The sequence below is a fragment of the Natronococcus sp. A-GB7 genome (genome assembly GCF_029688865.1).
GTDB lineage: Archaea > Halobacteriota > Halobacteria > Halobacteriales > Natrialbaceae > Natronococcus.
The window spans coordinates 55,295-109,016 of the sequence record NZ_JARUKV010000009.1 but is presented as its reverse complement, the minus strand read 5'-3'; the positions used below and the strand labels follow the sequence as shown (position 1 = coordinate 109,016).

Here is a 53,722-nt window from a genome sequence, read left to right as displayed (position 1 = left end):
CGGAGACGTTCGCCGTCGACTGACGCGAACGGAACGGATTTGATCGGGGCGACTCGAGCCATCGTATGGGCTCGGACGACCGGTGTCAGATGGGGGGCTGCACGCGAGCGGCCGACAGGACGATGACGTTCAGGAGTCACGAGGATATCGACGTCTGTGCGACCCACTACCGGCGCAACGTCGCGATCAAGTACGGCGTGCTGGTCGCCCTCTCCGTCGTCCTCGCCGGGCTCGGACTGGGGGTCTACTGGCTGTTCGTCTGATCGACGGGCCGACAGTTCCGGGGGAACCTTTCTGCGCCTCGAGCGCCTCCGCTCGGGTATGACGACCGTCTACGCCGCGCTGCGCGATCGGTTGCTCGTCTGCGAGGACGGAGCCGGGGAGTGGACGACGACCAGTCGACTCGAGGGACACGACATCGAGTGTCTCGCCGCCTCCCAGGGCGCTCCAGAGCGGGTGTTCGTCGGCACCTTCGAGAGCGGCCTCCATCGCTCGACGGACGACGGTGACTCCTTCGAGTCGCTCGAGACCGAGTTCGTTCCCGAGCGCGAGTCGGGGTACGGTGGCGCCGAGAACCTCGAGAGCGCCGCCGTCACGGCGGTGACGATCAGCCCCCACGATCCCGACGTCGTCTACGCCGGCACCGAGCCGAGTCGGATCTACCGCTCGAGCGACGGCGGCGACTCCTGGGCACACCTCGAGGGGCTGACCGACCTTCCCTCGCCCGACAGCTGGTTCTTCCCGCCCAGACCCCACACCCACCACGTCCGCTGGCTCGAGGTCGACCCGTTCGATCCCGAGCGACTCTACGTCGGGATCGAAGCGGGGGCGTTCGTGTTGAGTACGGACGGCGGCGAGAGCTGGCGAGAGCGTCCGCCAGGATCGCGTCGGGACAACCACAGCATGGCGACCCACCCCGATCGAGAGGGACTCGTCTACTCGGCCGCGGGCGACGGTTTTGCAGTTTCGACCGACGGCGGCGAGTCGTGGGACCACCCCCAGGCGGGCCTCGAGCACCGCTACTGCTGGAGCGTCGCGTCCGATCCCGGGGACCCCGACGCGGTGTTGGTCTCGAGCGCCAGCGGCGCGGGCTCGGCTCACACCGCGAGTTCGGCGGAGTCGTACGTCTACCGCAGTTCGGGCGGGAAGCCCTGGGAGCGCCTCGAGGGTACTGGACTGCCCACGGGCGAGGGGGTCGTCCGCGCCGAACTCGCCGCCGGGACCGAGCCGGGGGTCGTCTACGCCGTCAACAACCGCGGCCCGTTCCGAACCGCGGACTTCGGCGACTCCTGGGACCGCCTCGAGGTGGCGTGGCCGGAGAGCCTCGAAGCGCAGGCGCCCCGAGGGCTAGCGGTGCTCGAAGCGTAGGTCGTCGTAGTCGCCGCCATCGGTTCTCCGTTCGAGACTGTCGGTGCGGTGCGCGGCGATGTGCGTGCATCGGCTCGAGTCGACGTCCGAAAGAGACGGATCGGAAACCGCTAACTCGAGGTAATGCCCGAAAGATACCGTTGCTTATCGTGGGCACGCGGGATTTCCACACCCTCCCCAGCCGATTCCTGCTTACGGGCACGCGGTGCCCGTTCGCATGGTTCGCGGAACGCCGGTTCCGCGCTACCCTCGCTCACGGTCGGGCGACCGCCAGCGCGCGCCACCGCCTCGTGAACCGATCGCCTCACCCTGTTACGGCTTCGACTGCTCCGCGAATCGGCCGCTTTCGCGGCGGTGTTCGATCAGCGACGCGATCGCGACGGCGTGGACCGGAGCGACGAGCGCGCCGGTCAGAGCGGGACCGACGGCGGGAGCGCTGGCGAGGAGCCAGGCGCCGACCCCGAGCGCGAAGAGCAGCCCGAGCGCCGACCAGCCGTCACCGCCGATCCAGCGTCCGCTCTCTCGAAGCGCCGTCCAGGGTGACGCGCCCGCGGCGGCGAGCCCCGGGGCGGCGAAGAGCCTGACGAGCACCCAGAGGACCACCGCCAGCGGAACGAGTCCGAACAGTCCCATCTCCTGAAGGAGCCCGATCGAGCCGACCAGTCGGTGAGCGAGGTCGAAGAGGACGACGAGCCCGAGATACGACGGGAGCGACTCGAGGTGGGCCTCGCCGCCCAACAGCGCGGTCAGGGTCAACGTGCCCGCGACGCCGACCGCGAGCAGCGAGAGGACATACAGTCCGAGCCCCCAGGCGAGATACGGGAGTTCGAGTCCGACGAGCGCCTCGAGGGGCAGTGCCGTTCCGCTCGCCGCCGTCGGATAGCCGACGAACTCGAGGTGGATCGTCGCTTCGTCGAGGCCCGCGTGCTCGAGGGAAGGGATCGGATCGCGACGGCGGAGCGCATCGATACCGCCGAGGACCAGCCCCGCGAGCGCGAACGGGACGAGCAGTGTGGGGGTCCGGCGGAGCCGCGACGCAGCACTCGAGAGCACGCCCGCGACGTCCCACTCCTGGCGGTCGTACGCGCCCTCGGTCCGGCACTCGTGTGCGTCGTCGGAATCGTGGGACACGGTTAGCTCGCCTCCTCGAGCGCCAGCAGCCCCTCGTCGGTGAGGACGTACACCACGCCGTCGCCGACGATCGGCTGTGCGAAGTAGACCGAGTCGTCGTAGGCGAAGCGTCGCTCGCCGGTGTCGGCGTCGATCGCGACCAGTTCGGCGTACCGGTAGCCGAGGTAGACGACGCCGTCGGCGACGACCGGTTCCACGTCTGGTCTGTAGTCGGCCGTCCACTCCCGCTCGCCGCTCTCGAGGTCGATCGCGTGCAGCGACTCTTCGCCGTCGGTGACGAACGCCGTCCCGTCGGCGACGGCCGCGCTCCCGTCGGTGGCGTTGCCGTCGTGGACGTACTCCCACCGAAGTGTGCCGTCAGCCGGATCGAACAGCGCGACCCCCTCTCGGTCCGGGACGAGGAGTCCGTCGTCCGTTATCGTCGGCGGACGGAAATTTCGGTAGTTGAGACCGCTGTTGGCGTGGGGATCGGGGCGCTCGCTCCACCGTCGCTCGCCGGTGTCGGCGTCGAGGGCGACGAGATCTCCGGGACGGCTCGAGACGTAGACCGTCCCCTCGCTGACGACGGGGCGGTTCGTTCCGCTCGAGCGCGGATCGCCGATCGTCCGCTCCCACTCGAGGCGGCCGCTGCTCGCGTCGACGGCGACGACGCGGTCCGAGCCGGGATCGATCGCGTACACGGTTCCGTCCGCGGTAACGGGCGAGGGCTCTCGCGGCGCCGACCCGGACCAGCGCCGGCTTTCCTCGCCGGGAGCGTGCCAGCGTTCGGTGCCGATCGATCGGCCGAACAGTTCGTAGCCGCCGCCGGCGTTCAGTCCGTGAACCCCCTCTCGACTGCTGACAGCGAGCGTATTGCTCCGGTAGGCTTTCGCCGAGGCTCGAGCGGGCGTCGACCAGTACTGACCGTCCCGCGCGAAACGGATTTCGCCGCTCTCGCGGTCGAACGCGACGAGGGACTGGCGGCCGACCCCGTACAGCGTCTCCCCGAGCAGTATCGGCGCCGTCAGCCCGTGCATCGGCGACTCGGTATCCTGCTGCCAGGCGACCTCCGCGCCGTCTTTCGGCCCCGCGGCGTCGGGGTTGTGTCCCGTCCCAGCGGGATCGTATCGCGCCATCGGCCAGTCGTAGCGACCGTCGTCGCGCTCGCTCGCGAGGGGCGCGGAGCTCACCGCGGCAGCTGCACCTGTCGTGCCCGTCACCCCGACTCCTACCAGAAGCTGTCGCCTGGATAGCACGTTGGTCGCAGCGTTCACTCAATCGAATAATATGTCTTCTGCTCGAGGGTGGCGTGATCGGATCGAACGGCACCTCGAGCCGAACGTCCGACGGTCGAGCACGGGAACTCGCGGTGCTCGCTCGGGCGATACCGGACAGCCGCCGGTGAGCATCGGTCGCTTCGAAATCCTTTTAGGCGCTACACGGGGATACTAGCGTAACTGAGTGATATCATGGACGTCGACATCATTTCCGAAGAGGAAAACCCCATGTTGCACCGCACGGACGTGACCTTCGAACTGTCCCACGACGACGCCACCCCGGAGCGACTCCAGGTTCGGGACAGCCTCGCGGCGAAGATGAACAAGGACGCCGACGAGGTCGTCGTCCGCAAGCTCGACACCAAGTTCGGGATGCGAAAGACCGTCGGCCAAGCCAAGGTCTACGAGACGGCCGACCACGCCCGCGACGTCGAGCAGGAGCACATGCTCGAGCGCAACAAGATCGTCGGCGACGCCGACGACGCAGAGGCCGACGCGGAGGAGGCGTAAATGGCTCGCTACGAACTCTACGACGACGACGGCAGCAAGAACCGCGAGGAGTGTCCTCGCTGTGGCGACACCTTCCTCGCCGACCACGGCGACCGACTGCACTGCGGGAAGTGCAGTTACACCGAGTGGGAGTAGCTGCGATGCGCCGAGCGAAGCGAGGGGCATCGGAAGACGCGAACGGCCAACGGCCGTGAGCGCGGCAACGTGCTACCGCACGCGTAACGCGTCCCGACCGCTCGTTCTGTCGCGCCCTTACAGCACATCACGATTCCACAAGCCGTGAGTTCTCACACCCGCGTTCTCGGCATCGAGGGTACCGCCTGGGCGGCCAGCGCAGCCCTCTACGACGCTGCGACCGACGAGGTCGTCATCGAGAGCGATGCCTACCAGCCCGAAAGCGGCGGCATCCATCCTCGCGAGGCCGCCGAACATATGCACGATGCCGTCCCTCGAGTCGTAGAGACGGTCCTCGAGCGCGCTCGCGAAACGTACGATGGGGCCGAAGACGAACCGCCCGTCGACTGCATCGCGTTCTCCCGCGGTCCCGGTCTCGGCCCCTGTCTTCGGATCGTCGGGACGGCCGCGCGGGCCCTGAGTCAGTCCCTCGAGGTACCGCTCGTAGGGGTGAACCACATGGTCGCCCACCTCGAGATCGGTCGCCACACCTCCGGGTTCGACTCGCCGGTCTGTCTGAACGCAAGCGGCGCGAACGCCCACCTGCTGGCGTATCGCAACGGTCGCTACCGTGTTCTGGGCGAGACGATGGACACCGGGGTCGGCAACGCCATCGACAAGTTCACCCGTCACGTCGGCTGGTCCCATCCCGGCGGACCGAAGGTCGAGGCGGCCGCCAAAGACGGCGACTACGTCGACTTGCCCTACGTCGTCAAGGGGATGGACTTCTCGTTCTCGGGAATCATGAGCGCGGCCAAGCAGGCCGTCGACGATGGGACGGCCGTCGAGGACGTCTGCTACTCGCTTCAGGAGCATATCTTCGGCATGCTGACCGAAGTATCGGAGCGGGCGCTCTCGCTGACCGGTAGCGACGAACTCGTCCTCGGGGGTGGGGTCGGCCAGAACGCCCGCCTCCGGGAGATGCTCGGGGAGATGTGTGCCCAGCGCGGCGCGAGCTTTCACGCGCCCGAGCCGCGGTTCCTGCGGGACAACGCGGGGATGATCGCCGTGCTCGGCGCGAAGATGTACGACGCCGGCGACACGCTCGCGATAGCAGACTCGCGGGTGGACCCGGATTTCCGCCCCGATCAGGTACCCGTAACGTGGCGAGCGGGGAACGAACGGAGCGAGTTCCTCGGAACCGCAAGCGGCGACGAGAGGAGCCGCGAGCAGCGAGGCGGGAGCGAAGCGAACGCCTCGGAACAGCGAACGGCGACCGGAGGGAGCCGTGAACGAGCCGACGAGTCCGACGTAACCCTCGGCCGCGAGGAAGGCAGCGTCCAGGGTGCGGAAGCGCTCGTCGATCTCGAGCCCGAGGCGGGACGAGCGACCAAGCGCCGCGAACCCAAGACGTACCGCCATCCCGAACTCGACGAGCGGCTCCGGCGCGAGCGAACCCGTATCGAGGCGCGACTGACGAGCCTCGCCCGACGAGAGGGCGTGCCGACACCCGTGCTCTCGGACGTCGACGGACGCGAGTCGCGGCTCGAACTCGAGTACGTCGGCCGGGAGGACCTTCGAACGGCGCTCTCGCCGGAACGAGTCCGCGAGGTCGCCGGACACCTCGCGCGGCTCCACCGGACCGGGTTTGTCCACGGCGACCCGACGACGCGAAACGTCAGAGTCGGCCGTGCGGACGGAGACCGCGAGCCCGACGGCGCGAACCGGGCGTACCTCATCGACTTCGGACTCGGCTACCACACCGACCACGTCGAGGACTACGCGATGGATCTGCACGTCTTCGACCAGAGCCTCGTCGGGACCGCCGACGATCCCGACCCCCTGCGGACGGCCCTGCGAGAGGGGTATCGTGAGGAGGGCGAAGAGCGCGTGCTCGAGCGTCTCGCGGACGTCGAGGGGCGAGGGCGGTACGTCGACGACCAGTAGCGCTCCTACTCGTCCCCACCCGAGTCGGTCGTCGTATCGATCCCGAACAGATAGTTGCCGCCGCAGAAACACGTCACCGCGTTCTGGAGCAGCCCGAGTCCGGCGATCCCCGCGATCGCCGCGAGCTCGTGCCTCTCGTTCCGGTAGGCCGCTGTGGCGACCACGACCAGCCAGATTCCGAGCACGCCTCGAGCGATGCGATCGAGTCCACCGACGTTCCGTTCCATACGGGATCGATCGACGGGATCGCAGTTAGGTATACCGTCGAACCGGGAGTCTCTTGGGGTGAGCGCTCGAGGACCGACCGATGAGCGACGTCCTCCTCACCGGCTACGAACCGTTCGGCGAGTTCGAGACCAATCCCGCACGCCGGCTCGCGAACCGGCTCGACGGGACCGAGATCGGCGGGGCGAGTGTCGCGGGGGTCGAACTCCCCGTCGTCTTCGACCGCGCGTCCTCACGGCTCGAGGACGCCGTCGACGCACACAACCCCGACGTCGTCTGCGCGCTCGGGCTGGCCGGGGGACGGCCGACGCTCTCGCTCGAGCGCGTCGGGATCAACCTGCGGGACACCCGCGGCGTGACGGACAACGAGGACCGCGAGGTCGTCGACGAACGGGTCGTCGAAGACGGGTCCGACGCCTACTTCGCGACGCTACCCTGCCGGGAAATGAAGGAGACGATGTGCGACGCGGGCGTCCCGACGCGGCTCTCGACCGACGCCGGCACGCACTGCTGTAACGACGTGCTGTACGCCACGCGTCACCTCGTCGAGACGACCGATCGCGACTTTCGCACCGGGTTCGTTCACGTCCCCTTCTCTCACGAACAAGCGGCGGCCCGCGACGAGGCCGAACCGAGTATGAGCCTCGAGGCGATGGAACGGGGGCTTCGCATCGGGCTCGAGGTCGCGGTCGACGACGGTTCTGCGGGGAACTCGGAGCCACCAGCGTAGACGCCGATCGCTCGAGGACCGCGCCGGCGTTCGGTTTCGTCGCAGGCTGCGCACACAATACTCTTAATCGTGGGCGACGTTCGGTCGCGCATGGCAGACAAGCCAAGCTCCGGAGAGGTTTTCGGCGTACCGTACAACTTCGATCGGCCGAGCATGGGTCGGATGCTCTCCTCGTACTGGCAGCCCGGCGAGGGAATGCTCGTCGAGAAGCCGTTCGGCGTCGGCTACACGCTGAACCTCGCGAACTGGCGCTCGTGGATCGTCGTCGTGATCGCCGGCGCGCTCCTCTGGCAGGAACAGCAGGGCGCCACGGAGGGAACCGAGGGAACCGAGGACGAACCCGTCGAAGTCATCGTCGACGACGACTGATTCTCGCCGCGCGGATCACCGGTCCGTCTGCAGTCGGTTTCGTCCGCCGTGACCACGTGGTAGCAACGCGAACCCTTTTTCGACGGATCGCCGATATACGAGTATGGCATCGGACAGGAGAACCGTCTGGGAGTACGAGACGGTGCGTCCACCCCGCGCGGCGACGATGGAGGAAGCGAGCGATCCGAAGGAGCTGTTGAACGAACTCGGTCAGGACGGCTGGGAGCTCGTCAGTACGATCGAGTACACCGGCGGCGGCACGAAGTACCTCGTGTTCAAACGGCCCGCGAACGGTGGCGGCGATGAGTGACAGCGAGAACGCCGACGAGGTCCAGGTCAGCACCGGCGACACGATGCGCGAGCGGGCCGACGAGAGCAAGCTCAAGCTCTGGTTGCTCATCGGTGCGAACCGGCAGTTCGTCACGGTCGTGCTCTCGGTGACGTTCTTCGGACTGTTCATGCTCGGGAGCTTCGTCGATCCGACGCTCTCGGACCTGCTTCAGGAACGAGGCGTCATCGAATCACTATACACGCAGATGATCGGCGCGCTGATCACCGGCGTCACCCTCGTCGTCACAATCAGCCAGCTGATCATCTCCCAGGAGAACGGCCCGCTCGGCGAGCAGCGGACGCGAATGAGCGAGACGATGGACTTCCGAAGCTATATCAAGGAGCTCACCGGCAAACCGGCGCCGGCGGATCCGTCGGCGTTCCTTCGCGAGATCATCGATGCGACCCAGGAGCGCGCCGAGACGCTCGACGAGGTCATGGAGTCGACCGACAACGATCAGCTCAGAGACGAGGTCGACGAGTTCGTCGACAGCATCACGGGAAACGCAGAAACCGTCCGCGAGAAGCTTGACGGCGCCAAGTTCGGCACCTTCGACGTCGTCTACGCGTCGATGGACTACAACTACTCCTGGAACATCTTCCAGATCGAACGCCTGCTCGCCGACCACGAGGACGACATCGACGAGGAGCAACGCGACGCCCTCGAGGATCTCCGGACCTCCTTCGCGATGTTCGGGCCCGCTCGAGAGCACGTCAAGACGCTGTACTTCCAGTGGGAACTGATCAACCTCTCGCGGTACATCCTCTACGTCGCGATCCCGGCGCTGCTGGTCTCGGGAATGATGCTGGCGTTCGTCGACACGGCGACGGTTACGGGCCGGATCCTCGGCGTCGAGACGCTGCTCTGGCTCGTCGGCATAACGTTTACCATTACGCTCGTGCCGTTCTTCCTGCTGACCTCGTACATCATGCGGATCGCGACGGCCGCGAAACGGACGCTGGCGATCGGCCCGCTGATCCTGCGGGACTCCCAGCGCTGATCGCAGCCGACGCGAACAGCTCTATTCGACCGACACCGACGTCCCTTCCTCGCCGGAGCGGTAGATCGCGTCGATCACGCGCTGGACAGTCAGGGCGTGCTCGGCCGTGTTCAACGCCGGCGGCTCGCCGGTCTGGACGGCCTCGAGGAACCGTTCGTCGCTACCCTCCCACCCCGTTCGGTCGAGCGAGCCACTCGTCAGCGTCGAGTCGACGAGGTGGTCGGTCCCCTGTGTGCCCGCCTGGTACAGCGTCAGCTCCTCGCCGCCGAGCTCGAGGGCTGCGCCCGCCTCGGTGCCGCGGACGACGAAGTCGTTCGTCTCCTCCTGGTTGGCCGCCCAGGTGACCTCGAGCGAGATCGTGCGATCGTCTTCACAGCGGATCATCGCCGTCGCCGAGTCCTCGACGTCGAACACCGCCTCGTCGGTCTCGTCGTACCAGTCGCCGGGATCGACGTAGTCGTCGCGGTGGCCGAACTCCGTGCGCGTAACGGCGAAGACCTCCTCGACGTCGGGGTAGCCCATCAGGTACAGCGCGTAGTCGATCGCGTGAACACCGATGTCGACGACGGCACCGCCACCCGACAGCTCGCGGTTGGTGAACCACGAGCCGACCCCGGGGATACCCCGTCGGCGGACGTAGTTCGCGTCGACGTGGGTGATCTCGCCGAAGAAGCCCTCCGCCTGGTGGTCCTTGAACACCTCCGTCGCCGTCGAGACGCGGTTGTGGAAGTTGACCATACAGAAGCCGTCGGCGTCGGCCGCCGCGTCGGCGATCCGTTCGGCGCTCTCGAGGTCGTTCGCGAGCGGCTTCTCACAGAGGACGTCGTACCCCCGCTCGAGGGCGGCGACGACCGCCTCCTCGTGGAAGGCGTTTGGCGTCGAGACCGCGACCGCGTCGAGTTCCTCGGCGTCGTACATCGCCTCGAACCCCTCGTAGCTCGTCGCGCCGTAGGTCTCCGCGAACTCCTCGCGGGTCGACTCGACGAGGTCCGCGCCCGCGACGACCTCGTGGCCGAGCGTCTCGGCGTTGGTCGCGTGGGTCTGTCCCATGAATCCGAGTCCGACTACCCCGAGCCGGACGGTGCCAGTATTACTCACACGCCGAGTAAATCAGCACACCGACGAAAGTGTTGCGAGTGACGTTCGGCCGAGTGTCCAACGCTGGCGGCTTCGCGGCGAGGGACCGACGAGGCTTTGGCGCCCCTGGACGGTTTTTCGTACATGACCGTCCGATTCGTCACGAGCAACGAGGGCAAGGTCGCAGAGGCCCGCGACTACCTCGAGGGGATCGACACCGTCGAGCAGGTCGACTACGACTACGCCGAACTCCAGAGCGACTCGCTCGAGGAGATCGTCACCCGGGGGGCCGAGGAGGCCTACGCCGAGCTCGGGAACGAGGGGCCGGTGCTGGTCGACGATACGGGGCTGTTCGTCGAGGCGCTCGATGGGTTCCCGGGGCCGTACTCGGCCTACGTCGAGGACACCCTCGGGATCGAACGGGTCTGGCGGCTCGCGAGCGAAGAGGAGAGCACGCGGGCGCGGTTCCGGACGGTGCTCGCCTACGCCGACGGGAAGCGCACGGAGACGTTCGAGGGCACGGTCGCGGGCACCCTCGTCGCCCCTCGGGGTGAGGACGGGTTCGGCTACGATCCGATCTTCGAGTACAACGGGAAGACGTTCGCCGAGATGGACACCGAGGAGAAAAACGCCATCTCCCACCGCGGGCGGGCGCTCGAGGCGTTCGCGGAGTGGTACGGCGGACGGTAGCTGACGAGTTCGCGCGTCCTGCAGCCGAGCGGTCGACTACTCGTCCGCGACGGGACGAACGAGTGGATCGGCGAGAATCCGACCGGGTGGAGAGCGGCCTCGAGACGGCTGGGACATCGCCGGCGCGGAGACGGGACGAAAGCAGTCGCGAATCGTCGGGTTCGAGAGCCTCGAGCGGTGGGTCGTTTCCGAAGAACTGGGTGCTGGCAGGGATGAGATAGTCAAGACCCCATGATCACGAACACTATAATATAGGAAACGATTCCGAAGATCGCGGTGGCCCCCATCCAAACGGCAACTATTAGCACCGCCTGTTTTCCAGTCATGTTCTCTCCTTCGAGCAGTTCGCTAACTTGTGACAGCATCTCTGGGAAACCCATTACGGTGATTCAACGTATCGGTCGAATAGCGACGCCCAGAGACGCTCGAAGTGACTGGCGTAGAACGGTGGTGTGTTCCCGGCAGGGAGGTAGAATTTTGGGTCGGTGTCGCTGCCCCGGTCATCGGCACGGTATCTTCGTCCCATACTAACGTGTACCGGCCGTATCCGCATCGGTCTCTCTCTTAATCGAATAATCTGTTTATATCGGGTCTGTGAGTGTCGCGACCGAAACGCGCTGCGTATTCAGCGCGGCTCTGCCGATACAACTGCTAGCTGACAAAAGTATCAATGGCAGGTTCGCTCGCCCACGTAACGAATCGGGCGTTCGGAGCTAGTACATATCTACGCTCGAGGATCGGCGTCCGGCCCCGGATACTCTCCGCCGACGGTCGCCTCGTAGAAGCTCTCGGGATCGAACAGCCGGGCGAACGCGTCGGGCGGGCGGACGCTGACCGAGACGCGCGACTGGAGCGAGAGCCCCGCCTTCACGGAGTTCAGCCGGTCGTCGTACGAAAGGAGGTGCGCCGCCCGCCCCTGGTAGGCCGAGGCGAGCGCGGGGTGGTCGTCCTCGGGCTGGTCGACCGCGACGCGGTCGGCCTCGAGGCGCTCGCGGTGGTCGGCCGCGAGCTCCGCGTCGGCCAACGACGTTACGAGGCGCTCGGTCTCGGCGAGCAGCTCGTCGCTCGCGACCAGCTCGAGCCAGGAGTGACGACGGACGTGATCGAGCGCCTCACGGGCCTCGCCGCCGACGAGCAGGTCGGCCGCGAGCACCGCCGGGTCGGCGACGACTCGAGTGGGGTCGGGCTCGTCGCGACGCTCACTCATCGTCTTCCTCGGTCCTCGCCTCGTACGTTGCTCGGACGTCCTCGAGTGCGATCCCGTGATCGCTCGCGCGGTCGAACAGCGCCTCCCAGCTGTCAGTCATCGGTAGACGGTTCGAGGCCGGGGACAAAAAGCTCGTTCGCCTGCGTCGACCCGACACCGTCTCGAGGCGGCTCACGTCCGCTTCGAGAGCAGCCAGAAGACGACGGTGCCGAGCACGAACGCGACCCCGACGTTGACCGCGAGGCCGACGACCCCGACGGCGACGACCAACGCGAGCGCGCGTCCGTCGTCGACGGGGGCGAACGCCGCGCGACCGAGCTCGAGGGCGACGACGACCAACAGCACGCCGAGCAGGGCGAGCGGGAAGGCCGCCAACAGGGCGCCGGCGGCGACCAGCGCGAGCGCGAGGTAGCCGATGCCGAGCAGGACGTTCGCGCCGCCGGTTCGGGCGCCGAAGGCGTACTTGCCCGCGAGGCCGCCGCTGCCGTGGCACATCGGGACGCCGCCGATCGGAACCGCCGCGAGGCAGGTGACGCCCATGCTCTGAGAGAGGTCGTCGGCACGGACGTCCCGATCGTAGAGGTCGCCACAGAGCAGCGCCGTCGCGATCGCCGCGTTGCCAACCGTCATCCCCAGCTGGGCGACGGTGGCCTCGAGCGCCCCCGCCGTGAACGACGGCTCGCCGGCGGGGAAGACGGCGAGTTCGGGCATCCGAGGCGTCGGGACGCCCGCGGTCGCGACGGCTGCGACAGCGCCGAGCAACAACACGACGAGGACGCTGCTCTGTCGGTAGCCGACGACGGCGAGGACGGCGACGACCGCGAGTCCGGCCGCCGCGACCGGGAGGCTCTCGAGGGAAAGTCCCACCGCGGACTCGAGCAACAGCAGGGCGACCGCGAACTGCACGCCCCGGATGACGGGTTCGCCGACGACCCGCTGGAGGTGGCCGACGAGTCCGAGCCGACCGACGACGAGCAACACGACGCCGGCGAGCAGCCCGGCTGCGGCGAGTTCGGGATACGAGAGGGAGCCGACGATCGCCAGCCCGATCAGGGCCTTCATCGGCTCGACCGAGAGGGGCATCCCGTAGTACAGCCCCCAGACGATCTGGAAAACACCGAAGCCGACGAGGACGTGGGGCAACGAGACCGACGTCGTCGCGGCCAGCGCCACGACGAGCGGGAGGACCGTAACCGAATCTCCTAGCGCACCCGTCAGTTCGGACGTCGAGAGCTCGAGATCTCGGCTAGTCTCCGAACCGATCGAGTACGCCATCTACCCGCCATTTGGCGGGAGAGAACTTGACGCTTGTCAGTAACTTTGGGCGGTTCATTCGTCCGACCTCAAGAACCATATTCGGTTACGCCTCGAGCGTTCGCTCGAGGATCGACTCGAGGTCGGTCTTCGCCTCGGCCCCGAGTTCGCCGAGCGGACGGCGCGGTCGGCCGACCGACTGGCCCCGCATCGCGAGGGCGGCCTTGACGCCGGGGACGCCGAACCGCGAGGTGACGGCGTGGTTGAGTTCGACGATCCCGGCGTTTCGCTCGCGGGCCGCACCGGGTCGATTCTCGCGATCGAGCCGGTAGATCTCGCTCGCGAACTCGGGAACGACGTTGGCGACCGCGAGCACGCCGCCGTCGGCGCCCGCCGCGAGCCCGGCCGCGTAGACGCTGCCGCTGCCGACGAGGACCGAGAAGGCGTCGTCGGTGTGATCGAGCAGCCACTGGATCGACTCGAGGCTCCCGCTCGAGTCCTTGATCCCGGCGACGTTCTCGTGGGCCGCGAGCTCCGCGACGGTCTCGGGGACCAGCGCCCGGCCCGTGAATTTGGGGACGCTGTAGAGGAAGACCGGGATCGGCGAGGCGCTCGCGACTTCCTCGTAGTACGCGACGAGGGCCGCGTCGTCGGTCCCGTAGAAGGAGGGCGTGACCACGAGCGCGGCGTCGGCGCCGGCCTCGGCCGCGCGTTCGGTCGTCTCGAGGGTCGGTTCGAGCCCCTCCCGACCGGTGCCGGCGAGGGTCGGGAGGTCGGTCGCCTCGGCGACCGTCTCGACGACCGCGACGCGCTCGTCGGTCGTCAGCGCCGGCCCCTCCCCAGTCGAGCCACAGGGAACCAGGAAGTCGACGCCCGAGCGCTCGAGCCACTCGGCGAGCGCCCGCAGTCGCTCGTGATCGACCGCGCCGTCCGCGAACGGGGTGGCGATGGGGACGCCGGTACCGTGCATGAGCCGGGGTACGATCGTCGGCCACATGGAACGTGGGGTTCGGGCAGGGTTCGCTGCGGACGGAGGGGGAGTGGTCGAGGGAGGAGAGGGTGTGACACACCATCCGAACTACTTTGAGCGGCGACGACGAGCCGGGAGTATGGAACTGCGCCGTCTCGAGCCGGGAACGGCGGACGCCCGAGCGATAACCCGCGTCAACGCGCTGGCCTTCCGCGAGGCCTACGACGACCTGCTCCCCGAGGAGGTGCTCGCGGGGTTCGGCGCCGACCCGTCCGACGAGCAGCTCCGGGAGTATGCCGACCGACTGGAGCGTGACCGGGAGGGAATCTTCCTGGCGGCGCTCGAGGGACGAGTTCGGGGGTACGGCTACGTCCGATGGGACGAGGGGACGAAGGCGTTCGTCGGCCCGGACGAGGCGGGCCTCAAGGAGCTGTACGTCGAGCCCGACTACTGGGGCGAGGGGGCCGGAACGGCGCTGCTCGAGCGCTGTCTCGAGGCGCTACCCGAGGGGATCGAGCGGCTGCGCCTCGAGATGCTGGCGGGAAACGACGTCGGACGACGGTTCTACGAGGCCAGGGGATTCGAGCGAACCGGACGTTCGGAGTTCGATATCGCTGGCGAGGCGTACCCGACGGCGATCTACACGCTCGAGACGGCGACACAGCGCTGAAGGCGGCGGGCTGGAGCGTCAGTCGGCCGAAATCGAACAGCTCCCCTCGTAGGCGACGTCCTCGACCGATTCGATCTCGGGCTCGTCGCCACAGACCGGACACTCCGGGTTCCGCAGGACGTCGACGGTGTCGAAGGTCATCCCCATCGCGTCGTACATCAGGAGCCGTCCCTCGAGCAGGTCGCCCTTGCCGATGAAGTATTTGACGACCTCGGTGGCCTGGATACAGCCGACGGTGCCCGGCAGCACGCCGAGCACGCCGGTCGTCGCGCAGTCGGGGACGGTGCCGGGCTCGGGCGCCTCGGGGAACACGCAGCGATAGCAGGGTGGGTCCTCCTCGCCGTCGCGCTCGTTGGTAAAGGTCGTCACCTGCCCCTCGAAGCGGTAGATCGCGCCGTGGGAGAGCGGGGTCTCGGTGAGCACGCAGTGGTCGTTGAGCAGGTAGCGGGTGCCGAAGTTATCGCTGGCGTCGAGGACGACGTCGTACTCGCTCACCAGGTCGCCGACGTTCGCCGCCGACAGCCGCGTCTCGTAGGTATCGACGTCGACGTCGGGGTTCAGCGCCGCGACGTAGTCGGCCGCGCTGTCGACCTTCGGTCGGCCGACGTCGCCGTCGCCGTGGACGATCTGACGCTGGAGGTTCGAGCGCTCGACGACGTCGTCGTCGACGATTCCCAGTCGGCCGATACCCGCGGCCGCGAGGTACTGGATCGCCGGCGATCCCAGCCCCCCCGCGCCGACGACGAGGACGCTGCCCTCGAGCAGGCGCTGCTGGCCCTCGGGACCGATCTCGTCCATGATGACGTGTCTCGAGTAGCGATCGAGCTGCGTCGCGTCGAGGCGGAGTTCGCTCATACCGGATCTTCGGGCGAGACCGAGAAAAGTCCGCGGGTCGTCCGAACGGCTCCGATCGATCGTGGGATCCGGCAGATTACTGTGTGAACCGCGGTCTTTAATACCGTGGTTCTCATTGCCACGGGTATGGCAACCTCACCCAACGATGCCGGTGACGATGTCTTCGATGAATTCCTTTCGGACCGCGGTCACGCGGTAGAGCGAGTGGGGTGGGAACAGGAGTATAACAAGAAGCAGTGTCCGGACTGCGGCGGGCTTCACGAGCGGTCGGCCAGTACCTGTACCGTCTGCGGGTGGACGCCGGCCCCGTAGTCGGCGGATGCGACGACCGGGACCGATGGTATTCGGTCCGTCAGCGGTTTTCCGGGCGTAACCCACGTCACTTATGGGTATTGCGACCCTGAACAGCTACAATGGCTACTACGGAGACGAAGGTCACCCGGCTGTTCGGTGGGCCGGGGAGCGGGAAGACGACGGCGCTTCTCGATCACGTCGAAGAGATCCTCGAGCAGGACGGGGTCACGTTCCGGGATATTCTCGTCGTTTCGTACACTCGAGCGGCCGCACAGGAGGTTCGCGAACGGCTGGCAGAGCGCCTCGACGAGAGCCCCCGAGCGCTACAGGGCAACGTCTGTACGATGCACGCGAAGGCGTACGAACTGCTGGATCTCTCCCGAAGCGACGTCATCGGCGAGTCCGACAAGGAGGAGTTCTGCGACGAGTACGGGATCGAGTACGAAGACGAGTACTCGGGTGCGGGCCGTCGAACCGCCCGGTCGACGACGATCGGGAACAAGGTCATCGCGACGAGCCAGTGGCTCCAGCGGACCAGCCGCGAGGTCTCCGACTGGTACGACGTCCCCTTCCAGTGGGACGACGAGGAGGTTCGACTGCCGCCCGAGATCGACGACCGCGCCCAGGAGGGCAACAAGTACACGCCGACCTGGCCCTCCGACGACGACCGGATCGACGTCCCCGAGGCGATCCGCGCCTGGCGTTCGTACAAGGGCGAGCAGGGCAAGATCGGCTTCGCCGACATGCTCGAGCGCGTCAAGCAGCGCTCGCTGCTCCCGAACGTCGACTATCTGGTGATCGACGAGTTCCAGGACATCACCACGCTGCAGTACGACGTCTACGACGAGTGGAAACCCCACGTGGAGCAGGTGCTGATCGCCGGCGACGACGACCAGGTCGTCTACTCCTGGCAGGGCGCCGACCCCGCCCTGCTGCTCGAGGAGGAGGTCGACGAAGACGTCATCTTGCCGAACTCCTACCGGCTCCCCTCGAACGTGCTCAACGCGGTCAACAAGGAGATCCGCCACATCGATCAGCGCCAGGACAAGGACCTCAAACCCCGCAAGGAGGGCGGCTCGGTCGAGGCCCGCGCGAACGCCTCGATGCTCGATCTCGTCCGGATGGTCCGGCGTACCCTCGTCGAGGGCGACGGGACGATCATGCTGCTGTTTCGCGCCCGGTACCAGATGTTCCAGTTCATCGACGAGTTCATCACCGAGGGCGTGCCGTTCCGGTCGCTGACCGACCAGCGAATGTGGACGGATCGGCTCACTCAGTACGTCCGCGCCGTCGAGGCGATCGACCGCGGTGACGACGTCGACGGACTGCAGGCCCGCCGGCTCGCGGACATGCTCCAGGACTCGGCGTTTGGAACCAACGAGCGCGACGCCCTCTTCGACGAGATCGACGAGCGCCAGGAAGAGGCCGGCGTCGAGGACTTAGAGGAGCTCACCGTCCCCGCCGACGTGATCGAGGACCACGCCCCGTTCATGCCCGGTCCCGCCTCGGCCGGCGACATGGTCCGGAAGGTAACCAACTTCCAGAAGAAGAGCATCCGCTCGTACTTCAACATCGGCGAGTACCAGGGGATGGACACCGACCGGGTTCGCGTCGGCACCATCCACTCCGCGAAGGGCCGCGAGGCCGACCACGTCTTCGTCGGCACCGACCTCACCGAGAAGGTCGTCGAGCAGATGGTCGCGACGGTCGACGACCCCACCGACGTCCCCGGCTGCGAGGAGTTCACCAAGACGACCTCGCCCGTGCCCGTGCTGACCGACAACGAACGACGGGTCTTCTACGTCGGCATGTCCCGGGCCCGCGAGCGACTGTACATCCTCGAGAACCTCGTCGACGGCGCGCCGACGCTGCCGATCGACGTCCTCCTGACTAACCAGCTGACCGACCTGACCCTCGAGGAGCTGCTCGAGCAGGCACAGGCGCCCGACGGCGAGGCCGAGGAGCTGGAAGCCGAAGCGCCGTGACCGGCGACCCAGCCGTCGACTCCGCCCTGCGTACGGCCCTCGAGCGCGAGGACGCGAGCGCGTTCGTTCACGTCGGCTCCGCCGACGATCCCGCGATTCGGTACTGCCGATCCGAACTCGAGCGAGAGCCAGAGGGAGGCCGCCGCGCCGTCGCGTTCGACGGCCGCGAGTGGCGGGTTCGCTCGCAGACCGACCCCGCCAGCGAGCTCGCCGACGACCTCGCCGCGGACGGCCTCGAAGGAACGGTGCTGACGCCGGCTCGAATCCCCCACGACGCCGCGCTCTACCTCGAGGGAGCGGACTTCTCGCTTTCCTCGACGGATGTCGTCTCTCGAGCCAGGGCGACGAAGACGGCCGCCGAACGCGAGCGGATCGCGGACGCACAGGCGGTCGCGGGCGCCGGAATCCGGCGCGGCGCCGCGCTGCTCGCGAGCGCCGACGCCGCCGACGGACGGCTCCGCCTCGAGGGCGAGCCCCTGACCGCCGACCGACTCCGCACCGCGATCGACGAGGGGATCGTCGCCGCGGGCGGGCTCCCGGACGGCAACACCGCGGTTTCGGCCCCGGACGACGACCCGATCCGCACGGGCGTTCCGATCGTCCTCGAGACCGCACCGCGGGAGCCATCGGGCTACTACGGCGGGCTCGCCCGGACGTACGTTCGCGACGGTGACGGCGGCGACGAGCGACGCGCTCACGTCGGCGTTACGCGCGCGTTTCGCTCGGCCGCGTCGATGCTCACGGCCGACGCGCAGTCGGTGACCGCCGTCGAGGCCGACCTCGAGGCCGAGGTGCGGGCGTTCGGGTTCGAGGACGGAATCTACACCCGCGTCGTCGGCGTCGGCCTCGAGCCCGCGGAACGCCCGAACCGCGGACGCCAGGAGATCGGCGAGGGAGCCGTCGTCCGACTCGACGTCGGCGTCGAGACCCGGAACGGCCGAATCCAACTGACGGAACTGCTCGCGGTCGACGAGGCGGTCGACCGGCTCGAGTCGATCCCGCAGTCGCTCGATCCGAAAGCCCTCGAGTGAGTCCGGCGATTTCGCCGGGTAGTCCTGACATATATACTCAGGGGCTGCACACGCAGCCGGTCCCAATGTGTATAGTGACCGGTCTTATTGGGATGTCCTGAGAAACTACCGTATGAGAACCGTGACTCCGTCCGAGCCAACCGACATTCTTCTCGTCGAGGACAATCCCGGCGACGCGACGCTGATCAGCGACGCGTTCGACCAGGTTGCCGACGACGTCCGAGTCCACACCGTTTCCGACGGCGCCGAGGCGATAAGCTATCTCTCCGATCACCGCGAAACCAGCTCGTTTCCCGATCTCCTCTTGCTCGATCTCAACGTGCCGCGAGTACACGGGCTCGAGCTGCTCGAGACACTCCAGGAGGAGTCCGGCCTGACCACGCTCCCAGTGATCGTGCTGACCTGCTCCGACGACGAGTCGGATATCGCCGAGAGCTACGACCGTCGCGCGAACGCCTATCTCACGAAGCCGAACAGCCACGACGAGTACGTCTCGCTCGCTCGAGCGGTCGACGAGTTCTGGGTCAGGACGGCCCAGCTACCGTCGGTGACGGCAGCATAGCGGTTTCGTTCGGACGGAGTCACTCGGCGCCCTCGAGAACGCTCGATCGCCGCTCACCGATCGTCGACGTCGTCGGAGTCCTTGCGTACCGTTCCAACCACTCGTTTTGCGACGGCAGCCGGAACGTCGGAGGGGAGGGTGAGCCGCTGCTGAACGAGGACGAGCCCGATCGCGAGGCCGATCAACACCGCGCCGACGGCCGTCTCGCCGCGGACCAGGAGGAACTCGAGTCCGGCGAGCGCGGCCGGCAGCGCGAGCACGAGGGTGCCCGCCAGCTTGATCGTATCGATGATTCCGGCCATCGACGCCGGCTACGAAGGGGCCCGTCAAAAGCGCGGCGGCTACCGATCCGTCACGGAACTGGAACGCATCCGCGTTCCGGAGCGGTTTTATCCGTCGGCTCGAACCCTCGGATATGTTTACGGGAATCGTCGAGGAGACCGGGACGATCGACGCCCGCTCCCGAACCGAGGACGGCCTCCGGCTCCGGATCGGCGCCGACGAGGTCGCGACCGGGCTCGAGCACGGTCAGAGCATCAGCGTCAGCGGCGTCTGTCTCACGGTCGAACGCTTCGAGGAGGGTGCGTGGTTCGAGGTCTTTCTCGCGAGCGAGACGGTCGAGCGGACGTATCTGGGCGACCTCGAGGAGGGCGAGGCGGTTAACGTAGAGCGGGCGATGCCCGCCGACGGCCGGTTCGACGGCCACGTCGTCCAGGGTCACGTTGACGCGGTGGCGACGGTTCGGGACGTCGAGTCCGTCGACGAGGACTGGTACTTCGAGTTCGAACTCCCCGCGGGCTACGAGCGCTACGTCGTCGAAAAGGGATCGATCACGCTCGACGGAATCAGCCTCACCGTCGCGGATCTCGCCGACGACGGAGACGTCACGGTCGCCATCATCCCCACGACGTACGAACTGACGACTCTCTCGGAGAAGGACGTCGGCGACCCGGTCCATCTCGAGGTCGACGTCCTCGCAAAGTACGTCGAACGGCTGCTCGAGGCCCGCGTCGAGTAGGTTAGCGCTGGCGGCTCGGCGGATCGAACTCGGTCAGCTCCGGCGACGGCACGTCGTCGGTGTCGCCTCGAATCTCCCGGTAGGTTCGCCGGTAGCGGGCGATCTTCCGGTAGAGGTAGTAGCCGATCGCGAGGTCGAAGACGATCACGTACGCGACGAACGCGACGCCGAACCCGATCGGATACAGCGAGGTGAGGACCTCGGGGACGATCCCGACGGTGGTGTTGTAGGTGGCGTGGACGAACGCGGCGATCAGCAGCCCCTTGACGACGATCGGACCGGCGTACTCGCGGTTGAACTTCGCCAGCCCGAGATAGTAGCCGGCGATCGCCGAGTAGATGACGTGACCGGGACCGACCAGCGCCCGCTGAGTCGCGATGTCGGTCGCCGCAGTGAGGGTCCCGACCTGGGCCTCCGCGACCGTGCCCGCGACGTAGATCGTGTTCTCGATGGCGGCGAAGCCGAGTCCGGCGATCGCTCCGTACACTGCGCCGTCGATCACGGCGTCGAACGTGTCGCTGCGGTACGCGAAGACCCGGACCGCGAGGAGCTTGACCGTCTCCTCGACGGGGCCGACGATCAGGAAGAAAAAGAGGATCGTACCGAGCCCGCCGAACAGCTGGAAGTACGGCCTCGTCACCGAGTTGACGATGGCCGCGAACGTCGCGAAGAGGATCGCGAGGATGAACGTCGCGACCAGTAGCCCCAGCGGCTCGTTCGTCGTGATATCGGAGTACCAGATGAACGCCGCCAGCAGGGCCGCCGGGACGACCGAGAGCCCGAAGAAGAGCGCGAGCCACGGATCCTCGAGGACGAGGACGCCGGGCTGGACGAGCAGGAAGGCGGTGATCGCGATGGCGACCCCGATGATGATCGCGTGGAGCCCGTAGGCGATCCCGTTGTACGTCGCGACCGAGAGCCGATCGAGCGCGTTTCGCGGCTCCCACGTCGAGACGTCCTGGAGGTCCGTCGACTCGTCGCTGGCCCGTTCGACCGGGTCGCGCCGTCGTTTCATGCGGCAGGATACTCCGCCCTGCCCGGTAATAGTTCGGCACGCCGCAGTCCGGGCCGGTGCGTCCTAGTATGATATCAGATCTCATGATAGGTATTAGGATCGGGCTTATGTGCACTCGATCGTGAGAACGGGTCACGATGTACAACGCGAGTCGCGGTATCCACTACACCGCCCCGCCGGGTCCCGAGGACGAGACCGAGGAGACGACCGAGAACGCAACCGAGTCGGCGACGCCCGCCAGCGCCGACGACGCCTCGTCGCCGGCCGAAACCGGTCTCGCCGCCGACGACTGAGACGGGCTGCCGTAACTGCCTCTCCGAGAGATTCGATCCGCCCAGCGATCGCTCCGGAAACGACGTACGCCAGACGGTACGACCGAGCGGTCGGCCGACGAACCGAACGCACAAAGGGGTGCCGTGCCAACGCCTCCGCATGCACTTCGATCAGCGAACGCAGCGGGCGCTTCGCGAGGTCGGCCTCGAGACCGACGAGCTCCGGGCCGCCTCGGAGGCGGTCGTCGAGGCCGTCGAGGAGGACGCCGACGCGCTCGAGGCCTTCTTCGACGCCCACGAGACGGTGTACTCGGACATGGAGATGGCCCACTCGAGCGCCGACTACCCCGAACACGCCGTCGAGGATCTCGATCTGACGACCCACGCCGACGAGATGCGCGGCTGGCTCCGCTTCGACACGTGGGGGGTCTACGTCGAGGACGGGCGCGTGCTGTCGGACGGCTCCGTCGAGCTGACGCTGGGGCCGACGATCCACGACCGGGTCCGGTTCGCGCCCGACCGCGAGACGCTTCGGTGATCGCCGTGTCGGGAACCGAACCGCCGCTTGCGGGGGGGCGACGATGACGACCGCTCGAGTGCGAGGGATCTACACGACGGCGCTGACGCAGCTACTGAACGACGACGGGCTCGAGGTCGTCCAGGCCTCCGACCCGATCCGCGAGCGCTTCGAGGAAGAGTCGTTCGCGGCCGCGCCCGCCGACGTCTCGCTCGAGACGACCCGCGACAGACAGGGCGTCGAGGTGTCGGGCGACCCCGACGCGGTCGAAACGGCCGTCTCGAGGGCCGAAGAGCTCGCCGTCGATACGTTTCGCTGGGACGACGACGCCCCTCGCGGCGCGGTCTTCGACGCCGAAGTGCTCGAGGCGGAGGGCGGCGGCGGCGCCGTCGTCGACCTCGGCGACGGCCGCCGGGGCTACCTCGAGTACGACGACGTCGACGGCTACGTCGACTCGGGGGACCGCTACCGCGTGCAGGTTCGCGAACCGACCCCGCCGTGGGACGACGACGATCCCCGGGTCGCTCCGGGGCTCGAGGCCGCGGGCGGGCTCTGTACGCTCTCGCGGGATCGAAGCGGCGTCTCCGCGAGTCTTCGCGGGGAGCGAGCCGAGGAACTGGTCGGGATGACCGATCTCCTCTCGGTCGACGTCCCCGAGGGCTGGGGGCTGCGCTGGCACCGGCCAGCCGCCGACGCGGACCTCGCGGCGATGAAACGGGCCCTCGAGGACGCCGTCGAGCGCGCCCGCGGGCTCGAGGATGCGCTCGTCGAGGCACCCGAGGAACCCGGATCGCCGAATCGGCTGGCGGCGCCCGAAGAAACCCGCTGGCTCTGGTTCGGTCGCGACTCCCGCTTCGCGCTCGACGAGCACCGCCGGGAGGTGGAGTCGACGATGCCGGGCCACCACCGGACCAAAGCGGCGGACCGAGCCGCGAGCGCGGCGGTCGACTTCGCGGAGGCGGTCTGCGGGTCGAACGGGTTCGGCGGCGAGTTTCCCTTCGACGCCGTCTCCCGGCAGTTCGGCCCCCTCGAGGGCGACCGCCTCGAGATCGGCCACGGGAAACCCGACGGCAGGCTGATCTCGCTGGGTTACGGCGACGTCACTGGCTGGGAGCCCGAGGGAACGATCACGCTCGAGCGCTCGATGCGCGGGGGCGGGACCTACGACGCGCTCGACGTTCCCAAGGAGGACGGCGACGTCGCGGTGACGAAGTTCCGCGAGGGGCGGTGGTGGTATCCGACGACCTACAGGAATAGCGAGGGGTCGGCGAAGGGGACCTACGTCAACGTCTGTACGCCCCTCGAGCTGTTCCCGGACTGCGTGCGCTACGTCGACCTCTACGTCGACGTGATCCGCACGCCCGACGGCGCGGTCGAGATCGTCGATCGCGAGGAGCTCGAGGCGGCGATGGACGACGGCCTCGTCGCGACGCCGCTGGGGGAGAAGGCCCTCGAGGTCGCCGAGGCCGTCGAGCGCGCGCTCTCGAAGTGACTACGAGGGCGGCGAAACGGCGCGGAGCGGTCGGCGACGGGCTCACGTCCACGGACGAATAACAGAAGCCTGCTTCGGGATGAAGCAGTCTCGTGAGAGAGTGGTGGCATCCAACTCAACACCCCCCACAGCACCCCGTGGTGCGTGCGGGAGGTGTCGGGCCCGACGTATATAATTACGTGATCAGTCCCCGCTTCGGGTCTCGCGTTGCGGCGGGGTCAGTCGGCCACGAGCTCCTTCAGTCCGCGAGTCTCGACGAGCTCTCCCCCCGAACTCGCCTGGCGTGAACTCGTCGGCGTCGGCGTTTGGCAACCGGCGGAGGCCGATCGAGTCCGTCGGCTCCGCTGTACTCGGGACCGGAACCGATCGGAGAATCACCGGGGAGACGAACCGACAACCGAACTCCTATCACCTCCGCGGGCAAAACGGCTCTGTATGACAAAGCGGGACGTCTCGCTTCCCGACGAGGCGGAAGCAGGAATGCGCGAGTTCATCGACGAGGTCGATCGGCGCCTCTCGAGCGACGAGGATACGTGCTCGGTCGTCGAGGACGTGCTGATCGACCTCTCGGGAGACCGGGAGGCCTACGAGCGCTGGAAGGGGGGCGAGTCGATGACACCGGCCGAACGGGTCCGCCTCCAGAGCTACGATCCGTGCAACACCACCCTGGAGAGCGAGTACTACGCCGAGAAGGACGAAGAACAGTTCCGCCACTCGAAACACATCCAGTGGCTCTGGCGGCAGTTCGACAGCCTGCCGATCGCGGACAACGTCGAGTTCGCGCTACGGTTTCGACGAATGCTCGCCGACCACCTCTTCGAGGAGTGTGGCGAGAACTGCCGGTTCTTCAAGGGCGTGACGTTTACCTACGGCCACAACATCTCGATCGGAGACAACACCGTCGTCCACGACGATGTCCACCTGGACGACCGCGGGAAGCTGACGATCGGCGACCGCGTCTCGGTCTCCGACGGGGTCCACGTCTACAGCCACGACCACGACGTCGTCGACCAGACCGAGGTTCGTAACTACCACACGATCGTCGAGGACGACGTTCGACTGACCTACGACTCGATGGTCCGTGCCGGCTGCAAGGTCGGCGAGAACGCCATCGTCGGCGCTCGTGCGATCGTCCAGCACGACGTTCCGGCCCACCACATCGCCATCGGCATGCCCGCCAAGAGCGTCAAGATCAAACCCGGCTGGGAGGACGTCGCCACCCCGATCGACGAGGCCGGCGTCAACCGCCAGGAACAGCGCCACCTCGAGTACGACCTGCCCGAGGATCTCGAGGTCTTCGACGAGTTCCAGCGCGATCTCCGCCCGCCGCAGTAGCCCCGAGACGACGAGTCGGGCCGAGAGCCGAATCGGGGCTCGTTCAGCGACCAACTACTGTCACGGCGCGATGAGGGAGGGAATACCCAAGTGCGTTGAGACCGTATCACACGGTGATGGAGCTCTGGGGCTGGCTCGTCGGCTACGTGGTGCTGTTTGCCCTCCTGCATCTGTTACTGTACTACGTCTACGTCCGCCGTGAGGACGGCGACGGTGTCCAGTCGCCGTCGGTCGCGGACCCCGGTCGGAGCCAGTCCCGCTCCTCGCCCGGCACCGACCGCTACCCCTCGGCGCCGGACGGCGTCGGCGACCCCGACGACGGCGAGGCCGAAGTCGACGTCGACGGGGAGACGATCAGGTGTCCACACTGCGGCGCCAGGAACGACGCCGATCAGACGTTCACCTACTGCTGGAACTGCGTCTCGGGACTGCGCCAGTAGCGTTAGACTACCGCGCGTTCGATCCCTCAACGCCGTGTTGAACGACCGGGGAACCGTTACGTTGCACCTAACGTCGGCTTGACCCGCCGAACGGCTGCAACCGTTCCCGGAGCCGTCGGAAACGGTTTCCTCGCTTTATCCGCGACGAAACCCATCCTCGAGTCGTTTCGGTGACGGCGCGAGGCGGTCACGAACGATTCGATATGGAACGAACGGAGCTCACGAGCGTCGACGAGGGAAAACGCGTGCTGAACGCCGACGGGACCGCGGTCGGCCGACTCGTCCGGGTCGACGACGGCCACGGGTACGTCGATCCGGATCCGACGATCGTGACCACGCTGCAAGCCAAACTCGGCCTTCGACCCGACGGGACGGCCGCCCACCCCCTCGACGCGGGAAGCATCGAGGAGATCACCGACGACGCCGTCCGTCTTCGGGGGACGCTCTGACCGACCCGGAGAGCGACCCGACCCGCTCGAGCAGCCGATCGAGTCGGGACTCCGCCCGACGCTTGGCGATGATGACCGGACACTCCGCTTCGCGGCCGACGGCGTCCGCGACCGAGCCAATCACCGGCGGACGGATCAGCCCGGTCCCGGTCGCGCCCAGCACGATCAGATCGTGCTCGGTCGCAGCCTCGAGGATTCCCGTCGCCGAGGAGGGAGCCTCGACGAGCCGCTGGTCGACCGGAACGGCCGGGAACGACGCTGCGGCGCGGCGAAGGCGACGCTGTGCGGTAGCTCGGTCCGCCATCGGTCCCTCGTCGGTCACCACCGAGAGGACGGTGACTCGGGCCCCGTTCATCGCGGCGATCGCGGCGGCGATGTCGCTCGCCAAGCCGGCGTGGGGCCCGCCGACGGTCGGGACCAGCACGCTGTCGACGCCGTCAGCGACCGTCCCCATCCGTTCGACCAGCACGTTACACGGCGGTCGGCGCAGTACAGGGTCGACGGAGGTGCCCAGCACCGCGTCAGCGGTGCTGGCGCGTTCGCGCCACCCCATGAGCAAGACGTCGGCCCCGACCTCGTCGACGGCGTCCCGGATGGCTCCCGGCACGTCGCTGTCGACCCGGAGGTCGGTCGTGATCGGCACGTCCGAAACGTCCTCGGCTCGCTCGAGCAGCTGCGTGCTCTCCTCGGCGTACTCCGCGGAGATGTGATCGTCGGAGAACAGCAGGAACGGCGAGCTAACCGGCTTGTGCTCGATCGCGATCGCGTGAATGCGGCCGTCGTGTCGGATCGCCAGGTCCGAGGCCGTTCGCAGGAGCTGCTCAACAGTCGCGGGGTTCGACAGCGCGACGAGGACCGTGTACTGTTCCCCCATACCATACCTTCGCAGGCCAGGTGCAAAAGCGTCACCCGCTGGCGTCGACAGTAACGGTACGTTCAGCCGCGTCGTCGGCGCTCTCGACCCGAACGGGGAACGTATCCGCGGTGGCGACCGGGTAGGTCTCGTACCCGAGCACGACAGTTTCAGTCGTCCCGAACGGCACGGTGACGGCGGCGGTGTCGACCCGTTCGCGATCCGTCCCGACCAGGAGCTCGAGCTCCTGGGTGGTGTCGCCGACCGCCATCATCCCGCCCTCGTTCTCGACCTCGACCGTGATCTCGAGCCGATCGCCACCCTCGAGGGGTTCGTTCGTTCCGACGATTTCGACCGCGAACGGGGGTCGGATCTCGGGGCCGTCGACCGACGCCTCCGGGCTGGTCCGGCCGTCCTCGCAGACGACCCGCGCCCCGGTCGGGTAGCCGGCGTCGATCCAGCCGGGGTTAGTCCGGGCAAGCGTCGCCTCGTCGCGTTCCCCCTCGAGGTCGTCGACCCGGACCACCGTCCGGTTCTGGCCCTCGATCCAGACGACGCGGTCGAGTCGCCCCTCGGGATCGCGCGCGACGAGCCTGCTCTCGACGACGTCGTCGACGCCGACGGTCGCGTCCGCGTCGGGGTCGCTGTCGAACGACTCGATCGCGGGAGGATCCCGACCGTCGGGAGCGACCTCGAGGCGCCACTCGTGGCTCGCCGATCCCGTCTCCGTGGAGACGGTCGCGTCGACGTCGTAGGTGCCCGCCGTTTCGGGCGCCGCGAGGTAGGCCCCGGTCCCCGTCAGGAAGGTGTAGTCGTTCGCGAGCGCGAGGTCGCCCGCGATCGCGTCGTCGGCCTCCCACTCGAGGTCGGTCGGCTCGAGCCGTCGTCCCGTCGCGACCTCGAACAGCACCGTGGTACCCGGCCGGACCGTGACCTCGTCGGCGTCGGGCCTGATCGCCGCGCTCTCGCCGTCGTCGGTGCCAACCACGGTGACGGTTCGCTGGTCGGCGTCGGTCCCCGCCTCAACTCTGACCGGAAACGACTGGGTGCGCCGGACGCGGGGGGTTTCGTACCCCATCGTGACCGACGCCGTCTCGTCGGCCTCGACGCCGACGGATCGCTCCTCGACCGTCTCGGGATCGTGTCCGACCACGAGGCGCGCGTCGACGGTCGACGTCGTTCGGCCCTCGAGATCGGCCGTCACCTCGAGGCGCTCGCCGGCCGCGACCGGCGCGTTCGTCTCGCGGAGCCGAACCTCGACGTCTTCGGATCGGGTTCGGGTTCGACCGACGGCGCCCGACGTCGCCGCGAGCACCGTTCCGGCCGCGATACCGCCGAGGACGCGACGACGTCCGTATCGTCGTGACTGTCGGTCCCACCACATGGTGCTCGAGGGGCGTCGGGCCGACGCGATAACTCCCGGGGATCGTTACCTCGATAAGGAGGGATTCACGGGTCGCAGGCGATCGAAAACGAGCCGTTCAGTTACGGAAGGTGTCGTAGGCGGTGCTTACGGCGTTCAGACGCCGGTGGAGTACCGGAGGATGCCGGCGAACCCGCCGAAGGCGTTGTAGAGCTGTTCGCCCTTCTCGAAGTCCGTCGAGATGAACTTCGTCTCGGTGCCGCGCTGTTCGGCGATCTCGATGAGGTGGTCGATGGCGTCCTCGCGGTTCTCCTCGGTCGCCTCGACCTCGCTTCCACAGTCGCTACAGCTGTGCTCGGGCGTCGCCTTCCGTCGGTCGACGACCTCGCGATCGGTGTTGCCACACTCCTCGCAGTCGTAGGTGATAACGTCCCGTCGCAGATCCTCGCTGATCAGCAGGCGGTCGACGGCCCCCATCATCAGGTTCCGGCGCGTCTGCTCGAACCCGTAGGTCGCGAGGTCGCCCGCGTTGAGTTCCTCGAAGAACTCCTCCATCTGCTTTTTGTCCTTCATCACCTCGGCGTCGGCCAAGGCGTCCTCGGCGTTGTCGACGAGGTCCTTCAGGCCGGACTCGTCGGTGTAGGCGACGTCGAACTTGCCGATCACGTTGTCCTGGATCTCGTGATGGAGGTAGTCGCCGTCGAGGAACTCGTCCTTGGTCGGCGACGGACCACCCACGAGGATGCCGTCGAGCTCGTGCCGTTTGGCGACGAACAGGTCGTTGGCCATGCCGGCGACCTCCTGGTAGAAGTTGTCGATCGCCTCGAGTCGAAGCCGGGCGAATCGCTGGGCGGACTGGCCACCCTTCCGCTGCTTGCCGGGCACCAGCGACGAGGCGGACTTGACCGCCTCGACCCGTTTGCCCTTCAGCCAGCCGACGTTTGCCTCCCGGCGATCGAGGACGATCAGCCCGTAGAGACCCTTGTCGGCCATCATCTCCTCGAGCGGCTCGATGAGGAAATCGGAGTCGCAGTGGTAGCGGAAGGACTCGACGGGCTGGGGCGGGCTCTCCAGGACCTTCGTGACCATCTCGGTCCGGCCCCCGCCGGAGTCGACGGCGCCCGAGAACAGCACCATCCCGTTTTCGGGCGGGTAGGTGTCGTAGTACCGTAGCCGGTCTTTGATGCTCGTCAGCGCGTCCTGGACGGCCGTCCGGGTCTGCTTGGACTTGATGTTGGCCGCCTCGCTGTGTTCCTGGGTGACGTGCTGGACGACGTCGCTGATCTGGCGGTCCTCGGGGATGTAGATCGAGACGAGCTGCGTGCCGGAGCCGTCGAAGTCCTTGAGATCCTCGATGACCTTCCGGAACTCGTACTTCTTCCGGTCGGATTGCTCCTGTTCGGCCTCCTGGCTCATTGGGCGTACAAAACGGTGCTGTGGCTAAGTATCCTTTGACACGTGCTACGCGCCCGCCGATGGTTCACGCGGCCCGCGGCTGCCGATAGGCTGTCATCCGGCGGCCTACATCGAGCGCGGGGCCTCGACGCCCAGGATCGAGAGGGCGTTCGCCACCGTATGCCTCGAGGCCGCGACGAGCGCGAGGCGCGCCTCTCGGACGTCGGGATCGACGTCGTCGGCCAACACCGGACATTCCCGGTAGAAGGCGTTGAACCGGTCGGCGAACGTGCGCGTGTAGGTCGCGACCTGGTGGGGCTGGAGGTCGTCGGCGGCCTCGTCGACGACCGCCGGGAACCGCGCGATCGTCTCGAGCAGCTCCCGTTCGGCGGGGTCCTCGAGCAGGTCGACGTCGGCCGCGGAGTCGAGGTCGATATCCTGGCCCTCGAGGTCGGCCGCGGAGTCGAGCCCGGCCTCCTCGAGGATCCCACAGCAACGTGCGTGGACGTACTGGACGTACGGGGCGGACTGGGCCTCGAAGTCGAGCGCCTGTTCCCACTCGAAGGTGATCGCCTTCGAGGGCTGTTTCGAGACGATGTCGTACCGAACTGCACCGATGCCGACCTGGTGGGCGATGCGTTCGATATCCTCGTCGGTCAGCTCGTCGTCGCGGATCCGATCGTCCAATCGGTCCTCGACCTCCTCGCGGGCGCGGTCGATCGCCTCGTCGAGCAGGTCGTCCAGATCGACGCCCGTCCCGCGTCGCGTCGACATCTTCCCCTCCGGGAGGTTGACGTAGGAGTACAGCACCTGCCGGAGCGGTTCGGTATCGTTACCGAGTAGCTCGAGGGTCGTCCGAAGCTGGTCGGCCTGGAGCGTGTGGTCCTCGCCTAGCACCGTCACCGCGTTGTCGTAGTTCTCGAACTTCCACTCGTGGTGAGCCAGGTCCCGCGTGGGGTACAGCGAGGTGCCGTCGGCCCGCAGGAAGACGAGGTTCTTGTCGATTCCGTGGGCGTCGAGCTCGAGCTGCCAGGCGTCCTCTTCGTACACCGCCTCGTCGAGCTCCTTGAGCCGCGCGACGAGGTCGTCGGTGTCGCCGTTGCGCATGAACCGGGTTTCCTTGACGAACTCGTCGAACTCCGCGGGCAGGCGGGCGAGACATGCCTTCATCCCGCCGAGTACCTGGTCGACGACCTCGCTGACCCGCTCGTAGGCCTCGTCGTCGCCGGCCTCGAGGCCCTGCATGATCGACTCGATCTCGGCCTCCGCGTCGGCGACCTCGTCCTCGGGGGCGTTCTCGAGGACGGCGTTGCCCTTCCGGTAGTAGCGCACGAGATCGTACTCCGGGCGATCCCGCTCGGGCTCGCCCTCGAGATCGTCCTCGTCGAACGTCTCGTAGGCCCAGGTGAAGACGGCCATCTGGCGGCCCGCGTCGTTGACGTAGTAGTGGCGGTCGACGTCGTAGCCGGCGTAGTCGAGCAGAGTGGCGACCGCGTCGCCGATGATCGGGTTCCGCGCGCGGCCGACGTGGACCGGCCCCGTCGGGTTCGCGCTCGTGTGTTCGACGACGACGCTCTCCTCGCGGTTCTCGAGGGCGCCGTAGTCGGCTGCCGTCGCCGTCTCGAGCGTGTTCTCGAGGTAGGCCTCGCTCGGCAGGAAATTGAGGTACGGCCCCTGGGTCTCGATCGCCGCGACGTATGTCAGCTCGTCGACGTCGATCTCTTCGGCGAGTTCGGCGGCGACCTGCGGCGGCGGGGCGCCGGCCTCGCCGGCCAGTCGGTAGGCGACGCTCGAGGCGAGGACGCTGTCGACGTCCTCGGGCGGTTCTTCGATCCCGAGATCGTCGGTCGGGTAGTCGAGCGTCGACAGCGCCGTCTCGAGGGCGCTCTCGACCTCCGCGCGTAGGGAGAGGAACATACCCGCCCGTATTCAGGGGGCAAGTAAAGGAATGTCGGGTTCCGTTCCGGACCGCCGCGGCGACCCCGTCAGGTTCGGTTTCGGAGTGCGGCGGCGACTCCGTCGGGCGATTCGTGTTCGCGCCCTGAAATGGACGGCCGCAACGTCAACCGTAGCAGTTCCTTCCGGAGAGTGCATGACGACGCTAACCGAATCCGACGAATCCGAGTCCGAGTCCGAATCCGAGTTCGACGAGCTGGAGGCGCTCGAAGAGACCCCACTCTCGTCCGGGGATCCGGTGACGGTCGCGGCCGCGATGTCCGTCGCGTACTCGTGGTACCTGTTCTACCTCAAGGAGGACAAGGTCGCCGGCCTGTTCGTCGGTCTCTGGGCGCCAACGCTGCTGGGCGCCGCGGCGTACTTCCAGCAGAAGGAGCTGTACGCGAAACTCGAGAAGGGTCTCACCTTCGCCTAAATCCGGTCGGTTCGAGCGCGAAGAGACCGCAGTAACCGCATGATTCTCACTCGATTTTTAGCCCGCTGCCAGTCAGCGGCACGACGACGTCCGCACCAGCGTCCAGCACGCCGTCCTCGCGGTAGCGCTCCAGGGCCGCCGGCGCGACCGCACAGGTCGGCTCGACGTAGAACCCGCTTCGGTGGAGCCGCTCCAGGGCGTCCTCGATCGCGGCCGGCTCGAGGGAGATGGCGTCGCCGTCGGTCCGCTCGATCGCCTCGAGGATCTCGTCGAGGCGGGCAGGTTCGACGATCTGAATCCCGTCGGCGACGGACTCGGTGTGGCCGGGTTCGGCCGCGACCGTCTCGCCGAACCGGTTTGCGACGGGCGCGTAGCCCGCCTCCTGTGCGGCGAGTAGTCGCGGCAGTTCGTCGATGATCCCCGCCTCGAGCAGCAGCGAGAAGCCCCGGTAGGCCCCCAGAAACAGCGTGCCGTGTCCGACCGGGAGCACGACGGCGTCGGGCGCCGTCCAGTCGCGCTGGGCCGCAATCTCGAGGGCGAACGTCATCGTCCCGGCGTAGAACGCGGGGTTCCAGGCGTGGCTGGCGTACCAGCCCGCGCCGGGCTGGCGAGTAGCGACGTCCGATTCGGCATCGCCGGGGCCGCCCCTGCCGTCCCCGCTCCCGCCCTCGACGGCCTCGATACAGGCGTCGGTGACGTCCTGGCGACTCCCCTCGACTCGAACCGGTCGGGCGCCGGTTCGCTCGATCGCACCCAGCTTCGCCGCCTTGACGTCCGCCGGAACGTAGATCTCCGCGTCGATTCCGGCTCGAGCCGCGTAGGTCGCGATCGCGGCGCCGGCGTTGCCCGAGGAGTCCTCGAGGACGCGGTCGACGCCGAGTTCGGCCGCCCGGGAGAGAGTCGTCGTCGCACCCCGATCCTTGAACGACCCCGTCGGGAAGACGTACTCGAGTTTGAACTCGGCGTCCCACTCCGGGGCGTCGACCAACGGAGTAAACCCCTCACCCAGAGAGACCCGCTCGTCGATCGGGAGCCAGGGTGCGAAGTTCCAGAGGCCGCGACCGGGCTCGAGTTCCAGGACCTCCGGATCGTCGGGGAGCGGTCGATCGGCGAACTCGAGGGGGCTCCCGCAGTCACAGCGCCACGGCTCGTCGGGGCCGGCCGCGTGGACGGCGCCGCAGTCGGGACAGGTGAGATCGGCGGCCATCAGTACTCGTCAATGTCGGTCGCGACCGAACAGACGTACTCCCCCGTTGCGACCTGCGGGAGTCGACGGCTCCGCCAGAGGATTCCGTCGCTGTCGGCGGTCACCGTCTGCTTGGGCTCGCCGAAGGGCGTCGTCACGGTAAACAGCGTGTCGCCGGTGGTCACTCGGTCGCCGAGATCGGGTTCGAGATCGACGAGTCCGCCGGCGGGCGCGCCGAACTGCTCGAACCCCTTCGCTCGGGTCTGGGGCTCGGGGCTCCGATCGCCCTCGAGGAAGCCGTAGTAGCGAAGCACGTTGAACACGCCCTCGACGCCCTTCCGGATGCTCGTCTCGTCCCAGCCGACGCAGCCGCCGAGTTCGGGGTCGACGGTCGGGACCCCCTCGTCGGGCGCCGCGCGGGCGAGCTGGCCGTCGGGCCCCTTCTGGTCGAGGATGTAGCCACAGCCGAAGACCTTCGCAAGCTCGAGACACTCGCCGTGGAGGCGGTGGCGGGTGCCACAGCGAACGCGGACCTCGTCGATCATCCGGCTGGTCGACCCCTGGTGGAGATCGAGAATGAGATCCGCGCGGGTGGCCGCCTCGAAGGTGGCCGCGGCGATCCGCTCGCTCGAGGTGCCCGCCGCGTTACCCGGGTACGCCCGGTTCATCTTCGTATCGTCGATCGGATTGCGGTGTTCGGCGACCTGGAACCCGTGGTAGTTGACGATGCCGACGATCAGGATCGTGCCGCTGAGTTCGGTCGGGTCGAGCTGCGGAACGACCCGCTGGACGACGCCGACGCCGTTGAGTTCGTCGCCGTCGCTGGCCGCTTGCAGATAGAGAGTCTTTCCGGGCTCCGCGCCGTTTACGACGGCGACGGGGAGACCGAACGGGCTCCCGTCTCGGGTCTCGCCGACCTCGAGACGACCCGTATCGATCTCGCCGGGGCCCGCGCTCGCCGTTCCGAGCGTCGTTGTCATGTGTTCTGAGGTTGAACCCGTCAGCCTTTATTGATTCGGTTGGATCCCGCCGGGAGCGGGCCGATCGCCCGTTCGAGCGGACGGTCCCGCGGCGACGACGGGACCGACAGTCGCCGTGGAAGCCTTTTATCCGGTCGAGCCCGAAACAATCGCGTGAACCGACGTACGATCCTCGCGGCGTCCGGCGGTGCCCTCTCGGCGACCGTTGCCGGCTGTGCCGGCGTTCTCGAGACGGACGACGGCGACGACGACCTCGCGGTCGAGGAGGTCGCCGACGGCTTCGAACACCCCTGGAGCCTCTCAGTCGTCCCGGACGACGGTCGACTGCTCGTGACCGAACGGGAAGGGGCCCTCTCCGTCCTCGACCCGGACGACGGCGACGTCGACGACGTCGACGGCGTTCCGGACGTGTACGCGGAGGGACAGGGCGGACTGCTCGACGCCGCCTTCCACCCCGAGTTCCCGGACGAACCGTGGCTCTATCTGACCTACGCGACGGCCAACGACGACGGCGAGTCGACGACGGCCCTCGGCCGTGGCGAACTCGACCTCGAGGCAGGGAGCCTCGAGGGGTTCGAGGAGCTGTACGTCGTCGAGCCGTTCGTCGATTCGGACGGCCACTACGGCTCCCGGGTCGTCTTCGGCGAGGACGGCGCGGCCTACGTCACCGTCGGCGACCGCCAGTCCAAGGAGTTCGGACCCGACCACTACTCCCAGGACACGACCACCGGGATCGGGTCGACGCTGCGGCTCGAGCCGGACGGTTCGATCCCCGAGGACAATCCGTTCGTGGACGAAGATGACGCCGAGGACGCGATCTTCAGTTACGGCCACCGCAACGCTCAGGGGATGACCGTCCACCCCGAGACGGGCGAGCTCTGGCAGTCCGAACACGGCGAGGAGGACGGCGACATGCTCCGTATCGTCGAGGCGGGGGGGAACCACGGTTGGCCCGTCGTCCACTACGGCTGCGAGTACGGCACCGACGAGCCGGTCGGCGACGAGTTCGACGACCGGGACGACGTCGTCGACCCGGTCTACTACTGGGAGTGCAACAGCGGCGGGTTCCCGCCCGCGGGGATGACGTTCTACGACGGCGACGCCTTCGAGGAGTGGGCGGGCGACCTGTTCGTCGGGAACCTCGCCGGGGAGTACCTGGGACGGTTCACCGTCGACGGCACCGACGTCGAGGAAGTCGATCCGCTGCTCGAGGGCCAGGGGTGGCGGGTTCGGGACGTCGTGACCCACCCCGATTCGGGCGCGCTATACGTTGCCGTCGACGACGCGGACGCCCCGATCGTTCGCCTGACGCCCGAGTAAGGAGTTCGTCTCGAGGGGTGAACGCGAGTCGTAGCGGTTCCGACTCTGTATTTCGGTGAGCGGCGTCAGTCCTCAAGACGCATCGGCTGTCGCCGACGGTACGTGAGCGTCCGCCAGACCCACTCGACGGGTCCGAACCGGAACCGTCCCAGCCACCACACCGACAGCGGGATCTGAACCGCCCAGATCAGGACGACTACGCCGAGCAGCTCCACGCGGCTCAGCTGTCCGAACAGGCCGAGTCCGTGACCGTAGAAGATCGTCGTCGCCAGGACGGTCTGGAGCAGGTAGTTCGAGAACGCGGTGCGGCCGACCGCCGACAGCGCTCCGACGACGACACCCCCGCGGGCTCGCCGACAGAGCAGCATGATTCCGGCGAGGTAGCCGAGTGCGAGAAACAGGGAGCCCCAGTAGTTGAACTGGAACGCGAGCGTAACTACGGGTAGCGTCTCCCAGGCGAACGCTTCTCGAACCCACACCCCGGCGAGGACGAGCGCGAGCCCGACTCCGCCGGAGCCGACGAGAACGCGTCGGTAGAAGCGCGTGCTCCGCCTGTTGGAGATGACGCCCCACCTGTAGAGCGCCATGCCGATGATCATCAGTCCGCCGAGCATCCAGAACGCCTCGAAGAGGAATCCGAGCGTGTGAAACTCGAAGGCGACGGGAGCGCGGTGGGCCAGCTGGTCGAACCAGCCGCCCTGATAGATCTCGATCTCCCGCGCCGGCGAGAGCCCCCCGCCGAACGAAGCGAGCAGCTCGGCCTCGAGCTCGGCCCGACCGTCCTCGGGGAGCCCGAAGTATCCCAGGCCGGCCAGAAGGTAGAGCAGCGACGGAATCGCGAACATCGCGATACCGAGGGCGAACTGACGGGCAGGTTCCCACCGCCACACCCAGACGACGAGGAAGCCACAGAGCGCGTAGAGGACGAGGATATCGCCGTACCAGAGCAGGTACGCGTGTCCGAGGCCGATGACGAACAGCCAGAACGTTCTGGCGAGATGGAGCCGTCGACCGGGCTGGCCCTTTCGCTCCTTCGACTCGAGGAATAGCACGATTCCGGCGCCGAACATGAACGTAAACAGCGTCACGAACTTCTGCTCGAAGAAGACGTGACTGACCAGCCAGGCGAGGTAGTCAACGCCAGTGAAGTTCCCGTAGAGTGCCGGGTTGATCGACGCCACCGCCGGCATGCCGAACAGCCAGATGTTGATCACCAGGATCCCGAGCAGGGCGAACCCGCGTAGCGCGTCGAGAGCGACGATCCGATCGGTCGGGGCCGTCGGTCCGGGCTCGTCGGGAGCCGACGTCGTTTTAGGGGTGGCGGATGCAGCGGCCGACGTCGAACCGTCGTCGCCGTTCGTCATCGGTGGACGTACCCCATTCGGATGGTCGGTGCTGCCTCGAACGCCCCCAGCGAACGCACGGAGACAGGCTGTGCCATGATACGGTCGAATACGAACGAAGTTGTATATATTGTTACTGTTCGAGAACCGTACAGGGCGGAGGGCGAGTTCCGAACGACGCCCGCGGTCGACTCGATTTCGACGCTGCTAGACGAACGGCTGGTAGTAGTACGGGCTGACGAACCCTTCGATGAACGCCGCGATCGCGAGCACGATCCCGAGGCCGACGACGACCCAGAACGCCCGATCGAGGGCCTCGACGACGTCACGTCGGCTCGCGCGTCCCCTGAACGCCCGCCAGCCGACGACGCCGAGCCAGAGCCCGAGCGCGCTGGCGACGAAGATCGCGGGCACCTCGAGGATCCCGTGGGGGACGACGAACGCCACGAGTTCGACGATTTCGACCTCGAGTCGGGCGACGGCACCGAGCACGACCCCGTTGAACGCAAGCGAGAACAGCGCCGGAATCGCCAGCGCCAGCCCGCCGAAGGCGGTGGTGTACGCGACCGTCCAGTTGTTCCCGAAGAACTCGAGGGCGGCCGTCGGCGGGACGTGGCCCTCGAGGCGCTCGTCGATGGAGGTTTCGACCGTTCCCGCGAGGGGTTCGGCCAGCTCCCAGCCGGCCCAGAACGTGCCGACGGCGGCGACGACGACGAACGCGTGCAGGAACGGCGTCGCCCGAACGAACGAGAACATCTCGGCCCAGCCCCGACGGAGCCCGTCGGCGAAGCGACTCCGGAACGGGCGCTCCGGAGGCGACGGCGGGGAGAGCTTCCCCTTCGGACCGCCGTACAGCGCCGTCTTCAGCAGATCGAGAAACGGGAAAACGACCAGCGTCGTGAGCAGCGTTCCGAGGGAGGGGACCTCGGCGACGACGAGTAGCCCCGTGAGAACCGACAGCGCGACCGACGCGCCGACCGCGAGGACGTAGTAGAAGCCGGCCGCGATCGGGTGTCGACGGAGGAATCCGAGGGTCGCCGACAGCGAGCCGAACACACCCGCGTCGTCGACGACGACGGCGACGGGAGCGAAGGCGAACACCGCTCGAATCGCCGCGACCGCGACGGCTGCCACGAGCAGGGTCGGCAGAACCACGACGACGGCGGCGACGCCGGCCCCGGTCGCAGGCGCGAGGACGGCGCCGAGCAACACGGCGCCGACGAGCGCAATCGTCCCGACGGCGAGCCAGGCGACGATCTCGAGCAGGTAGAGCCCGACAAAGCGGAGCCAGAACCGCCCCGCGCCGGCGAGACCGATGACGAGCCCGCGGTCGTCCCGGAGCCGCCCGTAACAGGCCGAGAGCTGGGCGGCCGAGACGGCCGCGTAGAGGGTTATCGCCAGGACGATCGAGCCGAATATGACTACGACCGCGAGCAACTGAAGCTCGAGCGGCAACAGCTGCTCGGCCAGCGGAGCGACCTCCTCGGCCCAGGCGTCGAACGCCTCCGGATCCGCCTCTGGATCGGGAGGGTCGGGGATGCCGGTCTCGAACTCGGTGAGCACGGCGTCGAGCCGTCCGGAGAGTTCGAGGTAGACGAAGGCGACGGCGATGCCCAGAAACGGGAGGATGCGGACGATCGCCGGGATCGCGGCACCGAGCAGGTAAAACGGCAGGATGTCGGCGGGACGGCGACGAAGCACCGCGACGGCGCCGGCGACCGCATCGGACAGTGTCATAGTATCGAATTTCTCGATTGACGGGTTAAATCATCCGCTCGAGGAACCCGAGCCGCAAATCGCGGGGCGGGGTGAGGTCAGTTGTACGTCCGATCGTCGAACGTGTCGCCGCCATCCGACTCCTCGGGCCCGGAGTTCGACAGCCGAGGAGTGAACCCACCCGTGAGGATTACAGCGACGACGACCAGCGCAGCCGAGAGGACGACGAAGTCGGCGCTCGGGTCGTAGCCGTCCAACCCCGCACCCGTCGAGACGACGAAGATCGCGACCGTGAAGACGACCGTCGCCAGCGCCCCGACGACGACGATACCGATCACGCTGCCGAGCAGTCCGCGGAGGACGTTTCGTACTGCTGTTATTGGTTTCCGTTTCCGGTCCGGGGTCGTAGTGGTTGCGGCTGACCGCAGGCGTCAGCGGGCCCCTTTCGTGCGACACGCCGGCACGTGTCGTGGAGACGTTTAGGTGAGCCGACGACGTACCGAGGGTATGGTAACCACACTCTCTGCAGATCGGCTCGCGGAGCTACAGGACGACGACGAGGAGTTCGCGCTCGTCGACACGCGTCCCGAGGACAGCTACGAGTCCTGGCACGTCTCCGGGGCGCTTCACTTCCCGTTCGGTCCGGAGGAGGAACTCGACGGCCGCCTCGAGGAGTTCGAGGAGCTGGTCGACGACGCCGAGCGGGTGATCACCATCTGCGCGAAGGGGATCTCCTCGGGGAACCTGGCGACCCAGCTCGAGTCGGCGACCGACGCCTACAACGTCGAGACCGTCGACGGCGGGATGGAGGGCTGGAGCGGCGTCTACGAGACGGTCGAGCTCGAGGGAACCGGCGACGCCCGGATCGTCCAGGTTCAGCGCCGTGCGAAGGGCTGTCTGGGCTACGTCGTCGGCTGCGCGTCGAGCGGCGAGGCCGTCGTCGTCGATCCCACCGCGGACACCGACGAGTTCGCGGTCGCCGCCGAGGAGGCCGGGCTCTCGATCGTCGGCGTGATCGACACTCACGTCCACGCCGACCACGTCTCCGGGGGCCGCCAGCTCGCCGACGAGCTCGAGGTGCCGTACTACCTGGGCGAGCGGGCTACCGAGCGCGACGTCGAGGTCGAGTACACCGCCCTCGAGCGCAACGAGGTGCTCGCGGTCGGCGAGCGCGAGCTGAAGGCGGTCGCCACGCCGGGCCACACCAGCGAGATGATCAACGTCCTCGTCGACGACCGAGCGCTGCTGACGGCCGACACCCTACACGTCGGCTCGACGGGACGAACGGAGCTCGAGTTCAGTGAAGACGAGGGCGAGGAGGGCGCGCGGCTGCTCTACGAGACGCTTCATCGGACGATCCTGGCCGAACCCGAGAGCGTTCGCGTCCTCCCCGGTCACGTCACCGTTACGGCCGACGGCGAGTTCGAACACGGCTCGCCGGGTGCGGAGATCTCGACGACGATCCGGGAGGCACGCACGGGGATCGACGCCCTCGAGCTCGACGAGGAGGCGTTCGTCGACCGCCTGGCCGACGCCGGCGAGAAGCCCGCCAACTTCGAGGAGATCATCGAGCGCAACCGCGGGGCGCTCGAGCTCCCACCGGAGGAACGGGTCGAACTCGAGATGGGACCGAACAACTGTTCGGCGTGAGTGCCGTCGGTCGCTCGAGTTGCCCCGCGGACGTTCCCTCGCCGATTCGGTACCGACGGTCGACCCACCCGTCTGTTACCGACTCGTCGATCCGTCACGGCTCACCGACCGATCGCCGGCTCACCGAGTAGTGCGGCGCTCATCCGCCCGCAGACGTAGGCGATCGCGTTCGCGACGTGGACGAAGACGACCAACAGTGCCGCGCCGAGCGCGCCGGCCAGCGCCGCCTCCGGGACCGTTTCGATAGACCAGACGAGCGGCTCGCCGTTGAGTTCGCCGAACTCGGCATCGGTGGGGTATCGAAGCGGCGCGAGGAGAAGCTCGGCGATCCACGCGAGCGCGATCACGCCCAGAAGAGCGACGACGGAGACGAGCGTCTTCATCGAGAGGAAGCCGACGGCTCGCCACGTCGAGGGCGCGTCGACGTACGCGCGGAGCCGCGAGCGAGTTCCGGGCGCGTCGTCGACGTCCCCGTACCGCTCGAGGTCGAGCCCCAGCAGCGCGTTCGCGAGCCGCCGTTCGAGCCCCGCGGCGATCCTGGCGCCGAGGAGGGCGACGAAGAGGATCGCCACACCGACGAGCACGAGCGTCAGGAGCAGCCCCAACAGGACGCCGAAGCCGAACGTGAAGTAGTACAGAAAGCCGAGCGGGATCGCCAGAAACAGGTAGAGAAGGTTCTTGTACGTCTGGCGGGCGACGAGCGCGCCGACCGCCCGACGTCCGGTGCGTCCGATTCGTGCGACAGATGTCATCGGTAGCTGAACAGTTCAATTCTGACAGCAAAAACCCTTGGTCGCCAGCTACCGGCTGTACGTCTCGAGGCGAACGATCCGTCCGTCTCCGAGTTCGAAGACGTCGGCGAACTCGAATAGCGCCGACCCCGTTTCGTCGTCGACCACCCGTCCCCGAACCGCGACCCGTCCGCCGTCGGCGAGGACGTCCTCGAGGTCGTGGCGCGTCCGCTTGTTCGGCCGGTCCTCGCGCATGAACTCGACGAACGCCTCCCGATCCTCGAACCGGCGGTCCGGACGCTGCTGGACGAACTCGGGAGCGAGGACGTCCTCGAGAGCGTCGTACTCGTGGGCGTCGAGCGACTCGTAGTAGCGTTCGACGAGGGCGACGGCGTCCATACCCCACGTAGCGAGCCGACTATCAAAAACGGCGGCGGTCCGGAGGCGACCGTCGCCGTCGCGTTTCGCCGTCCTGCTGTCGCTTCACGTACAAAAGCGGAATTCAGCGAACGCTTACTTCCGTGCCCCTCGATACCACGCACATGGCGACGACCGACGAGTTTCGGACGGCGATCCCGCTCGAGGAGCTGCGAGAGCAGGGGCGCGCGCAGGTCAGCGTCGACGGGACGCCGCTGGCGCTGTTCTACCACGAGGACGAGGTTCGGGCCGTCGACAACCGCTGTCCCCACATGGGGTTTCCCCTCTCGGAGGGGACCGTCGACGACGGCGTCCTCACCTGTCACTGGCACCACGCGCGGTTCGAACTGGCCTGCGGCGACACGTTCGACCCCTGGGCCGACGACGTCCAGACCTACCCCGTCGAGATCCGCGACGGCGACGTCTGTGTGAATCCGAACCCCGAACGGGACCTCCCGCCCGACGAACACTGGGCGAACAGGCTCGAGACCGGGCTCGAGGAGAACCTCGGGCTCGTCCTGGCGAAGGCGACGATCGGGCTGCACGACGCCGGCGTCGACCACCGCGAGGCCACCGCGACGATCCTCGATTTCGGCACCCGCTACCGCGAGGACGGCTGGGGACCCGGGCTGACGATCCTGGGCTGTCTGGCAAACGTGATCGACGACCTCGAGCCCGAGGACCGAAAGCGGGCGCTGTACACGGGTGCACGGCGGGTGGCGAGCGACTGCGCGGGCGAACCGCCGAACTTCGATCAGCCGTCGTTCGCGACCCGAGAGGTCGAGTTCGACCGACTGAAGCGCTGGTTCTGCGACTGCGTCGAGGTCCGGGACGCCGACGGCGCGGAGCGGTGTCTGCGAACCGCCGTCGCGGCCGACCGCTCGGAGCGCGAGCTCGCCGAACTGGTCTTCGCCGCCGCGACCGACCACCCCTACCTCTCGACGGGTCACGTACTGGACTTCGCGAACAAAGCCTTCGAAAGCCTCGAGCACGCCGGTCCGGAGCACACCGACGATTCCCTCGCGGCGCTCGTCGAGCCCCTGGTGACGGCCGACAGAAGCGACGAACGGTCGTCGTGGCGCCGGCCCGTCGACCTCGTCGGCCTGCTCGAGGACGTCTACGGCGGTGACGTCACCGAGACGAGCGGGCTCGAGGCGCTGGTCGCCGAGGACGCGAGCGCGGAGTGGGAGCCGCCGACCGACCTCCGGGAGACGCTGCTCGCGGACGATCCCGAGGCGATCATCGACGCGCTCGCGGACGCGGTTCGGGAAGGCGCAACGAGCGAGGCCCTCGCGAGCGAGGTCGCCGGCGCTGCTGCGATGCGGGTCGCACAGTTCGGTACCACCAACGAGTTCTCCGACTGGAACACGGTCCACCACACGTTTACCTACGCGAACGCGGTTCACGGGGCGACCCGCCGGACCGACGCCGTCGAACTCTACCGGGGCGTCTTCGATGCCGCGATGAGCGTCTACCTCGATCGGTTTCTCAACACGCCGCCCGCGCCGATTCCGGAGCCGGGTGCGAACGACGCCGAGAGGGAACCAGAGGAGGTCCTCGAGGCCCTGCTCGGAACGTTCGACGTCGAGGGCGAGGTCGACGAGGCCGGACGGCTCGTCGGCGAGTTCTTCGACTGCGGAGGCGACCCCGAAGAGCTAAAGCGGGCGCTCGGCCACGCCTTGCTGCGCGAGGACGCCGGCTTCCACACGATCCAGAACCTCGAGGCCGCGTTCCGGCAGTTCGACCTCACGGCGGAGGGGACGGACGGAGCGATCGACCTCGAGTCCCGCCGTCGGGTACCGCTGATCGCGACGGCGCGGTACATGGCCGCACACTTCCCGACCAGACGCGAGACCGAGCAGACGTTTACGATCGCCGCGCGGCTCAATCGCGGCGAGGCGATCCACGAGGAGTGAACTGCTCGACTCGAGAACGGGGAGACGGTACCAGAACGGAACTGCCGATACTGTTTTGACGGCACCTATCGTACGGCTGTCATATGCGGCCACGTTACGTCTGGTTCGCGCTCCTCCCGTTCGCCGTGTTCGCGTACCTCGCCGCGCTCGGCTACGAACCCGCGCCGGCGGCGCCGACCGGAACCATCCTTTTCGTCGCCGTGGGCGGGCTCGCGCTCGCAGCCGCGTTCGCGGTGCGGGCCGGAACGTGGCTCGCCATCCCCGTCTCGCTGGCGGTCCTCGCGCTCGTTCCCCACCTCGGCGACCTCGGACTCGGCCCGCACTTTCTCACCTTCGGCGCAGTCGTCCACGCGCTCGCGTTCGCCTGCGTCGGCGGTATCGTGCTGATCGCCCTCGAGTACGCCGTTCGAAACCGAGAGCGAGCGACCGAGTCGGTCTCGAGGCGGGCCCTCCTCGCGAGTCTCGCGGTCGGCATCGGTCACCTCCTCGCCGTCGCTCTCGTCGCCGAGGCGGCCGGTGACGGCGTCTCCGGGATCGCCGCCGAGCTGTTCGCCGCACAGCCGGTCGAGTACGCGATGCTCGCGTTCGCCGTGATCGGTCTCGTCGCGCTCGGCGCGGTTCCGGCGTTATTGTTCGCTCGCTGGGGGTTACGACTGCCCGCGGTAGTCGTCGCGGTCGGATTCACGCTCGCGACCCTTCGGACGTGGCGCTACGTGCAGGAGACCGTCCACCTAGGCGCCTCGCCGTCGCCGATGATCGCCTACGCGGTGCTCTGGTTCGTTCCCCTCGCGCTCGCGCTGGTCGTCGGCGGCCTCGAGTACCGTCGGTTGCACGGCCGATCGAAGCGGGGTGCGGCACCAAACTGAGGTGCGTGGACGCATCGACCGGCTTTTCTCGACGGCGCCCCTACTTCGCGTCGACCGTGGACTGTCACGTCTACTACGAGGGCGACGACGATCCGAAGAAGTGCACCGCGCGCCGACTCGAGAAGTTCGACGAGGCGACGCTCTACCGCAACATGCGGCAGGTTCCCTACGGCGTCGTCCTCAACCCCCACGCCGAGCAAGCGCTCTCGCCGGCCGACGCCGACGAGGCGCTGGGGACGCTCGTCGCCCTCGACTGCTCCTGGGAATCCGCCGAGGAGGCCGCCTTTCGGATGAACGGCGTCCACCGCGCGCTGCCCTTTCTCGTGGCCGCGAACCCGGTCAACTACGGCCGTCCGTTTCAGCTGACGACCGTCGAGGCGCTGGCTGCCGCGTGCTGTATCTTCGGCGAACGCGAGACGGCCGAGGATCTCCTCGAGCCGTTTCGCTGGGGCGAGACCTTTCTGACGCTGAACGAGGAGCCCCTGCGTCGGTACGGCGAGTGTGCGGACTCGAGCGAGGTCGTCGCGGTCCAGGACGACTACCTGGCCGACGAGGAGTCGGCGTAGCGCGGATCGAGCGTTAGCCGGCGGCTTCGTCGGCTCGGCCACGGCGCGCCAGCCACGATTCGTAACACGCGTAGCCGAGCGAGAGTCCGACGGCGAGAAACTTCGCGGCGACGACGACGAGCGCGATCCGCATCGGTCGCGTCGTACTCGGGGTCCTGGGTTCCGCGCTCGGGTCCGCCCGGGAGCCCTCCTCGAGCGCGCGCTCGAACGACGGCCGGTGGCGCTCGGGAACGGAGACGAGGGCCGGGGTCGCCCCGGCGCGCCGACAGACGTACAGGCCGACCGATCCGAGCGGAAGGCGGTAGGTCGCGGTGACGTTCGCGAGGGCGATCCGTTTCGTCGCCCCGCTATCTCGGCGTCGATCGTTTCGGACCACCAGCCGGCGGGCGTCCGGATCGAACGCGACCGTCGTCTCGGCCGAACTGGAGACCGTCGCCAGCACGAACGTCCCGAGGAAGACGAGCAGTACCGTCCCCCGTGGCCAGAGAAACCCGACAACGCCGACGAACGCGGCGCCGACGGCGATCGCGAGCGCGAGTCCGCGACGGGTGAGCCTGTCGGTCAGGTATAGCCCGTCCAGCCACTTCGGAAGGCTGTCGTGACGGACGAGCAACCACAGCGCGACGACCGAGGCTGGACCGCCGAGGAGTACCGCGACCATCGCGAGCGCGAGCGGCGAACCGGCGAACGCCTGACCGACGGTGAACAGGACGGCGGCAGCGACGATCCACGCGGCGAACCCGCCGTACAGCCCGTACGGCGCGTACACCAGGACGCGACGGAGTGGGGCCTCCTCCGGCAGCATCGACCACTCGTGAACGGAGCCCGACACGATCGACAGTTCGTATCGGCGAGAGATAATTATTCGGTCCGAGATCGGTTCGCGACCACAGCGGTTATATGGACGACGGGCCAACGGAGCGACATGCCAAGTTTCGACGCCGCCAAAAACCGGACGCTCCAGAAGATGATCTGTATGCGCTGTAACGCGCGCAACGCGAAGGACGCCGACAGCTGCCGCAAGTGCGGTTACAAGAACCTCCGACCGAAGGCGACCGAGCCGCGAGCGGCCTAACTCGGTTCTCTGCGGCGTTTTCGACCCTCGAGCGAGTTCTCTCCAGTTCCGACCTCGAACGGGTCCGTCGAGTTCTTCCTCGAGCGATCGCTCGACGACCGAATCCGTTCGGCAGCAGGGCAAGGGTTTCGCCGTCCGTACGCTCGAGCATGAACCCGCTCTCGCGCGGCCGATCCGACGACGCCTCCGCGGAGTTCGACGGCTGGAACGAGTTCGTCCCCGCTCACCTCCCCGATCCCGGGCCGTTCCTCGAGGGGCACGCGCTCCTCGAGGGCGGGGATCACGCGGCGTTTCACCGACTCACCCGGGAGCTCTTCGAGGAGCGGGGCGTGTACGACGCGACCTTCGGCTACAACCTCGCCAGACTCAACCTCGACCGCCGACAGCCCGAGGCCGGCTTCAGGTACGCGGTCGACGCCGACGACCACCGCGTGCTCCGGGCGGAGTTTTCGCCGACGACGGCGTTCTGTCCGATCGCCGACGCGCTCGTCACGGGCTCGTTCCGGGCGTGGAACGCGCTCGCGGACCGACACGAGTACGATCGGGTTCGGGTACGCGTCCACCCGATGCACCAGCAGGCCGACGCGCTCGAGGCCTCACTCGAGCGCGCCGAACAGGCGCTCGAGGCGGGCGAACCGCTCGAGGCGGCGCTCTCGGAGTGAGCCGTAAGCCCGTTCAGCGACGTCTCTTCTGTCGAAAATCGGTCGTTATCCTCGGGTGCGGTCGAAAACGGTTCGTCCGGAGCCTAATCGCCGACGCGGTCGACCTCGGTCGCGTCGGGCTCCGAATCGCTGCCGGTTCCGCGGACGACACCGCCGACCCCGTCGGGATCGTGTCGCCGGAGCGTTAGCAACATGTTGGCCGCAAAGAGCGCGAATCCGACGCTCGCGAGGGTGCCGCCGACCGCGGCGAGCCAGGTTGGCAGTGAGAGCGAGCCAGCGACCGCGAGGACGAGGAAGCCGGCGAGCGTGAGCCCGAAGTCGGTACGCTCGAGCCGGCTCGAATAGAGGTCGTCGATCGTCGGAACGGGCTCGAGCCCGATCCGATCGCTGTAGTGTTCGAGCCAGACGATAAACGGGATTACGTGGTAGAGCGTGCCGACGACGACGAAACCGAACACGCCGAGGACGAGCAGGTCGGTCGTTCCGGGGGCGCCGAACAGTCCCGCCTGGCCAGTCGGATCGCGCCACCACGCCGGCGCGGCGAGGACAACCCAGGCGAGCAGCGAGCCGACGACGACCCAGTACCGTGCGGTCATCGGGCTGCGCTCGACGGTCGACCGGAACAGCGCTCGAGCGATCGCGATCCCCAGCGCGGCCGCACCGACGAGCACCCCCAGCGCGCCGAGGCGGGCGAGGGGCTCGAGGCCGATCCCGCGGCCGACGGCGAACGCCGCGACGCCGCCGTAGAGGGCGAGTTCCTCGAGCCCGAGGAGTCGACGATCGATCGCCGCGTACTCGGTCTGGGTGAACATCGTCGCGAGCTGTGACAGTGCGCCGGCGATCGTCACGAGGACGGCGCCGTAGAGCGCGACCGTCGCGTGAGCGAGGAGGATACCGCCTCGCGTAACTGGGAGGGACTCGAGCACCGGCGTCGAGAACGACGCCGCGAGCAGCGCTCCGAGCAGGGCGAGCGTGGCGAAACAGAGCAGAGCGAACGCGAAGTGTCGCTCCGTTCGATCGAGCGGTCGGGCCCGCAGCAGGGTTCGGCCGATCGTGTAGACGAAGAGCCACACCCCGGCGAGCAAGAGTCCCGCGGCGATCGGCAGGAGCGAGACCGACCCGGTCGCGAGGGCGGCCACGAAGCCGACCAGTCCGCCCGCGACCAGCCAGAGCTGGGCCGTCGCGAGCCGCCTCGAGTGGAGCGCCACGCCGGACCAGACGGGAACGAACTGCGTCATCGCACCCATGATCGTCAGCGCGATCCAGCCGACCAGAAGCAGGTGGAGCTGGGCGATATCGGCCAGTCCCGGCAGCACGGTGACCGACAGGACGGTCCCCGCGACGATCCCGACGACGAGAAAGCAGAGCCCGACCAGGAAGTGCTGGAGCGGGATCGCGATCGGCGGCGTCCGATCCGTCCGCAATCCGTCCGGAATCGTACTCATATCTCGTCGTTCGAACCGGGCGACCGTCGCCCTGCTCCCGAACCCGTTCGGCGGTCGTCGGAGGGTTGGGGAACGAGGCGCCCCGCGGTCCTCGAGTGAAACGACCGGTTCGAAGCGGGAAGGCGACCGGTTCGAAGCGGGAAGGCGACCGGTTCGGAGCGGGAGCTCGATCGGCTCGAGGCGCAGTCGAACGTGTTCGCACGAACGTCCTCCTTCCGGCCCGTGCTATCGGTCGCGTATGGGAACGACCACGACCGAGACGACGCTCGACGTTCGCGAGATCGACGGTCCGCCGTTCGGACCGATCTCCGACGCGCTGGAGGCCCTCGAGGCCGACGAGCGACTGCGACTGATCGCGGGGTTCGAACCGGTGCCGCTGTACGAGGTGCTCGAGGAACGCGGGCTGTCGTTCGAAACCGAACGGTCCGGCGAGAACGAGTGGCACGTGCTGATCGAACGTCCGTGAGCGGACGGCTCGGTTCGAGGATACGGCCGTCGCTTCAAAATACGACTGGCGCTTCGAACGCCGTTTTGATCCTCCCCGAACGGGTTCGGACGAATACCGATACGACCGGAGCCCGGAGCTCTATCCGTATGTCACGACTCGACGTCAGGGAGGTCCCGCCGCCGGAGCGCCACCCGATGATCCACGAGGCCTTCGAGGACCTCGAGGCCGGCGAATCGCTCACGATCGTCAACGACCACGAACCGAAGCCGCTGTTCTACGAGTTCCAGGCGGAGGTCGACTCGTTCGACGCGGACGGCTACGCCGTCGAGCGGGTCGCCCCGAACGAGTTCGAGGCGACGTTCCCGAAACGAAGCGGCTGACGGGAACTGACTGGGGGTCGGTGGACGGCGAGGACCGCCTGCCCGAACCCGTTCGGCACGAACGTCTGGTTCCGTCGGCACGATCGTTCGAGCATGGAGTCACGCGTCGACGTCCTCGATCGAACCGACGCCCCGACCGATCGGCCGACCGACCACCTCGACGTCCGGTCGCTCGGTCCGCCGGAACCGCTCCAGCGGACCCTCGAGCGACTCGCCGAGCTACCCGACGAAACAGTGCTCGTCCAGCGCAACGACCGCGTCCCGCAGTTCCTCTTTCCGAAGCTCGAGGAGCGCGGCTACACACACGAGACGCTCGATCGGGAGGAGGACGTGGTTACCGTCATCTGGAAGCCCTGAGAGATCGGGCGTTCGCCCCTCGCACCCGCGCGGGCGACCGCTACTCGTCGGGGTACTACTCGTCGGGATACTTCGGCTCCCGCTTCTCCGCCCGCTCGAGTGCCGTCTCCACGACGTCGCGCACGTCCCCGTGGAAGACGTCACCGTGGCCCGCGTACATGTGCTCGACCCCCTCGGGCATGCGCTCGAGGAGGTCCTCGATGCTCTCGATGAGCCGCTCGCGGGACTGGCCGGCCATGTCGGTGCGACCGAAGCTGCCGTAGTCGAAGGCGCCGTCGTCGTGGACGACAACGTCGCCGGAGAACAGCGTCGTCTCGGAGACGAACGAGACGTGGTCGTCCGAGTGACCGGGCGTGTAGACCACGTCGAACTCCTCGTCGCCGATCTGTATCGTGTCGCCGTCCTCGATCGCGTGATCCCGCTGGGGATGGTGGTCGTAGGCGTACACCTCGGGGTCGAACGCCTCGCAGACGGCCTCGAGTTGCTCGACGTGATCGCCGTGCTGGTGGGTCATCGCGACGGCGTCGAGCTCGTCGATGTGGCTGCGGATCTCCTCGACGACGCCGTCCCACGAGCCGGCGTCGACCAGCGTCGTTCGCTCGCCCTCGACGAGGTAGGCGTTGCAGGTGAACGTCTCCGCGTCCTCGGTGACGTGGTGAACCTCCATACGGGATCGGTCGTGGGCCGGCGGCAAAACGGTACTGCCGGAGCCGCGGGCACCAGGAGTCCCGTTGGGCGTACTGTCGAGTCAGGGAGCAGCTCGAGGCCCAATCATGTCATATTGCTGCATTTAAGGCAGTTGAAGGTGGGCCACCACGAAACTTTTCAGTTCCGCTCTCGAACGTGACACCGTATGGGCTTCGGGAGCTACGACGAATCCGAACAACAGGAGGTCGACGCCGATTTTGATGATGATGACGCCGTCCAGTCGGAACAGAACCATCACCACGGCTCGATCGAGTTCGAGAACGGCGCCTCGAGCGACGAGCTGCTCGATCGACTCGAGGAAATCAAGGACGACCCCGAATGAAGGCCGGGACGCGGGCACTCGGCGTCGCCGAGTCGTTCCGCGTCGAATCGGACGCTCCGAGCGAACTGGGTTGGAGCACGGTCGCCGGTACCGTCGTCCGTGCCGACCGCGTCTTAGACGGCGTCAGCTACCGCAGGTGTACCGTGGGTGACACCGACGCGACCGAGACTATCTGCCGGCTCGTCGACGACCTCGGTCGCCCCGACGTTCGGTACGTGCTGATCGGCGCCGTCGCGCCCGCCTGGTACAACGTTCTCGATCTTTCGGCAGTGTACGAACACGCCCAGCGACCGGTTCTCGCGGTGACCTTCGAGGAGAGCGACGGCCTCGAGGCTGGCCTCGAGGACGCCTTCTCCGGAGCGGCGCTCGAGGAGCGCCTCGAGCGGTATCGCCAGCTTCCCGAGCGACGCCCCGTTTCGGTGAACGACGAGACGGTGTACGTTCGCAGCGTCGGCCTCGAGTCGACCGAGGCAGCCGACGTCGTTCGCGGTTTTACCCCCGAGGGCGGGCGTCCGGAGCCGATCCGGGTCGCCCGACAGGCCGCTCGAGCGGCCGACACGTACGCGGACTCGCTCGCCCGCGGCGGGTGAGAGCCGTCAGCTACCGGCCGTCGATCCTCGATCGTCGACCGGCAGCTGCGACCCGAAAAGCGTAGTAGGAAGCCGTCTGAGGGACGGCCATGGGAACGATGGAGGATCTCTGTGTCACCGAGTGTACCCGGTGTCCGAAACTCGTCGAGTCGCGGAGTCGGATCGTCAACGGCACCGGTCCCGAGGACGCCGACGTGCTGTTCGTCGGCGAGGGCCCCGGGGCGCGAGAGGACGAGCAGGGCGAGCCGTTCGTCGGCCGGAGCGGCTCCGTACTCGACGAACAGCTGCGAACGGTCGGCCTGGATCGTGAGACGGTCCGGATCACCAACTGCGTGCGCTGTCGCCCCCCGGAGAACCGAGACCCGACGACGGAGGAACTCGAGAACTGCCGGGGCTACCTCGAGACGGAGATCGATCGGCTCGACCCCGACGTGATCGTCACGCTCGGGAAGGTGCCGACCGAACACCTGCTGGACCGATCGGTGTCGGTGACGAAGGAAGCCGGCTCCGTCGAGGAGGTCCGCATCGAGGGAACGCCGCGCCGACTGTTGATCTGCGTCCACCCCGCGGCGACGCTGTACGACCGCAGCCAAGAGGAGACGTTCGCCGATGCCCTCGAGCGCGCTGCGGAACTCGCGGACGTCGACGGATCGGAGGGCGGTCAGACGCGTCTCGACGGCTTCTGAGAGGTCGTTCCGCTTCAGTCGTCGACAGTGGTCGCCTTATTGATCGGGCCACGCTATTGATCAGGCCACGCTGCGGTGGCGCGCGCTGGACGATAGCGAGCGAACAGCGAGCTATCGGCTGGGGCCGTGCGAGGTCTTCGTGAATAGCGTGAACGAAGGCTTGTCAGAGCGTGCTCTGACAGTGAACGAGTGAGCGAACGGGGAGGAACGACCCGTGAACGAACGAATCGGTTGGGGAGAGCGTGGAAACTCCGTGTTGCCAGCTCGGCAGAACGTGCAGGTTTCGGCTTCAGTTTTCCGATAGCACGTTCTTTCGGTCTTCCGACACCACGTTTGCTTCTGCTCCCTACACCTCGTCGCGATCGGTAAACGAGTAGCGCCGCGCGATCTTACCCTCCTCGAATTCGTGGAAGTCGGCGAAGGAAAACGCGACCTCCTCGCCGTCCTGTCGACCCGAGAACGAACCCCGAACCGCGACCGTGTCGCCGTCGACGATCAGGTCGTCGACCTCGTGGCTCCCCTCCTCGAGCGGCCGCCCCTCGAGGTAGAACTCCCGGAGTTCCTCTCGGCCCTCGATCGCGCCCTGTCCCGGACGCTCGTAGCGAACGTCCTCGGCGAACAGCGCGACGAGGTCGTCGTAGCGTTCGTCGTCGACGGCGTCGTAGTAGCTCCGTACCACGGTTTCCGGATCGGCTTCGACCATACGGGAAGCTACGGACGGTACGGGTAGTAACTCCTGGGTTCACACTCGAGCGGTGGGACGCCGGGTCCGCACTCGAGCGGTGGGACGATTGCCGGTTTGACTTGGATCAGGGGTTTCGGTTCGAACGGTTCGGGTCGCCGGTTCTGCGTGGCCTCTCGAGCGGGTTCCGAACGCCGAGAACTGCGCGAATAACAATACACTTCTTTCCGCCCCACCGAGGACGGAGCATGAGCACCGTTACGTCCGACCAGCAGCAGTCGCTCGCCGACGTCGTGGTCGTCGACTACGGCCTCGGCAACCTCCGCAGCGTCACCCGTGGGCTCGAGCGCGCGGGCGCCGACGTCGAGATCACCGACGATCCCGAGGCGTTCGCCGACGCCGACGGCGTCGTCCTCCCCGGCGTGGGCGCGTTCCGCGAGGGCGTCGAGAACGCCGACCCGCTCCGGGAGGATCTGCTCGAGGTCGCCGACTCCGGCACGCCGCTGTTCGGGATCTGTCTCGGCATGCAGATGCTGCTGACGACCAGCGAGGAAGGAGCGAACGAGGGCGAGTCCGCGGTGCAGGGACTCGATTTGATCCCCGGAACGAACGTCCGCTTTGCGGAGGGCCAGAAGGTCCCCCACATGGGCTGGAATCAGCTGTCGGTCGAACGCGACCACCCGCTCGTCGAGGGAATCGACGGCGTTGAATCGGAGAGCCAGCGAGAGGACGGATCCGCTAGCGGCGGATCCGTCGACGGCCGGTACGCCTACTTCGTCCACTCCTACTACGCTGTCCCCGACGACGAGGACGCCACGGTGGCGACAACCGACTACGAAATCGACTTCCCCTCGATCGTCGCCAACGAAGCCGGCAACGTCTTCGGTACCCAGTTCCACCCCGAGAAGAGCGGCGAAACGGGACTGAGAATCCTTCGGAACTTCGTCGAGATCTGTAGCGAGGAGTAGCGATTCGGCGGTCGCGGGACGAGCAACGGGCGGTCGCGAGTAACCTTTTAAGGTCGTTCGCACGGCACTGCGAGCCATGTACGCCATCCTCACCGACGACTCCGAACTGGCTCGAGCCGGGGTCGGCGATCGCAGCTACTACTTCGCGGAGTACGTCGACGGGCGTCGACAGGAACCGCTCGAGGGCGCCGTTAGCTCCGTCGCCTGCTGGGGCGATACGGCGACGGTCCGTGACGAACCCGGGCGGGCGGCCGTCGACGGCGACGGGACGCGGGCCACCCCTGACGCGGAGGGCCACCACTGGGGCACCGTCTGCCCGACCGATCCCGACTACCGCGAGGGGTTGCTCGAGCGGCTGGGAGGAATCGAGGGCGACGTTCGGCTGACGACGCTCGGGTTTCCGGGCGCGGGGTTCTGTCGGTGCGAGCGCTGCGACCGGCGGTTCGAAGAGAGCGAGTGGGCCGAGCGCGACGCGTGGCGGACTGACGTTCTCACGACGTTCGTCGCGGAGGCGGCGACTCGAGTCGACGGCGAGCTAAGCGCAACGCTGTACCCGGATCCCTATCCGGGAAGCCTCCGCGAGCGGGCGGGGCTCGAGCCGGAGCGGCTCGC

The 53,722-nt window shown here is 67.6% G+C and carries 65 protein-coding genes (2 of these 65 cut by a window edge); 39 read left to right on the top strand and 26 right to left on the bottom strand.

What is annotated here, in order from left to right; all coding sequences use genetic code 11:
• The 3 genes in view from QA609_RS10140 to QA609_RS10130 are tightly spaced (at most 58 nt apart) and all read left to right on the top strand, a layout consistent with a single transcriptional unit that may run on beyond the window.
• Positions 1-23, top strand: the end of a protein-coding gene (locus QA609_RS10140) for a hypothetical protein (protein ID WP_278302490.1). 373 nt of this gene lie to the left of the window's left edge; 23 of the gene's 396 nt are visible here — the last part of the coding sequence; its start codon lies beyond the left edge, outside the window; its stop codon occupies positions 21-23.
• A 42-nt stretch (positions 24-65) separates the two neighbouring features.
• Complete coding sequence (locus QA609_RS10135; protein ID WP_278302489.1) at positions 66-263, top strand: hypothetical protein; 198 nt, start codon at positions 66-68, stop codon at positions 261-263.
• A gap of 58 nt (positions 264-321) precedes the next feature.
• Positions 322-1,368 (top strand): hypothetical protein, encoded by a 1,047-nt coding sequence (locus QA609_RS10130; protein WP_278302488.1) that lies wholly within the window; start codon positions 322-324, stop codon positions 1,366-1,368.
• A 312-nt stretch (positions 1,369-1,680) separates the two neighbouring features.
• On the opposite strand, the gene QA609_RS10125 is transcribed toward QA609_RS10130, so the two are convergent.
• A complete protein-coding gene (locus QA609_RS10125) occupies positions 1,681-2,499 on the bottom strand; it encodes a hypothetical protein (RefSeq protein ID WP_278302487.1) in 819 nt (272 codons plus the stop codon).
• Positions 2,500-2,501: 2 nt separating this feature from the next.
• Positions 2,502-3,734, bottom strand: coding sequence for a PQQ-binding-like beta-propeller repeat protein (locus QA609_RS10120; protein ID WP_278302486.1), 1,233 nt, complete (start codon positions 3,732-3,734; stop codon positions 2,502-2,504).
• Positions 3,735-3,947: 213 nt separating this feature from the next.
• On the opposite strand from QA609_RS10120, the gene QA609_RS10115 reads away from it, so the two are divergent.
• From QA609_RS10115 to QA609_RS10105, 3 genes are all read left to right on the top strand, one after another.
• Positions 3,948-4,265 carry a 30S ribosomal protein S24e gene (locus tag QA609_RS10115; protein ID WP_278302485.1) on the top strand — a complete coding sequence of 106 codons (318 nt, stop codon included), beginning with the start codon at positions 3,948-3,950 and terminating at the stop codon, positions 4,263-4,265.
• Entirely contained in the window at positions 4,266-4,400 is a 135-nt protein-coding gene (locus tag QA609_RS10110; protein ID WP_005552908.1) for a 30S ribosomal protein S27ae, read from the top strand.
• A gap of 144 nt (positions 4,401-4,544) precedes the next feature.
• Positions 4,545-6,326, top strand: coding sequence for a bifunctional N(6)-L-threonylcarbamoyladenine synthase/serine/threonine protein kinase (locus QA609_RS10105; protein WP_278302484.1), 1,782 nt, complete (start codon positions 4,545-4,547; stop codon positions 6,324-6,326).
• A 5-nt stretch (positions 6,327-6,331) separates the two neighbouring features.
• On the opposite strand, the gene QA609_RS10100 is transcribed toward QA609_RS10105, so the two are convergent.
• The gene (locus tag QA609_RS10100) at positions 6,332-6,553 is read right to left on the bottom strand and encodes a DUF2892 domain-containing protein (RefSeq protein WP_278302483.1); all 222 of its coding nucleotides are present in this window, start codon (positions 6,551-6,553) and stop codon (positions 6,332-6,334) included.
• Positions 6,554-6,633: 80 nt separating this feature from the next.
• On the opposite strand from QA609_RS10100, the gene pcp reads away from it, so the two are divergent.
• The 4 genes from pcp (at position 6,634) to QA609_RS10080 (ending at position 8,981) form a co-directional block, all read left to right on the top strand.
• A complete protein-coding gene (pcp, locus tag QA609_RS10095; protein ID WP_278302482.1) occupies positions 6,634-7,281 on the top strand; it encodes a pyroglutamyl-peptidase I in 648 nt (215 codons plus the stop codon).
• Between the two features lie 90 nt (positions 7,282-7,371).
• The gene (locus tag QA609_RS10090) at positions 7,372-7,650 is read left to right on the top strand and encodes a DUF5808 domain-containing protein (RefSeq protein WP_278302481.1); all 279 of its coding nucleotides are present in this window, start codon (positions 7,372-7,374) and stop codon (positions 7,648-7,650) included.
• A gap of 103 nt (positions 7,651-7,753) precedes the next feature.
• Positions 7,754-7,960 (top strand): DUF4177 domain-containing protein, encoded by a 207-nt coding sequence (locus QA609_RS10085; protein ID WP_278302480.1) that lies wholly within the window; start codon positions 7,754-7,756, stop codon positions 7,958-7,960.
• The gene (locus QA609_RS10080; RefSeq protein WP_278302479.1) at positions 7,953-8,981 is read left to right on the top strand and encodes a hypothetical protein; all 1,029 of its coding nucleotides are present in this window, start codon (positions 7,953-7,955) and stop codon (positions 8,979-8,981) included. Before QA609_RS10085 ends, QA609_RS10080 begins: the two co-directional genes overlap by 8 nt.
• A gap of 21 nt (positions 8,982-9,002) precedes the next feature.
• On the opposite strand, the gene QA609_RS10075 is transcribed toward QA609_RS10080, so the two are convergent.
• Complete coding sequence (locus QA609_RS10075; RefSeq protein WP_278302477.1) at positions 9,003-10,079, bottom strand: Gfo/Idh/MocA family oxidoreductase; 1,077 nt, start codon at positions 10,077-10,079, stop codon at positions 9,003-9,005.
• 123 nt (positions 10,080-10,202) lie between these two features.
• Between QA609_RS10075 and QA609_RS10070 the strand changes: the two genes are divergently transcribed.
• Positions 10,203-10,748 (top strand): XTP/dITP diphosphatase, encoded by a 546-nt coding sequence (locus QA609_RS10070; RefSeq protein ID WP_278302475.1) that lies wholly within the window; start codon positions 10,203-10,205, stop codon positions 10,746-10,748.
• A gap of 221 nt (positions 10,749-10,969) precedes the next feature.
• Here QA609_RS10070 and QA609_RS10065 read toward each other — a convergent pair whose 3' ends face one another.
• From QA609_RS10065 to QA609_RS10050, 4 genes are all read right to left on the bottom strand, one after another.
• A complete protein-coding gene (locus tag QA609_RS10065) occupies positions 10,970-11,128 on the bottom strand; it encodes a hypothetical protein (protein ID WP_278302473.1) in 159 nt (52 codons plus the stop codon).
• Positions 11,129-11,472: 344 nt separating this feature from the next.
• A complete protein-coding gene (locus tag QA609_RS10060) occupies positions 11,473-11,955 on the bottom strand; it encodes a hypothetical protein (protein ID WP_278302472.1) in 483 nt (160 codons plus the stop codon).
• Positions 11,956-12,126: 171 nt separating this feature from the next.
• A complete protein-coding gene (locus QA609_RS10055) occupies positions 12,127-13,230 on the bottom strand; it encodes a putative sulfate/molybdate transporter (protein WP_278302471.1) in 1,104 nt (367 codons plus the stop codon).
• Between the two features lie 85 nt (positions 13,231-13,315).
• Positions 13,316-14,179 carry a dihydrodipicolinate synthase family protein gene (locus QA609_RS10050; RefSeq protein WP_278302470.1) on the bottom strand — a complete coding sequence of 288 codons (864 nt, stop codon included), beginning with the start codon at positions 14,177-14,179 and terminating at the stop codon, positions 13,316-13,318.
• A 139-nt stretch (positions 14,180-14,318) separates the two neighbouring features.
• Between QA609_RS10050 and QA609_RS10045 the strand changes: the two genes are divergently transcribed.
• Positions 14,319-14,849 carry a GNAT family N-acetyltransferase gene (locus QA609_RS10045; protein WP_278302469.1) on the top strand — a complete coding sequence of 177 codons (531 nt, stop codon included), beginning with the start codon at positions 14,319-14,321 and terminating at the stop codon, positions 14,847-14,849.
• 18 nt (positions 14,850-14,867) lie between these two features.
• Here QA609_RS10045 and moeB read toward each other — a convergent pair whose 3' ends face one another.
• Complete coding sequence (gene moeB, locus QA609_RS10040; RefSeq protein WP_278302468.1) at positions 14,868-15,704, bottom strand: molybdopterin-synthase adenylyltransferase MoeB; 837 nt, start codon at positions 15,702-15,704, stop codon at positions 14,868-14,870.
• A gap of 126 nt (positions 15,705-15,830) precedes the next feature.
• On the opposite strand from moeB, the gene QA609_RS10035 reads away from it, so the two are divergent.
• From QA609_RS10035 to QA609_RS10020, 4 genes are all read left to right on the top strand, one after another.
• The gene (locus QA609_RS10035; protein WP_278302467.1) at positions 15,831-16,016 is read left to right on the top strand and encodes an HVO_0416 family zinc finger protein; all 186 of its coding nucleotides are present in this window, start codon (positions 15,831-15,833) and stop codon (positions 16,014-16,016) included.
• Positions 16,017-16,117: 101 nt separating this feature from the next.
• Entirely contained in the window at positions 16,118-17,983 is a 1,866-nt protein-coding gene (locus QA609_RS10030) for an ATP-dependent helicase (protein ID WP_278302466.1), read from the top strand.
• The gene (locus tag QA609_RS10025) at positions 17,980-19,014 is read left to right on the top strand and encodes a M24 family metallopeptidase (protein WP_278302465.1); all 1,035 of its coding nucleotides are present in this window, start codon (positions 17,980-17,982) and stop codon (positions 19,012-19,014) included. The genes QA609_RS10030 and QA609_RS10025 overlap by 4 nt, the downstream gene beginning before the upstream one ends.
• 112 nt (positions 19,015-19,126) lie before the next feature.
• The gene (locus tag QA609_RS10020; protein WP_278302464.1) at positions 19,127-19,576 is read left to right on the top strand and encodes a response regulator; all 450 of its coding nucleotides are present in this window, start codon (positions 19,127-19,129) and stop codon (positions 19,574-19,576) included.
• 53 nt (positions 19,577-19,629) lie between these two features.
• On the opposite strand, the gene QA609_RS10015 is transcribed toward QA609_RS10020, so the two are convergent.
• The gene (locus QA609_RS10015; RefSeq protein ID WP_278302463.1) at positions 19,630-19,878 is read right to left on the bottom strand and encodes a hypothetical protein; all 249 of its coding nucleotides are present in this window, start codon (positions 19,876-19,878) and stop codon (positions 19,630-19,632) included.
• 113 nt (positions 19,879-19,991) lie between these two features.
• Between QA609_RS10015 and QA609_RS10010 the strand changes: the two genes are divergently transcribed.
• Positions 19,992-20,594 (top strand): riboflavin synthase, encoded by a 603-nt coding sequence (locus QA609_RS10010; RefSeq protein WP_278302462.1) that lies wholly within the window; start codon positions 19,992-19,994, stop codon positions 20,592-20,594.
• Position 20,595: 1 nt separating this feature from the next.
• Here QA609_RS10010 and QA609_RS10005 read toward each other — a convergent pair whose 3' ends face one another.
• Complete coding sequence (locus QA609_RS10005) at positions 20,596-21,609, bottom strand: PrsW family intramembrane metalloprotease (protein WP_278302460.1); 1,014 nt, start codon at positions 21,607-21,609, stop codon at positions 20,596-20,598.
• 137 nt (positions 21,610-21,746) lie between these two features.
• Here QA609_RS10005 and QA609_RS10000 point away from each other — a divergent pair, with 137 nt between their 5' ends.
• The 6 genes from QA609_RS10000 (at position 21,747) to QA609_RS09975 (ending at position 26,114) form a co-directional block, all read left to right on the top strand.
• Entirely contained in the window at positions 21,747-21,902 is a 156-nt protein-coding gene (locus QA609_RS10000) for a hypothetical protein (protein ID WP_278290905.1), read from the top strand.
• Between the two features lie 139 nt (positions 21,903-22,041).
• A complete protein-coding gene (locus QA609_RS09995; RefSeq protein ID WP_278302459.1) occupies positions 22,042-22,419 on the top strand; it encodes a hypothetical protein in 378 nt (125 codons plus the stop codon).
• Positions 22,420-22,462: 43 nt separating this feature from the next.
• Entirely contained in the window at positions 22,463-23,890 is a 1,428-nt protein-coding gene (locus tag QA609_RS09990; RefSeq protein ID WP_278302458.1) for a DUF402 domain-containing protein, read from the top strand.
• A gap of 435 nt (positions 23,891-24,325) precedes the next feature.
• Complete coding sequence (locus tag QA609_RS09985; RefSeq protein WP_278302457.1) at positions 24,326-25,225, top strand: acyltransferase; 900 nt, start codon at positions 24,326-24,328, stop codon at positions 25,223-25,225.
• A gap of 116 nt (positions 25,226-25,341) precedes the next feature.
• Complete coding sequence (locus tag QA609_RS09980; protein WP_278302456.1) at positions 25,342-25,665, top strand: hypothetical protein; 324 nt, start codon at positions 25,342-25,344, stop codon at positions 25,663-25,665.
• A 203-nt stretch (positions 25,666-25,868) separates the two neighbouring features.
• Positions 25,869-26,114, top strand: coding sequence for a PRC-barrel domain containing protein (locus QA609_RS09975; protein WP_278302455.1), 246 nt, complete (start codon positions 25,869-25,871; stop codon positions 26,112-26,114).
• Here the strand turns inward: QA609_RS09975 and QA609_RS09970 are convergent.
• From QA609_RS09970 to argS, 4 genes are all read right to left on the bottom strand, one after another.
• Entirely contained in the window at positions 26,077-26,988 is a 912-nt protein-coding gene (locus QA609_RS09970; protein WP_278302454.1) for a universal stress protein, read from the bottom strand. The genes QA609_RS09975 and QA609_RS09970 overlap by 38 nt on opposite strands.
• 31 nt (positions 26,989-27,019) lie before the next feature.
• Entirely contained in the window at positions 27,020-28,351 is a 1,332-nt protein-coding gene (locus QA609_RS09965; RefSeq protein ID WP_278302453.1) for a hypothetical protein, read from the bottom strand.
• A gap of 135 nt (positions 28,352-28,486) precedes the next feature.
• Positions 28,487-29,746 carry a peptide chain release factor aRF-1 gene (prf1, locus tag QA609_RS09960; RefSeq protein ID WP_278302452.1) on the bottom strand — a complete coding sequence of 420 codons (1,260 nt, stop codon included), beginning with the start codon at positions 29,744-29,746 and terminating at the stop codon, positions 28,487-28,489.
• A gap of 105 nt (positions 29,747-29,851) precedes the next feature.
• The gene (gene argS, locus QA609_RS09955; RefSeq protein ID WP_278302451.1) at positions 29,852-31,642 is read right to left on the bottom strand and encodes an arginine--tRNA ligase; all 1,791 of its coding nucleotides are present in this window, start codon (positions 31,640-31,642) and stop codon (positions 29,852-29,854) included.
• A gap of 175 nt (positions 31,643-31,817) precedes the next feature.
• Between argS and QA609_RS09950 the strand changes: the two genes are divergently transcribed.
• Positions 31,818-32,096: a hypothetical protein gene (locus QA609_RS09950; RefSeq protein WP_278302450.1), complete on the top strand. Its 279-nt coding sequence runs from the start codon at positions 31,818-31,820 to the stop codon at positions 32,094-32,096.
• A 46-nt stretch (positions 32,097-32,142) separates the two neighbouring features.
• Here the strand turns inward: QA609_RS09950 and QA609_RS09945 are convergent, their stop codons facing one another.
• Positions 32,143-33,303: a pyridoxal-phosphate dependent enzyme gene (locus tag QA609_RS09945; RefSeq protein ID WP_278302448.1), complete on the bottom strand. Its 1,161-nt coding sequence runs from the start codon at positions 33,301-33,303 to the stop codon at positions 32,143-32,145.
• Positions 33,303-34,262: a succinylglutamate desuccinylase/aspartoacylase family protein gene (locus tag QA609_RS09940; RefSeq protein WP_278302447.1), complete on the bottom strand. Its 960-nt coding sequence runs from the start codon at positions 34,260-34,262 to the stop codon at positions 33,303-33,305. Before QA609_RS09940 ends, QA609_RS09945 begins: the two co-directional genes overlap by 1 nt.
• Before the next feature lie 153 nt (positions 34,263-34,415).
• On the opposite strand from QA609_RS09940, the gene QA609_RS09935 reads away from it, so the two are divergent.
• On the top strand, positions 34,416-35,582 hold the full coding sequence (locus QA609_RS09935; protein ID WP_278302446.1) for a PQQ-dependent sugar dehydrogenase: 1,167 nt from the start codon (positions 34,416-34,418) through the stop codon (positions 35,580-35,582).
• Between the two features lie 65 nt (positions 35,583-35,647).
• Here the strand turns inward: QA609_RS09935 and QA609_RS09930 are convergent, their stop codons facing one another.
• From QA609_RS09930 to QA609_RS09920, 3 genes are all read right to left on the bottom strand, one after another.
• Complete coding sequence (locus QA609_RS09930) at positions 35,648-36,946, bottom strand: DUF418 domain-containing protein (RefSeq protein WP_278302445.1); 1,299 nt, start codon at positions 36,944-36,946, stop codon at positions 35,648-35,650.
• A 186-nt stretch (positions 36,947-37,132) separates the two neighbouring features.
• Positions 37,133-38,662, bottom strand: coding sequence for a stage II sporulation protein M (locus QA609_RS09925; RefSeq protein ID WP_278302444.1), 1,530 nt, complete (start codon positions 38,660-38,662; stop codon positions 37,133-37,135).
• A 77-nt stretch (positions 38,663-38,739) separates the two neighbouring features.
• Entirely contained in the window at positions 38,740-39,021 is a 282-nt protein-coding gene (locus tag QA609_RS09920) for a hypothetical protein (RefSeq protein WP_278302544.1), read from the bottom strand.
• 127 nt (positions 39,022-39,148) lie between these two features.
• Between QA609_RS09920 and QA609_RS09915 the strand changes: the two genes are divergently transcribed.
• Positions 39,149-40,291, top strand: coding sequence for a rhodanese-like domain-containing protein (locus tag QA609_RS09915; protein WP_278302443.1), 1,143 nt, complete (start codon positions 39,149-39,151; stop codon positions 40,289-40,291).
• 101 nt (positions 40,292-40,392) lie between these two features.
• Here QA609_RS09915 and QA609_RS09910 read toward each other — a convergent pair whose 3' ends face one another.
• Both QA609_RS09910 and QA609_RS09905 read right to left on the bottom strand, forming a co-directional pair.
• Positions 40,393-41,043: a sensor domain-containing protein gene (locus tag QA609_RS09910; RefSeq protein WP_278302442.1), complete on the bottom strand. Its 651-nt coding sequence runs from the start codon at positions 41,041-41,043 to the stop codon at positions 40,393-40,395.
• Positions 41,044-41,091: 48 nt separating this feature from the next.
• Complete coding sequence (locus tag QA609_RS09905) at positions 41,092-41,421, bottom strand: nuclear transport factor 2 family protein (RefSeq protein WP_278302441.1); 330 nt, start codon at positions 41,419-41,421, stop codon at positions 41,092-41,094.
• Between the two features lie 143 nt (positions 41,422-41,564).
• Between QA609_RS09905 and QA609_RS09900 the strand changes: the two genes are divergently transcribed.
• The 3 genes from QA609_RS09900 to QA609_RS09890 all read left to right on the top strand — a co-directional run bounded on the left by QA609_RS09900 (position 41,565) and on the right by QA609_RS09890 (position 44,787).
• Positions 41,565-43,355, top strand: a complete 1,791-nt coding sequence (locus QA609_RS09900) for a Rieske 2Fe-2S domain-containing protein (protein ID WP_278302440.1) — start codon at positions 41,565-41,567, stop codon at positions 43,353-43,355.
• 83 nt (positions 43,356-43,438) lie between these two features.
• Positions 43,439-44,221, top strand: coding sequence for a hypothetical protein (locus QA609_RS09895; RefSeq protein WP_278302439.1), 783 nt, complete (start codon positions 43,439-43,441; stop codon positions 44,219-44,221).
• Positions 44,222-44,277: 56 nt separating this feature from the next.
• The gene (locus tag QA609_RS09890; RefSeq protein WP_278302543.1) at positions 44,278-44,787 is read left to right on the top strand and encodes a DUF367 family protein; all 510 of its coding nucleotides are present in this window, start codon (positions 44,278-44,280) and stop codon (positions 44,785-44,787) included.
• A gap of 13 nt (positions 44,788-44,800) precedes the next feature.
• Here the strand turns inward: QA609_RS09890 and QA609_RS09885 are convergent, their stop codons facing one another.
• Positions 44,801-45,619 carry a hypothetical protein gene (locus QA609_RS09885; protein ID WP_278302438.1) on the bottom strand — a complete coding sequence of 273 codons (819 nt, stop codon included), beginning with the start codon at positions 45,617-45,619 and terminating at the stop codon, positions 44,801-44,803.
• Positions 45,620-45,712: 93 nt separating this feature from the next.
• On the opposite strand from QA609_RS09885, the gene QA609_RS09880 reads away from it, so the two are divergent.
• Together QA609_RS09880 and QA609_RS09875 are read left to right on the top strand one after the other, a co-directional pair.
• The gene (locus QA609_RS09880) at positions 45,713-45,862 is read left to right on the top strand and encodes a 50S ribosomal protein L40e (RefSeq protein WP_278302437.1); all 150 of its coding nucleotides are present in this window, start codon (positions 45,713-45,715) and stop codon (positions 45,860-45,862) included.
• A gap of 149 nt (positions 45,863-46,011) precedes the next feature.
• Positions 46,012-46,524, top strand: a complete 513-nt coding sequence (locus QA609_RS09875; RefSeq protein ID WP_278302436.1) for a hypothetical protein — start codon at positions 46,012-46,014, stop codon at positions 46,522-46,524.
• A gap of 83 nt (positions 46,525-46,607) precedes the next feature.
• Here the strand turns inward: QA609_RS09875 and QA609_RS09870 are convergent, their stop codons facing one another.
• On the bottom strand, positions 46,608-47,969 hold the full coding sequence (locus tag QA609_RS09870; RefSeq protein WP_278302435.1) for a hypothetical protein: 1,362 nt from the start codon (positions 47,967-47,969) through the stop codon (positions 46,608-46,610).
• Between the two features lie 238 nt (positions 47,970-48,207).
• Between QA609_RS09870 and QA609_RS09865 the strand changes: the two genes are divergently transcribed.
• From QA609_RS09865 to QA609_RS09855, 3 genes are all read left to right on the top strand, one after another.
• Entirely contained in the window at positions 48,208-48,435 is a 228-nt protein-coding gene (locus tag QA609_RS09865; protein ID WP_278302434.1) for a DUF2249 domain-containing protein, read from the top strand.
• Between the two features lie 128 nt (positions 48,436-48,563).
• Entirely contained in the window at positions 48,564-48,797 is a 234-nt protein-coding gene (locus QA609_RS09860; RefSeq protein ID WP_278302433.1) for a DUF2249 domain-containing protein, read from the top strand.
• Positions 48,798-48,890: 93 nt separating this feature from the next.
• Positions 48,891-49,154, top strand: coding sequence for a DUF2249 domain-containing protein (locus QA609_RS09855; RefSeq protein WP_278302432.1), 264 nt, complete (start codon positions 48,891-48,893; stop codon positions 49,152-49,154).
• A gap of 55 nt (positions 49,155-49,209) precedes the next feature.
• Here QA609_RS09855 and QA609_RS09850 read toward each other — a convergent pair whose 3' ends face one another.
• Positions 49,210-49,821: an MBL fold metallo-hydrolase gene (locus tag QA609_RS09850; protein WP_278302431.1), complete on the bottom strand. Its 612-nt coding sequence runs from the start codon at positions 49,819-49,821 to the stop codon at positions 49,210-49,212.
• Positions 49,822-50,007: 186 nt separating this feature from the next.
• On the opposite strand from QA609_RS09850, the gene QA609_RS09845 reads away from it, so the two are divergent.
• From QA609_RS09845 to QA609_RS09835, 3 genes are all read left to right on the top strand, one after another.
• Positions 50,008-50,184: a DUF5786 family protein gene (locus QA609_RS09845; RefSeq protein ID WP_278290878.1), complete on the top strand. Its 177-nt coding sequence runs from the start codon at positions 50,008-50,010 to the stop codon at positions 50,182-50,184.
• Positions 50,181-50,774 carry a DUF99 family protein gene (locus QA609_RS09840; protein ID WP_278302430.1) on the top strand — a complete coding sequence of 198 codons (594 nt, stop codon included), beginning with the start codon at positions 50,181-50,183 and terminating at the stop codon, positions 50,772-50,774. The genes QA609_RS09845 and QA609_RS09840 overlap by 4 nt, the downstream gene beginning before the upstream one ends.
• A gap of 89 nt (positions 50,775-50,863) precedes the next feature.
• Positions 50,864-51,460: a uracil-DNA glycosylase gene (locus QA609_RS09835; protein ID WP_278302429.1), complete on the top strand. Its 597-nt coding sequence runs from the start codon at positions 50,864-50,866 to the stop codon at positions 51,458-51,460.
• Between the two features lie 346 nt (positions 51,461-51,806).
• Here QA609_RS09835 and QA609_RS09830 read toward each other — a convergent pair whose 3' ends face one another.
• Complete coding sequence (locus tag QA609_RS09830; RefSeq protein WP_278302428.1) at positions 51,807-52,163, bottom strand: nuclear transport factor 2 family protein; 357 nt, start codon at positions 52,161-52,163, stop codon at positions 51,807-51,809.
• Positions 52,164-52,390: 227 nt separating this feature from the next.
• Between QA609_RS09830 and hisH the strand changes: the two genes are divergently transcribed.
• Together hisH and QA609_RS09820 are read left to right on the top strand one after the other, a co-directional pair.
• Entirely contained in the window at positions 52,391-53,110 is a 720-nt protein-coding gene (gene hisH, locus QA609_RS09825; RefSeq protein WP_278302427.1) for an imidazole glycerol phosphate synthase subunit HisH, read from the top strand.
• Positions 53,111-53,186: 76 nt separating this feature from the next.
• Positions 53,187-53,722: the 5' portion of a hypothetical protein gene (locus QA609_RS09820; protein ID WP_278302426.1), read on the top strand. Its footprint extends 286 nt past the window's final position; only the first 536 of its 822 coding nucleotides appear in the window; its start codon is at positions 53,187-53,189; its stop codon lies beyond the right edge, outside the window.

Coding starts and splice junctions, on each gene's coding strand:
- QA609_RS10135 (WP_278302489.1), top strand. CDS start 66: ATGGGCTCGGACGACCGGTGTCAGATGGGGGGCTGCACGCGAGCGGCC.
- QA609_RS10130 (WP_278302488.1), top strand. CDS start 322: ATGACGACCGTCTACGCCGCGCTGCGCGATCGGTTGCTCGTCTGCGAG.
- QA609_RS10115 (WP_278302485.1), top strand. CDS start 3,948: ATGGACGTCGACATCATTTCCGAAGAGGAAAACCCCATGTTGCACCGC.
- QA609_RS10110 (WP_005552908.1), top strand. CDS start 4,266: ATGGCTCGCTACGAACTCTACGACGACGACGGCAGCAAGAACCGCGAG.
- QA609_RS10100 (WP_278302483.1), bottom strand. CDS start 6,553: ATGGAACGGAACGTCGGTGGACTCGATCGCATCGCTCGAGGCGTGCTC.
- pcp (WP_278302482.1), top strand. CDS start 6,634: ATGAGCGACGTCCTCCTCACCGGCTACGAACCGTTCGGCGAGTTCGAG.
- QA609_RS10090 (WP_278302481.1), top strand. CDS start 7,372: ATGGCAGACAAGCCAAGCTCCGGAGAGGTTTTCGGCGTACCGTACAAC.
- QA609_RS10085 (WP_278302480.1), top strand. CDS start 7,754: ATGGCATCGGACAGGAGAACCGTCTGGGAGTACGAGACGGTGCGTCCA.
- QA609_RS10080 (WP_278302479.1), top strand. CDS start 7,953: ATGAGTGACAGCGAGAACGCCGACGAGGTCCAGGTCAGCACCGGCGAC.
- QA609_RS10070 (WP_278302475.1), top strand. CDS start 10,203: ATGACCGTCCGATTCGTCACGAGCAACGAGGGCAAGGTCGCAGAGGCC.
- QA609_RS10065 (WP_278302473.1), bottom strand. CDS start 11,128: ATGGGTTTCCCAGAGATGCTGTCACAAGTTAGCGAACTGCTCGAAGGA.
- QA609_RS10060 (WP_278302472.1), bottom strand. CDS start 11,955: ATGAGTGAGCGTCGCGACGAGCCCGACCCCACTCGAGTCGTCGCCGAC.
- QA609_RS10055 (WP_278302471.1), bottom strand. CDS start 13,230: ATGGCGTACTCGATCGGTTCGGAGACTAGCCGAGATCTCGAGCTCTCG.
- QA609_RS10050 (WP_278302470.1), bottom strand. CDS start 14,179: ATGCACGGTACCGGCGTCCCCATCGCCACCCCGTTCGCGGACGGCGCG.
- QA609_RS10045 (WP_278302469.1), top strand. CDS start 14,319: ATGGAACTGCGCCGTCTCGAGCCGGGAACGGCGGACGCCCGAGCGATA.
- moeB (WP_278302468.1), bottom strand. CDS start 15,704: ATGAGCGAACTCCGCCTCGACGCGACGCAGCTCGATCGCTACTCGAGA.
- QA609_RS10035 (WP_278302467.1), top strand. CDS start 15,831: ATGGCAACCTCACCCAACGATGCCGGTGACGATGTCTTCGATGAATTC.
- QA609_RS10030 (WP_278302466.1), top strand. CDS start 16,118: ATGGCTACTACGGAGACGAAGGTCACCCGGCTGTTCGGTGGGCCGGGG.
- QA609_RS10020 (WP_278302464.1), top strand. CDS start 19,127: ATGAGAACCGTGACTCCGTCCGAGCCAACCGACATTCTTCTCGTCGAG.
- QA609_RS10015 (WP_278302463.1), bottom strand. CDS start 19,878: ATGGCCGGAATCATCGATACGATCAAGCTGGCGGGCACCCTCGTGCTC.
- QA609_RS10010 (WP_278302462.1), top strand. CDS start 19,992: ATGTTTACGGGAATCGTCGAGGAGACCGGGACGATCGACGCCCGCTCC.
- QA609_RS10005 (WP_278302460.1), bottom strand. CDS start 21,609: ATGAAACGACGGCGCGACCCGGTCGAACGGGCCAGCGACGAGTCGACG.
- QA609_RS10000 (WP_278290905.1), top strand. CDS start 21,747: ATGTACAACGCGAGTCGCGGTATCCACTACACCGCCCCGCCGGGTCCC.
- QA609_RS09995 (WP_278302459.1), top strand. CDS start 22,042: ATGCACTTCGATCAGCGAACGCAGCGGGCGCTTCGCGAGGTCGGCCTC.
- QA609_RS09990 (WP_278302458.1), top strand. CDS start 22,463: ATGACGACCGCTCGAGTGCGAGGGATCTACACGACGGCGCTGACGCAG.
- QA609_RS09985 (WP_278302457.1), top strand. CDS start 24,326: ATGACAAAGCGGGACGTCTCGCTTCCCGACGAGGCGGAAGCAGGAATG.
- QA609_RS09980 (WP_278302456.1), top strand. CDS start 25,342: ATGGAGCTCTGGGGCTGGCTCGTCGGCTACGTGGTGCTGTTTGCCCTC.
- QA609_RS09975 (WP_278302455.1), top strand. CDS start 25,869: ATGGAACGAACGGAGCTCACGAGCGTCGACGAGGGAAAACGCGTGCTG.
- QA609_RS09970 (WP_278302454.1), bottom strand. CDS start 26,988: ATGGGGGAACAGTACACGGTCCTCGTCGCGCTGTCGAACCCCGCGACT.
- QA609_RS09965 (WP_278302453.1), bottom strand. CDS start 28,351: ATGTGGTGGGACCGACAGTCACGACGATACGGACGTCGTCGCGTCCTC.
- prf1 (WP_278302452.1), bottom strand. CDS start 29,746: ATGAGCCAGGAGGCCGAACAGGAGCAATCCGACCGGAAGAAGTACGAG.
- argS (WP_278302451.1), bottom strand. CDS start 31,642: ATGTTCCTCTCCCTACGCGCGGAGGTCGAGAGCGCCCTCGAGACGGCG.
- QA609_RS09950 (WP_278302450.1), top strand. CDS start 31,818: ATGACGACGCTAACCGAATCCGACGAATCCGAGTCCGAGTCCGAATCC.
- QA609_RS09945 (WP_278302448.1), bottom strand. CDS start 33,303: ATGGCCGCCGATCTCACCTGTCCCGACTGCGGCGCCGTCCACGCGGCC.
- QA609_RS09940 (WP_278302447.1), bottom strand. CDS start 34,262: ATGACAACGACGCTCGGAACGGCGAGCGCGGGCCCCGGCGAGATCGAT.
- QA609_RS09930 (WP_278302445.1), bottom strand. CDS start 36,946: ATGACGAACGGCGACGACGGTTCGACGTCGGCCGCTGCATCCGCCACC.
- QA609_RS09925 (WP_278302444.1), bottom strand. CDS start 38,662: ATGACACTGTCCGATGCGGTCGCCGGCGCCGTCGCGGTGCTTCGTCGC.
- QA609_RS09915 (WP_278302443.1), top strand. CDS start 39,149: ATGGTAACCACACTCTCTGCAGATCGGCTCGCGGAGCTACAGGACGAC.
- QA609_RS09910 (WP_278302442.1), bottom strand. CDS start 41,043: ATGACATCTGTCGCACGAATCGGACGCACCGGACGTCGGGCGGTCGGC.
- QA609_RS09905 (WP_278302441.1), bottom strand. CDS start 41,421: ATGGACGCCGTCGCCCTCGTCGAACGCTACTACGAGTCGCTCGACGCC.
- QA609_RS09900 (WP_278302440.1), top strand. CDS start 41,565: ATGGCGACGACCGACGAGTTTCGGACGGCGATCCCGCTCGAGGAGCTG.
- QA609_RS09895 (WP_278302439.1), top strand. CDS start 43,439: ATGCGGCCACGTTACGTCTGGTTCGCGCTCCTCCCGTTCGCCGTGTTC.
- QA609_RS09880 (WP_278302437.1), top strand. CDS start 45,713: ATGCCAAGTTTCGACGCCGCCAAAAACCGGACGCTCCAGAAGATGATC.
- QA609_RS09875 (WP_278302436.1), top strand. CDS start 46,012: ATGAACCCGCTCTCGCGCGGCCGATCCGACGACGCCTCCGCGGAGTTC.
- QA609_RS09870 (WP_278302435.1), bottom strand. CDS start 47,969: ATGAGTACGATTCCGGACGGATTGCGGACGGATCGGACGCCGCCGATC.
- QA609_RS09865 (WP_278302434.1), top strand. CDS start 48,208: ATGGGAACGACCACGACCGAGACGACGCTCGACGTTCGCGAGATCGAC.
- QA609_RS09860 (WP_278302433.1), top strand. CDS start 48,564: ATGTCACGACTCGACGTCAGGGAGGTCCCGCCGCCGGAGCGCCACCCG.
- QA609_RS09855 (WP_278302432.1), top strand. CDS start 48,891: ATGGAGTCACGCGTCGACGTCCTCGATCGAACCGACGCCCCGACCGAT.
- QA609_RS09850 (WP_278302431.1), bottom strand. CDS start 49,821: ATGGAGGTTCACCACGTCACCGAGGACGCGGAGACGTTCACCTGCAAC.
- QA609_RS09845 (WP_278290878.1), top strand. CDS start 50,008: ATGGGCTTCGGGAGCTACGACGAATCCGAACAACAGGAGGTCGACGCC.
- QA609_RS09840 (WP_278302430.1), top strand. CDS start 50,181: ATGAAGGCCGGGACGCGGGCACTCGGCGTCGCCGAGTCGTTCCGCGTC.
- QA609_RS09835 (WP_278302429.1), top strand. CDS start 50,864: ATGGGAACGATGGAGGATCTCTGTGTCACCGAGTGTACCCGGTGTCCG.
- QA609_RS09830 (WP_278302428.1), bottom strand. CDS start 52,163: ATGGTCGAAGCCGATCCGGAAACCGTGGTACGGAGCTACTACGACGCC.
- hisH (WP_278302427.1), top strand. CDS start 52,391: ATGAGCACCGTTACGTCCGACCAGCAGCAGTCGCTCGCCGACGTCGTG.